This window comes from Halosimplex carlsbadense 2-9-1, from assembly GCF_000337455.1.
GTDB classification, from domain to species: Archaea; Halobacteriota; Halobacteria; order Halobacteriales; family Haloarculaceae; genus Halosimplex; species Halosimplex carlsbadense.
The window spans coordinates 113,085-168,858 of record NZ_AOIU01000028.1 but is presented as its reverse complement, the minus strand read 5'-3'; the positions used below and the strand labels follow the sequence as shown (position 1 = coordinate 168,858).

Sequence of the window (55,774 nt, the reverse complement as noted above, 5' to 3'; positions counted from 1 at the left end):
CGCGATCCCGGAGCGGGCTCGCAACCCCGGGTCGCCACACGTTTCAACCCCCGGGCGCAGTGGGAGATATGGACGAGGCCGAGCCGTTCACCTACGACGGCGGTCGGGTCGACCCGGGTGAGCGGGCCAACGTGCGCTACACCGTCAGCGAGACCTATCTCGGCGATCCCGTCAGGATCCCCGTCACGATCGTCGTCGGTGAGGAGCCGGGACCGACCGCGTTCCTCAGCGCCGCCGCCCACGGCGACGAACTCAACGGCGTCGAGGTCGTCCGCGAGGTGGCCCACGAGTGGGACCTGAGCGACCTCCGGGGCACGCTCATCTGTCTCCCCGTCTTGAACGTCCCCGGGTTCATCGCCCAGGAGCGCTACCTCCCCGTCTACGACCGCGACCTCAACCGGTCGTTCCCCGGCAAAGCGGGGTCGACCAGCGCCAAGCGGATGGCCCGGCGCATCTTCGACAACTTCGTCGAACCCTGCGACGTGGGGCTGGACCTGCACACCTCCACCCGGGGCCGGACGAACATGCTGCACGCCCGCGCCGACATGGCCGACCCGTCGGTCGCCCGCGTCGCCAAGGCGTTCGCCTCGAACGTCATCATCGACGGACAGGGGCCGGACGGAACCCTCAGGCGGGAGGCCAGCGAGCGCGGCACCGCCACGATCACCATCGAGATGGGCGAAGCTCACCGCTTCCAGCGGGAGTTCATCGACCGGGCCCTGGTCGGCGTCGAGAGCGTCCTCGCCGAGTTCGGACTGTTACCCACCGAACGCGTCCGCTGGCCCGGCTGGCGGACGATCGTGGAGGGCTCCAGTGACAAGACCTGGCTGCGCGCCGACGCCGGCGGCCTCGTCGACATGCACGCCGCCCGCGGCGGCGTCGTCCGCGAGGGCGAGACGATCTGCACGATCGCCAACCCCTTCAAGACCGAACGGGCCCACGTCGAGGCGCCCTTTACCGGCCTGCTCGTCGGCATCCTCGAAAACCCCGTCGTCTACCCCGGCAACCCGCTCTGTCACCTCGTCAAACTCGACGGCGACACGCTCGACGCCATCGAACGCAGCGGCGGCCCGGACCCGTCCCGTGACCCGACGGCGTCCAGCGCGGCCGAGTGAGGACGCCGCGCGAACGGGCGCGGTTCGCCCGTGGTCGCGCGCGAGCGAGCGACGCCGGCCCGCGGGCGCGACCGCTGACAGCCGAGTGGTACGTCGGCCGGATGTCCCGGCGAAAATCCCCGGAACGCCCACCGAACCCGGCGACCTGTGGACGTGTGTGAACGTGTTCGACGGCCGAGGCGGGTCGGTGTAGAAACTACTATAGCCCCTGCTACCATTGCGCCCGTTGTATGAGCGGAACGTACGACCGCGGAGCGGTCGAGGATTTCGGCCGGTGGCGGGAGTTCCAGCCGGGCATGTGGGCCTGGATCTTCCACAAGTTCACCGGGTGGGTGCTCGTCGGCTACCTCTTTACGCATATCGCCGTGTTGAGCACCGCCACCGCCAGTGACCCGACGGTGTACACGAACACGCTTCAGGGACTGGAAGAACTGCTGATCGTCCGCGTGCTGGAGGTCGGCCTCCTCTCGGTGGCCGTCTTCCACATCCTCAACGGGGTTCGACTACTCTTCGTCGACCTCGGGTTCGGACTCGAAAATCAGGACAAGAGCTTCTACGCGTCGCTCGTCGTGACGGCCGCCATCGTCGTCGCGAGCGTGCCGACGTTCCTCGCGGGGGTGTGATTCATGGCACAGCACTACTCCTCGTTCGAGCGCGGCGGTATCAAGTGGCTCTTCCAGCGACTGACTGCAGTCTTCCTGGTCGGCGTGCTCGCCTTCCACTTCTTCCTGCTGCACTTCGTCAACCACGCCGCCGAGATCACCTTCGCCGGTAGCCAGGCGCGGATGAGCCAGGTCGGCTACTTCGCCACGATGTGGCTGTTCCTCGTCACCGCGACCTTCCACGGCGTCAACGGCGTCTACAACGCCCTCGTCAACCAGGGCCTGAGCGGTACCCGCAAGAAAGCAGTCGGGGCCGTTTTGACGCTGGCGAGCATAGCACTGATCGTCCAGGGAACCCGCGTGGCACTCGCGATGACCGACCTACTATGAGCACACAAATCGAACAAGAGCAGACCGAGGAGCAGACCGACGCCGAGACGGCCGAACCGGCCGAGCAGTCGCCCCAAGACCGTCGGATCTCAGAGAAGGAAGCCCGCGCCGAGGCCCGCGAACGCGAAGAGCAGGCCCGCGAGGAGGTCCGCGACGCCGACGATACCGTCCGGATCAAGGTGTTCCGCTACGACCCGGAGGTCGAGGGCAAGTCCGAACCGCGCTTCGACGACTTCTCCGTCCCCTTCTTCAAGGGGATGACCGTCCTCGACGCGCTGATCTACGCCCGCGACCACTACGACTCGTCGCTGACCTTCCGCCACTCCTGCCGGCAGGCGGTCTGTGGCTCCGACGCGCTGTTCGTCAACGGTCAGCAGCGACTCGGCTGTAAGACCCAGATGGCCGACCTCGAAGGGCCGGTCCGCATCGAGCCGCTCCCCCACCAGGACGTGGTCAAGGACCTCGTCGTGGACATGGAGCACTTCTACGAGCAGATGGAGGCCGTCGAGCCGTACTTCCAGCCCGACGAACTCCCGGAGGGCGAGCGCGAGGAACAGCGCCAGACCCCCGAGAACCGCGAGAAAGTCAAGATGTCCACGCGGTGTATCTGGTGCGGTGCCTGCATGTCCTCGTGTAACATCGCGGCGGGGGACAACGAGTACCTCGGCCCGGCGGCCATCAACAAGGCCTACCGGTTCGCGATGGACGAGCGGGAGGGCGAGATCCAGAAGGAAGACCGACTGGAGATCATCGAGCAGGAACACGGCGTCTGGCGCTGTCAGACCCAGTTCTCCTGCACCGAGGTGTGCCCGAAGGACATCCCGCTGACCGAGCACATCCAGGAGCTGAAGCGCGAAGCAGTCAAGTCGAACCTCAAATTCTGGTAACCATGCACGAACACGACGTACTCGTCGTCGGCGCGGGCGGCGCTGGCCTGCGCGCGGCGATCGCGGCACACGAAGCGGGAGCGGACGTGGCGATGGTCACGAAGCTCCACCCCGTCCGGAGCCACACCGGGGCGGCCGAGGGCGGCATCAACGCCGCGCTCCACCCCGAGGACTCCTGGGAGCTACACGCCTACGACACGATGAAGGGCTCGGACTACCTCGCGGACGCCCCCGCGGTCGAGACCTTCGCCCAGGACGCGCCGGACGAAGTCATCCAGCTCGAACACTGGGGGATGCCCTTCTCCCGCGAGGAGGACGGCACCGTCTCCCAGCGACCGTTCGGCGGCCTCAGCCACCCCCGCACGACGTACGCCGGCGCCGAGACCGGCCACCACCTGCTGCACACGATGTACGAGCAGGTCGTCAAACGGGGCATCACCGTCTACGAGGAACAGCAGGTCCTCGACCTGGCGGTGACCGACCACGACGACGTCGAGGACCGCGAGTGTCACGGCGTCGTCGCCTACGACATCGCCTCCGGCGAGATCCGAGGCTATCGCGCCAACAACGGCGTCATCCTCGCAACCGGCGGCCCCGGGCAGGTCTTCGACCACACGACCAACGCGGTCGCCAACACCGGCGACGGCTACGCGATGGCCTACCGCGCCGGCGTCCCGCTGGAGGACATGGAGTTCGTCCAGTTCCACCCCACGACGCTCCCCTCCACGGGTGTCCTCATCTCCGAGGGCGTCCGCGGCGAGGGCGGCATCCTCTACAACGACAACGAGGAGCGCCTGATGTTCGAGTACGGCTACGCGAACAACGACGGCGAACTCGCCTCCCGCGACGTGGTCTCCCGGGCCGAGCTCACGGAGGTCAACGAGGGTCGCGGTATCGAGGACGAGTACGTCCACCTCGACATGCGCCACCTCGGCGAGGAGCGCATCCTCGACCGCCTCGAGAACATCCTCCACCTCGCGGAGGACTTCGAGGGCGTCGACGGCCTCGACGAGCCGATGCCGGTCAAGCCCGGCCAGCACTACCAGATGGGCGGCGTCGAGTGCGACGAGAACGGCCACACCTGTATCGACGGCCTCTACGCGGCCGGCGAGACGGCGTGTGTCTCTCTGCACGGCGGTAACCGCCTCGGCGGCAACGCGCTCCCCGAACTGCTCGTGTTCGGGGCCCGAGCCGGCACGCACGCCGCCGGCGGCGACATGAAGGAGGCGGAGATCCAGACCGGACCGAGCGCCGAGAGCGAAGCCGGCGAGATTCCCGAGGGCGTCGACGTCGGCGCCGTCGACGCGGGCGACCGGAGCGTCGCCGCCGACGGTGCGGCCGTCGACGCGGCGACCGTCGTCGACGCCGAGGTCCAGCGACAGGAGGAGCGCGTCGAGCAACTCCTCGAAGACGACGGCGTCAACCACGCGCAGGTCCGCGACGACATCCAGCAGACGATGACGGCCAACGTCAACGTCTTCCGCCGCGAGGACAACCTCATGGAGGCGCTCGACGACATCCGCGAGGCTCGCGAGCGCTACAAGCACGTCGCCGCCTCGGACCCCTCGCGCACCTACAACACCGACCTGATGCACACGATGGAAACCCGCAACATCATCGACATCGCCGAAGCCATCACGGTCGGCGCGCTCGCCCGCGAGGAGTTCCGCGGCGCCCACTGGCGCGAGCAGTACCAGGAGCGCCGGGACGACGAGTGGCTCAAACACACCATGCTCGCCTGGAACGAGGGCAACCCCGAGCTGTACTACAAGCCCGTCCTTCTCGAAGGCGAAAAGGAGTACGAGCCAAAGGAACGCAGCTACTAGAAGCCAATTTTTCGCGAGCGAAGTCCCGCTCTCGCTCGTGCGGACAGCACAGGAGAACCGTTGAGAACCGGAGCCGCGACCACCTGCCGTTCAGGAGTCGTCGCTCTCGGCGTCCTCGTCGGCCGCGTCGGCTTCATCTTCCGCATCGTCTGATTCGCCGTCTGCATCGCCGGCTTCGTCGGTGGGCTCGGTCTCGTTCGCTTCGTCGTCGCTCTCGTCGACGACCCAGTCCTCGCGGACGCGCTTGGTGCCGGAGTCCGTCTCGATGATGAGAACGTTGTAGTCCTCGGTCCCGGTCTTGACGCCGGTGACGGTCCCACTGGAGGTGCCGTAGACGGAGGACTCGGGGCCGGCCACGTGGAAGGTGACCTCCTCGCCGCGCTCGACGGGCACGTCGCCGAACCCGACGGGCGAGCGCGGGACCGACTGCGCGCCGCCGCGATACAGCGGCTGTGTTCGCCCGGAGTCGTCGCCCGCGGCCGTCGCTTCGGCGGCGCCCTCCGCGTCGGCCTCGCCGACGCGGCGACCGAACCCGCAACGCTTCGTCTCCTCGACGACCACCTGGTCGACCGTCAGGGTGGGGTGGGACTCCTTCCACTCGGCGAGCGCGGTCTCCATCCGCTCGGCCGTCAGGTCGTCGCGCGCGGACACGTCGATCTCGAACGACCGCACCGACCGCTCGCCGGTCCGCGACTCGACGATCAACTGCGCTTCGAAGACGCTCTCCGATCTGTTCTTCGCCTGTCGCTCGTACTCAAACTCTGATCCGTCGACAGTTATCATTGGCATGTCGGTAGCTCGACTGTTCGTATATTGGTGAGAAGTAAGTGATATATCTTTTCCAAGCTGTTTGGTAGAATCGAACGGTCGATGGTAGCGAATGCCGGGTCGGTCGCCGTGTTCCGCGGATCGATCGCTACCGGGCTACACGTCGATCTACGGGAAGGAGGGCGACCGAAAGCGGTTTTAGCCCGTTCTCGCTGTGTGATCGCATGACGTACACCGTCGCCGTCGTCGGCGCGGGGCCCGACCCGGAGAACCCGACCGTCGAGGGGTTCGCGATGGGGTATCGCCACGCCGAGTCGTTCGAGAACGACGACCGCTGTGAGGTCGTCGCCTGCGCCGACATCGTCCCCGAGAACGCCCAGGCGTTCGGCCGGACGTTCGATCTGCCCGAAGAGAACCTCTTCGAGGACTACGAGGCCATGCTCGACGCCGTCGAACCGGACATCGTGACGGTCGCCGTCCCGCCGGCGATCCACGAGGACGTGGTCGTCGACTGCGCTCGCAGCGGCGTCGTCTCGGCGATCCACGCGGAGAAACCGATGGCACACACCTGGGGCTCCGCACAGCGGATGGCCCAGGCCTGCTGGCGTCGCGACGTGCAGCTGACGTTCAACCGACAGCGACGCTTCGGGAAGCCGTTCAGAGAGGCGAAACGACTGATCGACGACGGGGAGATCGGCGACCTCCAGCGGATCGAGACCACGTGGAGCGACCTCTACGACACCGGCGCTCACACCATCGACCTGACCGGGATGTTCGCCGGCGAGGCCGAACCGGAGTGGGTCATCGCACAGATCGACTACCGCGAGGAGGACGTGCGCTTCGGCATGCACCAGGAGAACCAGGCGTGGGCGCTCTGGGAGTACGAGACGGGCGTCCAGGGCGTCATCTCCGGCGGCGAGGGCGGCGACTTCGCCGACGCCGCCCACGTCATCCGCGGCACGGAGGGCGAGATTCGCATCGACAGCGAGACGGGCAACATGCTGGAGATCCGCCGCGCCGGCGACGGAGCCTGGGAGACCATCGACGTGGACGGAGAGGACTTGCACGGTGCCAACGCCGAGGGCCGACAGTACGGCAGCGAGTACATCGACCGCGCGGCCAGCGAGGTGGTCGACGCGCTGGAAGCGGGCCGCGACTCCGAACTCGGCGCGAAGAACGGCCTGAAGACCGCCGAGATCATCTTCGGCGCCTACGAGTCCGCGCGCAAGCGCGGCCGCGTCGACTTCCCGCTCGACGCCGAGGACAACGCCTTCGAGGCGCTCGTCGAGGCCGGAGAACTCGAATACGTGCCCGAGAGCGCCGCGAGCGAAACCGACGACTGATACGGATCGCTCTAAGCCATTCTCGCATCGACCGCCCGTATGTGGGCGGTCGCCGTGACAAACAGTTAGAGCAATCCGTATGAGTCGGACGAGGCCACGGTCCCGACCGCCGCGCCTTTTTGTGGCACCGGCGCCCAGTCCCCGGTCATGCAGTTCACGGCGTTTGGCGACGGCGACGAGCGCGTCCTGTTCGTCCTGGGCTGGGGAAACCGGACTCACCACGAGAACGTGCGCTGGCTGGTCGACGAGCTGGTCGCGGCGGGCTACACCGTCGACGTGGGGCAGATCCCCGACCACGGGAGCGACTTCGACGCCCAGTACGTCGGGCCGACCCAGCGACACCTCGACGCCACCGACCCCGACCGGATCCTCTCGCACAGCACCGGCGGGCTGGTCGCGGCGCATCTCGATTCGGCCGCCCCGCGGGTCTATCTGAGCCCCTGGTGGGGGATGGCCAGTGAGGGACTTCTCGAACGTCTCGCCGCCGCGCTTCCCACCGACCGGCCGGTCGTCCCGGTGCCCTTCGAGGAGAGCGCGCTCGGCGATCTGGCGACCGAGCGCCAGCGCGCCGAGGGTCCCGACCGGATCGCGCCGGCGTTCCTGCGGACGGTCGCCGACGCGCAGTCGCGACTGCCCGACTTCCGCGCGGACAGCGTCGTCTTCTGCTCGCTCCGGGACCGCGTCGTCGGCGTCGACGCCATCGGCGAGCGCGCCCCCGCCGAGCGGACGGTCCTCTACGACGGCGGCCACGAGTCGTTCTCCTCGTCGTCGCGCGACCGGACCGTCGAGTGGCTGCTGGCGGTCCTCGACGAGGGTCCCGAGGCGCTTTCGGGACCGATCCGGACCGCGTGAGCGCCCGTCGTCACGAACGTCGATCCGGCGGGCGGCTCAGAACAGGACGTAGAGCATGAGGTAGACGACGACGCCCAGCGTGAAGGAGATCAGCCACAGCGCGGCGGCGACGCGCCCGACGGTCGGGTGGCGCGTCTCGCGCAGTTCCGGGACCGAGTGGGTCAGCGCCAGCAGCAGGACGTAGATCACCAGCGGGACGCAGACGATGGCGAGGAGGATGTGGACGGCGAGGATGCCGGGGTAGATCACGCCCTCGACCAGCGGCGGCCCGGAGAAGTCGCTCGGTCCCAGCAGGGCCACGCGGTAGAGGTAGGCGACGAGGAAGAGGGCGAACAGACCGGTCGTCGTCAGCATCGCCGCGCGGTGGCGGGCCACGTCACCGCGGCGGATCGCCCGCATTCCGACGACGATGGTCCCGACCGCCGTCGCGCTCAGAACGGCGTTGACGTGGGGGATCGCTTCGAGCACCAGCTCGGGCGCCCGCGGCAGCAGACTCTGGGGGATCGCCTGCAGCGCCGCCGCGAACACCAGCGCCAGCGCGACGACCGAGAGGATACCGGAGACCGCGGGGACGTGCTCTCTGACGTTCATCGGCCGGAACTGAGGACTCGACCGTCAATGCAGTTGCGCTTCCGGGCGGCGGCCGTCGGTCGCGAGCGACCTCGCGGGTCGCGAACGCCGGCCGCCCGTCAGGGCCAGAGCCCGCGCGCTTCGTGGGCCTCCGCGATCCGGGAGAGCGCGACCGCGTACGCGGCGTCACGCCAGGTGCCGTCGCTCGACTCGAACTCGTCAGCGACCGCCTCGAACGCGGCGAGCATCTCGGTCTCCAGTTCCTCGTTGACGCGCTCGGCGGACCACGAGCGGCGGTTGATGTCCTGGAGCCACTCGAAGTAGCTGACCGTGACGCCGCCGGCGTTCGCGAGGATGTCGGGGACGACCGGGACGCCCCGCTCGGCGAGGATCTCGTCGGCCGCGAACGACAGCGGCCCGTTCGCGCCCTCGACGACGATATCGGCACGGACCTCGGAGACGTTCGCCTCGGTGACGGCGTTGCCGACCGCCGCGGGGACGAGCACGTCCACGTCGAGTTCCAGCAGTTCGTCGTTCGGGATCGTGCGGTCGGCGTGGGCCGCGACCGCCTCCGGTTGTTCCTCGTGAGCGGGGATCGAGCGCGTGTCGAGTCCGCTGGGGTCGTAGGCGGCGCCCGTCACGTCGCTGACGGCGACGACGGTCGCCCCCCAGTCGTCGAGCAGTCGGGCGGCGTTCGCGCCGACGCTCCCGAACCCCTGCACCGCGACGGTCGCTTCCGAGAGCGGCGTGTCGTAGTACTCGGCGACCTCGCGGGTCACGATGGCGACGCTCCGCCCGGGCGCTTCGGCGCGGCCCTCGCTCCCGCCGATGACGGGCGGCTTTCCGGTGACGACGCCCGGGATGGTCTCGGCCTCCTGCATGCTGTAGGCGTCCATCATCCACGACATCGTCTCGGCGTCGGTGCCCATGTCCGGCGCGGGGATGTCCGTCGTCGGTCCGATGACGTTGCGGATCTCGTCGGTGAATCGCCGAGTGAGCCGCTCGCGCTCGTCGTCGCTCAACTGCTTGGGGTCGACGACGACGCCGCCCTTCGCGCCGCCGAAGGGGATGTCCATCACCGCGCACTTCCAGGTCATCCACATGGCGAGGCCGATCGACTCCTCGCGGGAGACCTCCGGGTGGAACCGTATCCCGCCCTTGTACGGGCCGCGGACGCTGTCGTGCTGGGCGCGGAACCCGCGGAACACTTCGACGCTCCCGTCGTCGCGCTCGATGGGGACGGTCACCTCGTGGACGGCGTTCGGGTGGAGGAACCGCTCGATGACGTTCGGGTCGACGTCGACCAGCGAGGCCGCCCGTCGCAACTGACGGCGGGCCGTCGACAGCGCAGACTCCGACTCGTCGGTCACGGGTTCGGTACTATCGGCTGTCGACTGTGGTGGTGTTTCGGAGGACATGATAGAGACCGCTCACTCCAGCGACATCGCACGGTTCTGGAACTCGCCGTCGCACTCGGAGCAGCCACCCGGGTGCGACTCCGCTTTCACGATCGTCCCGCAGACGAGACACTCGTAGGTCGATTTCGAATCCGCGTCGTCGGCGATGTCCTGATGATGGGGCACACCGACAACGTCGGGCCGAGATTATATAGTATTAAGTATTTAGGGTATATTAACACATATTAATACGGCGATTCGCACTCCGCCGCGGCTCTCGTCGTGGCGGCACACCGAAAAAGCGCGAGTGCGGTCCCGGCGACCGCGCTACTGGAAGGTGCGGCCGAGTTCGTCGTTGCCGGTCTCGGCCTCGGCGGTGTCGAACCGGTCCTCGATCTCGTCGTACTGCTCGCGGGTCTCCTCGTCGACGCTGGGGCCGACCTCGTCGAGCGCGTGCTCGAAGTGGTCCATCGTGACCTTCACGTTGCCGACGGAGTCTCCGATGTCCTCGGGGTCGACGCTCGCGAGGAACTCGCGGGTCGCGGCCATCGACGCTTCACGAGTGACGGCCTCGATGTCGGCGCCGACGTAGCCATCCGTGCGAGCGGCCAGGTCGTCGAGGTCGACGCCCTCGGCGAGCGGCTTGTCCCGCGTGTGGACCTCGAAGATCTTCCTGCGGCCTTCCTCGTCCGGGACCGGGACGTGGACGTGCCTGTCGAGGCGACCGGGCCGCAGCAGTGCGGAGTCGATGAGGTCCGGACGGTTCGTCGTCGCGATGACGACCACGTCCTCCAGCTCTTCGAGCCCGTCTAGCTCGGTCAGCAGCTGGGAGACGACGCGTTCGCCGACGCCCGAGTCGGTGGTGTTGCCGCCGCGTTCGCCCGCGATGGAGTCGATCTCGTCGAAGAACACCACCGTCGGTGCGTTCGCGCGGGCCTTCTCGAAGACCTCGCGGACGCCCTTCTCCGATTCGCCCACGAACTTGTTCAGCAGTTCGGGACCCTTGATCGAGATGAAGTTCGACTGGGCCTCGTTGGCGATGGCCTTGGCGAGCAGGGTCTTCCCCGTGCCCGGCGGGCCGTACATCAGCACGCCCTTGGCGGCCTGCATGTCCATGGCCTCGAACACCTCGGGGTAGTCCAGCGGCCACTGGATCGTCTCACGCAGCCGTTCTTTGGTGTCTTCGAGCCCGCCGACCTGGTCCCAGGTCACGTCGGGCACCTCGACGAACACCTCGCGCAGGGCCGAGGGCTCGATGCCCTTCAGCGCCTGCTTGAGGTCGTTCTCCGAGACCTCCAGGTGCTCTAGTACCTCGGCGTCGATCTCGTCCGACTCGAGGTCGAGTTCGGGGCGGATGCGCCGGAGCGCGTTCATCGCCGACTCCTTGGTCAGCGATTCCAGGTCCGCGCCGACGAAGCCGTGGGTGTTCTCGGCGTACTGGTCGAGGTCGATGCCCTCGGCCAGGGGCATCCCGCGGGTGTGGACCTGCAGGATCTCCTTGCGCCCGTTCTTGTCGGGGACGCCGATCTCGATCTCGCGGTCGAAGCGACCGCCGCGGCGCAGCGCCGGGTCGACGGCGTCGACGCGGTTGGTGGCGCCGATGACGATGACCTGCCCGCGCGACTCCAGCCCGTCCATCAGGCTGAGTAGCTGTGCGACGACGCGCCGTTCCACGTCGCCCTGCGTCTCACCGCGTTTGGGCGCGATGGAGTCGATCTCGTCGATGAAGACGATGGCGGGGGAGTTCTCCTCGGCCTCGTCGAAGATCTCGCGGAGCTGTTCCTCGCTCTCCCCGTAGTACTTCGACATGATCTCCGGCCCGGAGATGTCGGTGAAGTACGCGTCGATCTCGTTGGCGACGGCCTTCGCCATCAGCGTCTTGCCGGTGCCGGGCGGGCCGTGCAGGAGCACGCCCTTCGGCGGTTCGATGCCGAGCGTCTCGAACAGCTCGGGGTGGCGCATCGGCAACTCGATCATCTCGCGGACCTGTTCGAGCTCGTCGTCCAGGCCGCCGATGTCCTCGTAGGTGATGTCGGGCGTGCCGCCCTCGGGGGAGCCGGGCGCGGCGCCGGTGATCTGCTCGGCGGGCTTCTCGGCCACGTCGACCTCCGTCGAGTCCGTCACGACGACGGTGCCCGACGGTTCGGTGCCGGCGATCTTCAGCGGGATCTTCTGGCCGCTCATCGACGAGAGCGGGCCGAGCCCGAAGCTGACGGGGACGGTCTGGCCCTCGGTGACGGCCTGGCCGCTGAGGTTGTTGCGGATCATCGGGCCGACGTTGCCGCGAACCCGGAGGTTCTGCGGGAGGGCGACGCTGACCCGGGAAGCCGGGTTCACGTCGGCCTTCTCGACGTCGACGTTGTCGTCGATACCGGCGTCGGCCTCCTGGCGGAGCCGGCCGTCGATTCGGATGACCCCGCGGCCCTCGTCCTCGGGGTAGCCGGGCCAGACGCGCGCGACCGCGCGGGAGCCGTCGCCGCCCTCGATGACGATGTAATCGCCGTTCTCCAGGTCGAGCTCGGCCATCGCCGCCCGGTCGATCGCGGCGAGTCCGCGCCCCGCGTCCTTCTGCTTGAGGGGCTTGACAGAGAGTCTCATTGGCTCACCTCGATAGTGAGAACGCCGTTGCGGATAAACGCTTGCGCGTCACCCGAAAGCTCCAGATCGTACTGCTCGCCGTCGACGACGACGATGACCGCGTCGTCGAGCACGTCGACCGACGCGTCCCGTCCGGGACCGATGTCCGCCGCCAGCACCGTCTCGTCGTCGCCGTACTCGTAGCGCCGCAGGCCGACGTCGTCGGCCAGCTGTTGGGTTCCGGTCATACTAACTCTTAGTTAGCGCGACAAGTATATAAAACTATCGCTAATATACCCCCATACGGGGGGTGTTTTCTCCGAATCGGTACAATTGCGGTTCACACTGACAGCGTCCTGGGAGGTCGTCGCCGGCGTCGAGACCCCCCGACAGCTTTGGACCGTCCAAGCGAAGGGTCGGTATGGAGAGCGTTCGCCACGACGGCCGGGAGACGGCGTATCGGCTCGCGGGGGTGGGTAGAGGGGCGAGCGACGCGACCGCGCTGTACGTCCACGGCAGCGGCGCGACCCACCGGCTGTGGGCCGCCCAGTACGGTCCCGACGGCCCTGCACAGCCTGCCGCCGCCCTCGATCTGAGCGGGCACGGCCAGTCCGACGACGTGGAGACCGACCCGGGGCCCGAAACCCTCGACGCGTACGCACGAGACGTGATCGCCGTCGCCGAGGAGACCGGCGCGAACGCGCTCGTCGGCAACTCCCTCGGTGGTGCCGTCGTCCTCCACGTCGCGCTCGACACGGCCTTCGCCCCCGACGCGCTCGTGCTGGCCGGGACCGGTGGGAAACTCACTGTCAACGAGAGCTTGCGCGAGTGGCTCGCCGACGACTTCGACCGCGCTGTCGACGTCCTCCACGGGCCGGACCGACTGTTCCACGACGCCGACGAGCGAGTCCTCGACCGGTCGAGATCCCAGATGCTGACCACGGGCCAGGCGGTTACCCACAGGGACTTCATGACCTGCCACGCCTTCGACGTTCGCGACCGTCTCGACGAGATCGACGCCCCCGCGCTGGCCGTCGTCGGCGAGCACGACTCGCTGACGCCGCCCTCGTACCACGAGTTCCTCGCCGACCGGCTGCCGGACTGCGAGTACGTCGAGATCCCCGACGCCGCACACCTCGCGATGGCCGAACGACCGGACGCGTTCGGCCGCGCAGTCGGTCGGTTCCTCGATTCGGTCGGCGACTGAGACGCCGGTGGGAACCACGGCGGAACGCACCGGGCGGAAAACGGGGGACTCAAGACGCCGTCGCCGAAACCCGCGAGTATGCCAGCGCGCGTCGAGCGGACCGACCCGGACGGCGTCGACTACGGGCGGGTCATGCAGCTCACCTTCGTCGCCACGATCGTCGCGGGAGCGCCGCTAGTGGCCATGCTCTCGCTCGCCGTCGAGCTGACGACGTGGACCGAGCGCGCGCTGTTCGCCGTCCGCGTCGGTGCAGTCGTCTGGATCGTCACCGCGCTCGCCATCTATGTCCGCGAGCGCCGGGCGAACGCCGAGTGACCGTCCGACCCCCTCGGCGGTCGACGCACGCCCGACGCACGCTCACTGCTCGACCCGTCAGACACGGTCTTCGACCCACTGGAAGTCGATGCCGGCGGCGTGGGCGGCCTCTCGGTCGGAGTCCGAATCGCCGACGAACAGCGCCGCGGACGGCTCGGCACCCAGTAGATCCACAGCGTGGAGCAGCGGCTCGGGGTCGGGCTTGACCGTCTCGTGGGAGTCGCGGCCGACAACCGCGCCGACGTGGCGGTCGATGCCGTGGAGTTCCAGCGCGATCCGACAGGCCGCCGCGCAGTTGAGCGAACAGACGCCCACCGGGACCGAGTGAGGCAGGTCGTCCGCGAGCGCGAGCCGCTGTGCGCTGCGGGCGCCGTCGCGTTCGAACTCCGCGATCGCGTCGTCGACGCGGTCGAGCAGCCCGTTCGCCGCCGCGAGTTCGCGCATTGCCCAGATGTCCGCGTTCGACACGTCGTGGCCCCGCGCCCGCAGGATCGCCGCACAGCGCTCGGCCACGTCTCCCCAGTCCACGTCGAGGCGGACGAGCGTCCCGTCGAGATCGTAGACGATGGCGTCGTACTCCGTCACGGGCGACGGTAGGGATCGAGCCAGCAAATGCGTGTCGACCGGGGACGGGTGTCGAGAGACCGTGTCGAGTCTCGGACTACTCACCAAGCAGGTCCCGCGCGACGATATTCTTCTGGATCTGGCTGGTCCCCTCGTAGATGGTCGTCACCTTCGCGTCGCGATAGAGCCGTTCGACCGGGAACTCGGACGTGTAGCCGTAGCCGCCGTGGATCTGGACGGCCTCGTTCGTCACGTCGACCGCCGCCTCGCTCGCGAAGTACTTCGCGACGCTGGCGGCGGTCCGGGCGGATTCGCCGCGGTCCTGGGCCGCCGCGGCTTCGTGAGTCAGCGCCCGTGCGGCCCGCACGTCGGTCTCCATGTCCGCCAGTTTGTGCCGGATCGACTGGGTGTCGGCGATCGGTCGGTCGAACTGCTCGCGCTCGCCGGCGTAGGCAACCGCCTCGTCGAGCGCCGACTGGGCGAGTCCGACCGACTGAGCGGCGATACCGATCCGACCGCCGGTCAGGATCGAAAAGGCCGCCGCCAGCCCGCGACCGGGCTCGGTCAGCCGGTACCGCGCCGGCACCTCGACGCCGTCGAACACCAGACTCGTCGTGTCGCTCGCTCGCAGGCCGAGCTTTTCCTCTTTCTTTCCGACTTCCAGCCCGTCGGCGTCCGTCGGGACGAGGAACTGCGTCACCGACTCGGGGTCGTCGGCGTCGGTCTTCGCGAAGACGACCGCCACGCCGGCGCGCTCGCCGTTGGTGATCCACTGTTTCTTGCCGTCGAGGACGTACGCCGCTCCACCGTCGACCGTGCGAGCGGTCGTCGACATCTCCGCGGGGTTCGAGCCGGCGTCGGGCTCCGAGAGCGCGAACGCGCCGACCGGCCGGCCGTCGACCATCTCCGGCAGCCACTCCTCGCGGACCGACTCGTCGCCGAACTCCGCGATACAGGAGGTGGCGAGGCAGTGAACCGACAGCGCCGTCGCGACCGCCAGCGACCCGTAGGCAACCTCCTCGTTGACGACGGCGTAGGTCAGTCGGTCGGCGTCGAACCCGCCGTAGGCCTCGGGGACGGTCAATCCCGTTAGGTCGAGGTCGGCCAGCCCGTCCCAGATATCTTCCGGGAAGACGCCCTCGCGGTCCGACTCGGCCGCGACCGGCCGGATCTCGGACTCGGCGAACTCCCGGACCGCCTCTCGGATCGCCGCCTGCGTGGCCGATAGCTCCATGACACGCTGTTGGGACAGCTGCGGCAAAAATTGCGCGGTGAGCTACGGATTGTTCGTCGGGCAGTTCACCCCGGGGGCGTTGAGCAGTTTCGGCGTCGGCTTCGTGCCCGAATCGTACGGCGCCGTATCGGGGATCGCGACCTGGTCGTTGATGTAGACCTTGTTGTGGTAGCCGGCGTCCACGTCGATGACCTTGAGCTTACTACCCGAACAGCCCGGCTTGAACACCATGTAGATGTCGTTGGTCGGTTCGCTGTCGTCGGGTTCGAGCTTCAGATCGTTTCCGCTCCCCGTGTCCTTGATCGAATAGGCGTCGCTCCCGTAGGCACGCGTCGGGTCGTCGGTCCAGTTCAGATCACCGCCAGCGTCATCGAGTTTCCAGTGAACGTTGTCGGTCATCACGATGACCCAGACCGGCGGCGAGAGGCCCTCGATCGGTTTGTCGTACCTGCGGATGTAGTGCCACTGGTTGGTGACGGGGATCGTGCCGATGTCCTGTTTGTGAACGTCGTTGCCGAGGGTATCGTCCGACCCCGTCCCGTCCGGGTCGATCTCGATGCCGAAGGTGAAATCGGGCTGGACGCGTACCTTGTCGAGAGTCGTCTGATTATCGATGTAGGCGTACTCGAACTTCTCCGGAAGCGCCCTGATACGCCCACAGGAGAGGGCCCGTTCCATGCGACGGTCCTGAACCGGGTAGGTCGTCTCGCCCTCCTTCGAGACGATCTCGATGTGGTCTCCGGGGTAGAGACACGTGAACTCCAGCGGCTCGTGGCCGTCCCATCGATAGACGGGGTAGTCGTTGACTTCGAGGATGTACGTCGAGTCCTTGTTACGGAGCGAGTCGGGCGAGATCCGCAGCGAGTCGTTCCCGGTCTCCTGAAACTGTACGTCGAAGGTCCCGACGCCGTGGACCTGCGCACTGTCCTGAGTCGACCGTGCCAGATCGGTCGTCGTCACGGTAACGAGCGTCGCCAGCACCACGACGATGACGACCATGAGCGTCACACCGACCGGTGTCGATACCCCGAGTACCCCGTTGTCGTCACCGGTCGTGTCGAACATACGAATCCCCCTGCTGGGAGGCCCAACACGAGTCAATTATTTATACTCTTCGAGGGACTTCTCGATCTGAAAACACCGGCGGGCGTCCGTCGCCGCTACTCCCCGTCGACGAGCCGAACGTCCAGTTCCGCTTCCAGGGCGCCGATGAGCGACCCACCGACGTTCGCCTGGGTCGCACGTCCCTGCTCGACGGCGAGCACGTCGGACTCCTCGGCGTCGACGGCCTCGGCGAGTTCGCCGGTCTGTAAACCGGCGTCCTGGCGAGCCGCGACGAGCACGTCGCCGTAGTCGCTGACGAGATACGGGAGCTGGTCGTCGTCGTAGTCCGCCCCGTCCTCCCAGTGGGAAGCGTCGGCCCGGGCGGCGTCCTGCATGCGTGCCGCGTTCTGTGCCGCCTGGCGCTTCCGGTCGCGCCCGTCGTCGCCGCCCTCGGATCCCCCGCCGGACGTCTCGTCGTGCTGGACGCACTCCGAGCAGACGCTGAGCGTCGCCCCAGCGACGCTCGCGGTCTGCAGATCCACGTTCTCCGCGCCGCAGAGTTCGCAACTGTCGCTGGCGCTGGAGCCGGCGCCACCGGTCGAGTACTTGGCCATGCTGGGGGGTAGTGGAGCCCCCCTATTTGAATGGCCCGTTTTCCCTCGTCGGGATGACCTGACAGTCCGCCGTAATCGCCGACCGGGAGCGGTCGCGGTCCCGGTGGGCCGTCGACGGGCGACGAGGGCGTGCGGTCGTCACCCATCGAGCGGCGAAACCGACAGTGATTTTAATGCCCCTCGGGAATAAACGAATGCGGAAAACCGCAAGAGCAGACGAGTGCGTGGGTAGCCAAGCCAGGCCAACGGCGCAGCGTTGAGGGCGCTGTCCCGTAGGGGTCCGCCGGTTCAAATCCGGTCCCACGCACTACCAGTCCGCCCACGGCGGACGACAGTGCAGGTGCATCCCTCAGGGACTGCACCCACGCAAACTTCCTACCGAAGCCGACCGGCGAGCGGCGGCGTTCGCGTTCGACCGTCGGACGGCCCCGTTCACCGGTCCCGGAGGACCAACGACACCGCGAGCCCCAGCGCCGCCGCCGCGAAGCCGGCGAGAGTCAGGAATAGCAGCGGCGGCGAGCCGTACGTGAGCACCCAGCCGGTGATAGAGGCGCCGAGCGCGCCGATACCGAAGATAGCGAGGTACGTGTAGCCGAACGAGAGTCCCCGGTGTTCGGGCGGCGAGTACTTGGCGATAGTCGCCTGAGTGAGCGGCTGCATCCCGAACAGGGTGAACCCGAGCGCGACGCTGACCGCGAGCAGCGCGGGCAGCGACCCGGACGCGGGGACGAACAGGACGGCGATAGCCGCCAGCGAACTCAGCGCGATCACGAGGCCCCGCTCAGGCTCGACGGCGTCGGTGAGCCGACCGCCGACGTACTGGCCCCCGATGCCGACGGCGAGGAGGCCGGCGTAGAGGTACCGCGAGCGGTCGAACTCCGCGGCGGCCGGCCCCTCTGAGAACGGGCCCACGGATCCGGCGGCCGAACCGACCAGCGGTTCGAGGAAGTCGCTCAGCAGGCCCGGGAGGAAGGTCAACATCCCGCGGTAGTAGAGGCCGTTGAACATCACGAGCGCGAAGACGGTGAGGAAACCGAGGGTGAACACCGCCCGCGAGGCCGAGACGAACTCCGAGAGCGACCCGATGTCGGTCTCGGGCGCGTCGCCACCGCCGTCGGCGGCCGCCTCCCCGCGACCGACCGCGGCAGTCTCGTCGAACTCAGCGCGGAGGCCGACCACGGTCGCGACGAGCGCGGGGACCGAAAGCGCCGCGACGGCGACCCGCCAGTCGACGACGACGAGCAAGAGCGCGGTGAGAAAGGGGCCGGCGACGATTCCGACGTTGCCGGCCATCCCGTGGTAGGCGAAGGCGACGCCCCGCTCCTCGACGCCCTTGCTGATGAGCGTCAGTCCGGCGGGGTGGTAGACGCTGGCGGCGACCCCCCACAGCGCGAGGGCGACGGCGATACCGACGACGCCCGGCAGGACGCTCAACAGCAGGAACGACAGCCCCATGCCGAGCGTGCAACCGACGACCAGGGCGCGCGAGCCGAAGCGGTCGACGAGCAGGCCGGCGGGGAGCGCACCGACGCCGAACAGTCCGTAGCCGACGGCGACGACGGTCCCCAGCGTCGCCGAGGTGACCGGGAACTCCACGATCCAGACGGTCAACAGGATCGGGACGGCCAGTTCGTAGGTGTGGACCAGCCCGTGGGCGGCCATCGCGAAGCCGGTGATGGCCCGGTCGTTGCGGTTCATCGCCTCGGCGACTCCCAGTCCGTTCGCGTCTCCATCTCACGTCAGACCGACGGGCGCCACTCTCAATGCGGTTTCCGTTCGAAAAGCGAGGTGTTCGGAACTCCGAACGTGGGGTCCCGAAGCGGGCGGGGCCGCGTCCGACCGTTTTGCTCCCCGGGAGCGGCTCGCGCGGGGTGGGCGACCGCTCAGTAGCTGGCGTCCTGGACGACGTTGAGATCGAAACTCTCGTCGACAGATTCGTCGTCGGGCGTCAGGTACCCCTGGGCGAAGGCGGTGTAGACGGTCCCGCCGTTCAGCGACACGTCGTAGTCGGCGACCACGTCGCCGTCGTTGGAATCGGTGTCGCCGCGGATCTGGACGGTGTAGTCGTTGGCCTCGACGGTGGTGTAGCCCGATTCGCCGAAGGGGACGCCGTCGAACAGGACCACGTCGCCCCCCGCGGCGGTCACGTCGACCGCGGGCGCGTCGGGCGACCCGTGGACGACGCGTAGCCGCGCCATGTTTCCGCCGGGGTCGCTGTTGTCGTCTTCGAGGACGAGCGGCTGGAACTCGGTGTCCTCGCTGGTCAGTTCACCGGCGGCGACGATGGTGTAGTCGCCGGTGCCGACCGTGACCGGCCCCTCGAAGGCGACGGTCTCGGCGTCGCCCGCGGCGGTGATCGTGACGGTCCGCTCGCCGGTGGGCACGGACATGTAGTCGCTGACGGCGCCGAAGGGCACGTCCGAGAGCGCCTCGCTGTCGTCGACGTACACGTCGACGTTCGGCGCGTCCGGGGACATGTGTGCGACGCGGACCGAGCCGGTCTCGACCAGGCCGCCGCCGCCCGCCCCCGAGTCGACGGCGAAGGTGAGGTCGAACGGCGCCTCGGCGTCCTCGTCGTCGGGCGAGAGGTAGCCGCCGGCGAAGCCGGTGTAGACGGTCCCGCCGGTGAGTTCGACGGTGAACTCGGCGACTACGTCGCCGTCGTTGGAACTCGTGTCGCCGCGGACCCCGAGCGTGTACGTCCCTGCGGGCACCTCGACGTAGCCGGACTCGCCGAACGGGACGCCGTCGAACAGGACGGTATCGCCGTCGGCGGCCGTCACGTCGACCGCCGGGGCGTCCGGCGACGCGTGGACGAGGCGGACCCGTGCCATGTCGTCGCCGACCTCGCTGTTGTCGTCTTCGAGGATCAGCGGGCGGAACTCCGAGTCCTCGCTGGACAGTTCGCCGATGGCGGCGACCGTGTAGTCGGTGTCGGCTTCGACGGTCACCTCCCCCTCGAAGGCGACCGTGTCGGCGTCGCCCGCGGCGGTGATCGTGACCACGTGCGTGCCCGCTGGCAGTTCCATGTAGTCGCTGATCGCGCGGAACGGCACGTCCGAGAGCACCTCGTCGTCGTTCACGTACACGTCGACGTTCGGCGCGTCCGGCGAGAAGTGTGCCACGCGCACGTTCGCGGTACCCCCCATCCCGGAGTCGGTGTCCGTCTCAGTGTCCATCCCGCCGTCCATGGCGTCGGTGTCGGTATCCATCCCGCCGTCCATGGCGTCGGTATCGTCGGCGTCGTCGGCTTCAGTGTCTGTGGTATCCCCGTCCGATCCACAGCCGGCGAGGCCGACCGCGGCCGATGCACCGAGCGCTGCGAGCAGGTCGCGACGTGTCTTGCGCGTCATGGTACAGTCCCAGGAAAACAGCGATGTGAAGCTTGTCCGACGTGACACCGTAGCCACGCCCGGGAGTCACCCAAATTCGTTCGAACTCCGTGTCGAATCGCGGGTTGGGGAGGCGACGACCGCGTTTCGCCGGGCCCGGCGCTCAGTCCCAGGTGACCCAGGCGAGAAAGAGGATGGCACCGAGTTCAAGGATCTGGACGAAGGTCATCGCGCGGCCGGCGACGGGGGCCGCGGAACGCAGCAGCGCCGCGACCTCCGGGTCGATGACGTAGTAGTAGACCGACAGGCAGTTTTCGGCCAGCAACAGGAGACCGAACACGAGCAGGCCCAGCGGATGCTTCGAACGGAACTCCAGATAGTTACGGGCCCAGATGCCGACGAGCGCGACGAGCAGGACGACGTTCAGGGTCGCGGCCGCGCTCGCGGCGTCCAGCCAGAGACTCATCCGTTCCTCCCTTGTTCTCGCCGCCGAATATACGTGTTCCTAATTTCGACCATACTCACTCGACCCGTTCGAAGATCTCCTCGACTGTTCCCCAGTTGGCTCGAACTCGGTCGGTCGGCAGGTAGACGGCCCCGTAGTCGTCGCCGCTCTTGTCGACGATGTCGTTGTCCAGCAACACGTCGAGGTGGTGCCTGACGGTCTTGTAGTCCAGATCGAGGTCGTCGGCCAGCTGGTGGGCGTTGCGGGGCCGCTCGTCGATCGCCTGGAGGATCCTGATCCGGTTTCGCCCCCCGCGCGTCCCGGTGAGCACGTACCACAGGGTCCCCTCCATTACCAGTCCGCTACGGAGCGGACGCCGTAAGCGTACCGGAGTCGACGGGGCCGAGCGACGCCGCTGCGACGGCCTCACGTCACTCGGTGATCGCGTCGGTATCGCTCGTGGTGACGATGTCCCGCGCCTCTCCCGAGACGATCCCCTCCAGGCGCTCCGTCTCGATTCCGAGCGACTCCCGCTTTTCGGCCAGGCGTTCCTCGACCCGCCGGTAGGGTTCGCTGTCGGCGCGTTCTGCCTCCCCGACGCGCGCTTCGAGCGTCGCCTTCTTCGACGCGAGCGCGAGAAATCCCCTGAGCGCGTCGTCGTAGGTGGCCCGTCGGCGCATCTCCTCGACCACGGCGACCAGTTCCGGCCGACCGACCGGCTTGACGACGTACTCGTCGAACGGGAGGTCGACGACGTCGACCGCCGGGTCGACCGCCGTCACCATCACGACTCGACAGTCCAGCGCCCGCTCGTCGATCCGCGCGAGTACCTCGTCGCCCGACAGCCCGGGCATCCGCCGGTCCAGCAGGACCACTTCGACCTCGGGGCCGAGCGCGTCCAGCGCCGCCTCGCCGCCGTAGACGGTCTCGACCGTGTACTCGTCGGCGAGGAACGCCGCGTACGTGTCCGCGATGACCCGGTTGTCGTCGACGACCAGTACCGACGCCTCCGCGGTCATCCCTGACGCCTCCCGCTCGACTCCGTTCGTCCGAAATCGTGCGGTCCCTCGGCCCTCATCGCCCGATCTTTCGCCAGACCGCGCAAATAGGTTGCCCCCTCGTTCACAGAATTGATATCTGGGTCTGGAGCCGAAGCGCCCGTCAGATCACTCCTATCTGGCCATTCTTGTATCTCTACCTGAAACGAATAATACTCAAAACTAACCAGAATCAATATCGATATTTTTCGCGCAAGATTTATTATACACCGGCCGTTACGAATAAGTGCGGCACCAGTTCGGTGCCAACCCACCCACCCACCCCCACACCCACCCACCTTTCTGCGGGAGTTACCTACCGAGCGACAGCGCTCGCGGCGTTCCGTACCGCGGAGACTGTCCGACGGCGTGTCGAAACCTCTGAATACCGAGTCACTGTACGGGGAGCCATGGTATCGGCCACCACCGCCGCTCTCGCCCTGCTGACCGGGTTTCTGACCGGCGCAGTCTTTCGATTTCTGAACGTCCCGATCCCCGCGCCACCGAACGCGGCCGGGGTCCTCGGCATCGTCGGGATCTACCTGGGGTACGTCGTCCTCGACCACTTCGACGCGGGGATCGATCTGCTCAGCTACTTCTGAGACGGCGAAAATGGAGTACCGAGGTCGGGTCAGTCGTCCGCGGAGGAGTGGCCGACGGCCGGCCGCGTGACCTCTCGGTCGGTCTGTTCGCCTTCGATGTCGTAGGGGTACTCGCCGGTGACGCAACCGAGGCACAGATCCGAATCGGACGTGCCGAGCGCGTCGGCGATCGCCTCGATCGAGAGATACGACAGCGAGTCGGCCTGGATCTCGTCGCGGATCTCCTCGACCGACCTGTCAGCCGCGATCAGCTCGTCGCGGCTGGCCATGTCGATGCCCATGTAACAGGGTGCGACGATCGGCGGGGCGCCGATGCGGACGTGAACCTCTTCGGCACCGGCCTCGTAGAGCAACTCGACGAGCTGGGAGGACGTCGTCCCCCGCACGATGGAGTCGTCGATGACCGTGACGGTCTTGCCCTCGACCGTGCTCTTGATCGGGTTAAGCTTCAGCCGGACGGCGCGCTCGCGCTCGTCCTGGGTCGGCATGATGAACGTGCGGCCGACGTACCGGTTTTTCATCAGCCCTTCGGCGAAGTCGACGCCGTCGGGCGCCGCGTCGGCGTAGCCCGAGGCGAACGCCCGCCCCGAGTCTGGGACGGGCATCACAACGTCGGTCTCGATGCCCGACTCTTCCCACAGCGCGCCGCCCAGGTCCCGGCGCACCTCGTAGACGAGTTCGTCGTCGATGACGGAGTCCGGGCGGGCGAAGTAGACGTGTTCGAAAAAGCAGTGGGCGGTCTGCTCGGTCTCGACGAGCTGGTAGGTGTCGAAGCCGCTGCCGTCGTCGTGAAGGACGACCAGCTCGCCCGGCCGCACGTCGCGGACGAGGTCGCCGTCCAGCGTGTCGATGGCCGCGCTCTCGGAGGCGAGGACGTAGCCGTCGTCGAGTTCGCCGATACACAGCGGGCGATTCCCCTGCGGGTCGCGGACGCCCAGCACCGTCTCGTCGTGGGTGATCGTCAGCGAATAGGAGCCGTGGATGCGGCTCATCGTTCGCTTGACTGCCCGGACCAGATCCTCCTCGAGGAGGTTCCGGGCGAGGTCGTGGGCGATGACTTCCGTGTCGCCGTCGGAAGTGAACGCGTGGCCCAGCGCGGCGAGTTCCTCGCGGATCTCGCCGGTGTTGATGAGGTTGCCGTTGTGGGCGAGCCCGAGCGACCCGCTCTTGAACGAGACCGAGAAGGGCTGGGCACAGCAGTTGTTGACGCTCCCGGAGGTCGGATAGCGCACGTGACCGATGCCGTTGGAGCCGTTCAACGAGTCCAGGTCGGACTCGTCGAAGACGTCGCCGACCAGGCCCATCTCGACGTGCTCGTACTGCTGGAAACCGTCGTGGGTGACGATGCCAGCCGACTCCTGACCGCGGTGCTGGAGGGCGTAGAGCGAATAGTAGAGGGGGCGGGCGACGTCTCGGTCGGCTGTGGAAATGCCGACAACGCCGCACTTCTCGTGCATTCCTTACTCGCCCGCTTTGTCCTGCCAGGCGTAGTCTCGTCGCTTGGCCGACTTGCCGAACCCGCAGGACGCACAGACCTTGTTCTTCGAGTGATACGATTTCTCACCGCACCGACGACACTTGACGTGTGTCGTGGTGTTTTTCTTCCCCTGACTCGGGGTTCCTGCACCAGTCATGGGTTGATAGAGACGACGTTGTCGCCGCGTATAATCGTTGTGTCTTGGTCGTCCTCGAGGACTAGATTCATGTGTTGGTCGTAGCCCGAGAGGTCGCCGACGTACTCCTCGCCGCCCTTGAGACGAACCGTGACCTCCTCGCCGAGCGACGCCTCCAGCACGTCCAGCGGTCGTCCACTCATACCCTGACTGCCTGTCGTCGCGTGCATAAACGTACCGCTTGCCCAATCGCCCCGCAGACTGGCCCACTCCGCGGCGTGGCCCGATCGCGGTCAGATGTCCACGCCGAACGGAGCGTGTGAGTCGGCCGCGGCGCCGACGGCGCCCAGCAGATCGGCCATCGCGTCCAGGTCCGCCGCGTCGATCACCTCGACCGGCGTGTGCATGTATCGGTTAGGCAGCCCCAGGTTCAGCGCCGGCGTCCCGCCCCGGGCGGTGTAGAAGGCGTCCGCGTCGGTGCCTGTTCGGGACCCGGTCGCCTGGAGCTGGACCGCGATGTCGGCCTCCTCGGCCACCCCCCGCACCGCTTCCACGAGCGCCGGGTGGTTCGCGCTCCCGCGGGCGACCACGGGCCCCTCGCCGAGTTCGACCCCGGTCGATTTCTTCCCGGGCACGCCCGGCGAGTCCGTCGCGTGGGTCACGTCGCAGGCGATCACGGCGTCGGGGTCCAGGTCGAACCCGACCATCTCGGCGCCCTGGAGTCCGACCTCCTCCTGGACCGTGCTGACCGCGTACACCGTCGCGTCCGCCCCGGCCTCGACGGCCCGGCGAAGGCCCTCGGCGGCCGCCCAGATGCCGACCCGGTTGTCCATTCCGCGGGCGGTCAGCCGACCGTCTTCCAGTTCCCGCACTCGCTGGGCGAAGGTGACCGGATCGCCCACCTCGACCAGTTCCTCGGCCGTCTCGCCGTCTTCGACGCCGACGTCGACGCACAGCTCGGAGATGTCCGGCGCCGAGTCGTCGTCGCGGTCGCGGAGGTGGATCGCCGTCTGGCCGACGACCCCCTCGACGGGCCCGTCGTCGGTGTGGACGGTGACGTGCTGACCCTGGGTGACCGTCTTGTCCGAGCCACCGACCCGGCCGATCGTCAGGAAGCCGTCGTCGGTGACCTCGCGGACGATGAAGCCGATCTCGTCGCCGTGGCCCGCGAACGCGACCGACGTGTCAACGTCGTCGCTTCCCTCGTGGACCGCGACCGCGTTGCCGTACTCGTCGACCCGTACCTCGTCGGCGAGGTCCTCGACGTACTCGGCCCAGACCCGCTGGCCCGGCACCTCGTACCCCGACGGGCTCGCCGTCGAGAGCAAGTCCTCCAGAAACGCCCTGTGTTCTCGCTCCATGCGGGGACGTTCGTGCGAACGCGCTTGAATCGTGTGGCTGGCGGTCGAGCCGACCGGAGACGGCGCCGGCGAACCGCGCCGCACCTACCACGACGTGATCTCCGCGTCCCGCAGCGGGCGGTCGAGCGGGATCGACACCTGTCCGCCCGTGTAGTGCGAGAGGTAGAAGCCGACGATGATCTCCAGCGAGCGGGTCGCCTCGCGGCCGGTCGAGCGGTTCTCGGCGGTCCCCTCCAGCAGGTCCTCGACGTGACGAGCGGCGTTCGGGAACGCGCGCTCGTAGTCGTCGTCCCACGTCCAGGCGCCCTCGATGCCGTACTCCGCCAGGTCCTCCTCGACGTGGTCGCCGTCGTCCAGCCGCCAGTAGCGCCACTCCCCGTCGTCGTTGTTGAGATACAGCTTGCCCTCCGTCCCGACGAACTGCATCGTCATCGAGGAGTCCGCCCGGGGGATCGTGCAGTCGACGGTCGCGAACGTGCCGTCGTCCATGACGACGAAGCCGCCGCCGCCGGCGTCGTCGACCGCGGGAGTCGCCTCGGCGCTCCCGTCGTCGCCGGCCAGCGTGTCGACGGCCTCGTTCTCGCCGGTGATGTAGCCCGAGACGCGCTCGGCGCGGGCGTCCAGCAGCGAGACGAGCATGTCCAGCAGGTGCGTCGAGTTCCGCAGCAGCTCCATCCGGAACTGCATCGACACCGCGTGTACGTCGCCGAGCAGTCCCTCTTCCCGTACGAGTTCGCGAAGTCGCTCCTGTTTCTCGGTGAACCGAAAGGAGTGGTTGACGAGCAACTCCGTGTCGGTTTCGTCGCACACCTCGACCATCTCCTCGGCGCCCGTGACGGAGGCGGCGACCGGCTTCTCGCACCAGATCACGTCCGGGTCCGCCGTCGACCGCGCGGCATCGACGACGTGTTCGCGGTGGAGAAAGGAGGGCGTACACACCGAGACGGCGTCCAGGTCCTCGGCGTCGAGCATCGCCTCGTGACCGACGTAGCGCCGCTCGGAGGGGATCTCCCAGGCGTCGCCGAACCGGTCGAGTTTCCCCTCGTCCACGTCGGCGACGGCGACGAGTTCGATGTCCTCCGTCGCCGCGTAGCCGCCGGCGTGGCTGGCCGTGAACTTCTTCTCGCCGATGTCCGCCTCGTCGTGCATCCCGAGGATGCCGAGCCCGGCGATGCCGCCGGCTCCGACGATGCCCGCCCGATATGCTGCCATGTCCCTCGCATCACCCGGCGGGGACTTGGCTGTTGCCCGGCGGTCGGCCGGTTCGGTGGTCCCTCAACTCGGGTCGTCGTCCGCCGTCAGGTCCGAGAGCGTCGCGGCCCCCCAGAGGTCGCCGACCGTGCAGTACCACGCGCCGCGCAGCCCGCGCAGGTCGTTTTCGATCGGGCTCGCCAGCGCTTCGAGGTCTCCCAGTTCGAAGACGACGACGGCGTCGGTGTCGACGAACGGGTCGATCGTCGCCGTCCAGTCGCGCTCGGACAGCGGCCCGGGCTCGCTCCGGTGCTGGTCGACCCGCTCGACCACCCGGGCGACGTGCGTGACCGCCGAGACGGGCGCCGTTCGGTAGAAGGCCATGAACTCGAACGGTTCGTCGGTCCGGTCGTAGGAAGCCGGGGCCGGGTAGAACCCCTCGCGACAGCGCTCGAACGTCGCCGGCCGCGTCGCGACGACGCAGACGCGGGCGTCGGCCGACGCCTCGGCCAGCACCGATCCGACGCCGTCGGTCATCGCTTGCCCAGCGCCCGCTCGAAGACCCGCTGAGCCCGCTCGTAACCCTCGTTGCGGTCGACGATCGGCTCCGGATAATCGGGTGCCAGTCGCTCGCGCTCGGCCGCGGGGAGCGTCGGCCAGTCGACCACCTTCCCCGCCGGCACGTCCCGAAGCTCCGGCACGTACGCCTTCACGAACGTCGCTCCGTCGTCGTACTTGCTCATCTGGCTCACCGGGTCGAAGATCCGCACGTCGACCGAGTCGGTCCCCGTCGAGGCGGTCCACTGCCAGTTGCCAGAGTTCGACGCGGGGTCGTGGTCGATCAGCTGTGCGGCGAAGTGACGCAGGCCTTTCCGCCAGTCGACCAGCAGGTGCTTCGTCAGGAAGGAGGCCACCACCTGCCGCGGCCGGTTGTGGACGTACCCCTCCGCACGCAGTTGCCGCATCCCAGCGTCGACCAACGGATAGCCCGTCTCGCCGCGCTTCCAGGCCTCGAACTCCTCGGGGTCGTCGCGCCACTCGATCGGGTTCGGGATCGATTTGTAGTTCTCCGTGGGGAGGTCGGGGTTGTAGTACAGCAGGTGGTAGTTCTGTTCGCGCCAGCTGAGTTCGTACCGGTACTTCTGAACGTTGCGCTGTTCGCCCCCAGACACCGAGTCGTGGATCTCCGTGGCATCGCGCCACAGCTCGCGGATCCCGACCATCCCCGCGGCGAGGTACGGCGACATCCGCGAGACGGCCTGTGTCGGTCGCTCGACGGCCATCGGGAGGTCATCGCGGGTGTCATTGTAGCTGTAGATCCCCTCCTGGAGGAACGCGTCGTAGCGCTCGCGGGCGGCGTCGTAGCCCGCTTCGGGGAGGTCGATGTCCGCGTCGGGCACGGGGACGGTCGCACTGCTGTCGATATCGGCCAGCTCGTCTGGGTCGGGCGCGGGAGCGGGGGACTGTTTCGGTACCTGCTGCCAGTCGTTGTGGAACTGGCTGTGGTTCGGGTACCGGTCGTCGAGGCGGCCCGGGTCGACGAGGACTAGATCGGTCTCCGCGACGGTGTCGATCTCCGTGCGGTCGCAGACGGCCTCGACCAGTTGCTGGCGCTCGCGGCGTGCGGGGCGGTAGTGTTCGTTGTAGACGACGGTGTCGGCCCCGAACTCCGCAGCGACCTCCGGCAGCACCTCGCTGGGCCGGCCGGTGCGAACCACGAGGTCGCCGCCGCGCTCGCGGTAGGCCTCGTGGAGCTCGCGGACGCCGCGCATGAGGAAGGCCCGCTGGCGGGCGCCGACGTGTTCGAGGAAGTCGGTGTCGTAGACGAACACGGGCACGACCGGACCGTCGGCGGCGGCGGTCGCGAGCCCGCGGTTGTCCCGAAGCCGCAGGTCGCGCTGGTGCCAGAACAGTCGCATGGACTCGCTCAGGACGACGGTGGCTTAGTGGCTTCGACGGAAACGGCGTTCGGTCGTCCCGTTCGACCTCGGGACGGGGAAAGCATTTGTCGCCCCCGCGAAAGGGTCGGGACGTGGACAGCGCGCTCGCGAAACGCGGTGTGGTCGCCGTTTCGCTCGTGGTGGTCGGGTTCGTCCTGATCGGCTTCTGGCCGACGACGGTCCAGCCGGCCGACGACACCCTCCGCATCGACCACGCGCCCGAGGACTTCGGTCCCGCACACTACTACCCCGAGAACGACAGTGTGAGGTTCTGGGTGAGCGCGAGCGGAACCGAACGGTCGGTCCAGCCGTTCAAGGAGTACGCCTGCTGGTACGGGATAGACGCCGCCACCGATCGACTGCGGTCGTCGCTCGACCGGCGGTTCACCACCGGTGACAGCGGGATCCGGTGGACTGGCGGGTTCGACCGTATCGTCCTTCGGGACGCCCCCCTCCAGGGGCCGACCCGACGGGCGCTTCGGCACGGGCTGCCCGACCGAGTGACCGTCTCCGTATCGATGCTCGACCGGACCGCCGAGTGTTCGTTCCCGGTCGAGATCACACGGCGAACCGGCGAGCGACCGCAGCCGGGATGAGATTCGCCGGGCTACTCGTAGACGTGGACGCTGCCGGTCTGGTTGGCCTCGATGTAGTCCCAGTCGTAGTCGACGCCGAGGCCGGGGCCGTCGGGGACGGGGACGGTCCCCTCGTCGTCGATCGATTCGAGCTGGTCCTCGTAGTCGCCTGCGTACACCGGCGGGGTGGTGTTCGGGGCGTCGGGGTGGACCAGCGCCATCTCGTAGTAGTTGCTGTTGCGGACGGCGGCCATGCACTGGCGCTGAGCGGGGCCGGGCGCGTGGAACTCCACGTCGAGACCGTGGCCCTCGGCGACGCGGGCGCGCTTGATGGCGCCGGTGATGCCGCCGTCGTACTCGGGGTCGGCGCGGACGAAGTCCGTCGCCTCGGCGTCGATGAAGTCGGTGAACGGTTCCAGCCCGCGGACGTGTTCGGTCTGGAGAATGGGCGTATCGAGTTGCTGGCGGAGCTTGCGGTGGGCGTGCTGGGAGATACCGCCGTCGCGGTAGGGGTCCTCGTACCAGAAAAAGTCCTGTTCGTCGAGCGCCCGGCCGAGTTTGACGGCGTCGGCCAGCGTCTCCAGCTCGCAGGCCGGGTCGTGCATCAGGTCCATCTCGTCGCCGACGCGCTCGCCGACGGCGTGGACGGCGTCGAGTTCCCGCTCCAGATCACGGGAGCCGTCGCTGCCGCCCCAGCCGTGGATCTTGAAGCCGGGATAGCCCAGGTCGAGACAGTCCTCGGCGAAGTCGGCGAAGTCCTCGGGCGTCTCCAGGCCGCCGTTCTCGTCGCCGTGGTATGTCGAGGCGTAGGCGGGGAGCCGTTCGCGGTAGGTACCGAGCAGCTCGTGGATCGGCGCGTCGTAGTACTTGCCGGCGAAGTCCCACAGGGCGATGTCGATGGGGCCGATACCCATGCGGTCGTATTTGCGGAGCGCGCGCTTGACCTCCGACCAGTGCTTCTCGCGGGCGAGGGGGTTCTTGCCGACGAGGTAGTCTGCGAAGGTGTTGATCTGGGCGGCACCGGGGGAGTTGCCGCCGACGTACTCGCCGGTGATCCCCTCGTCCGTGTGGACGGTGAGGGCGAACAGTTTGCGTTCGACACTCTCGCCCGGTTCGTAGACGAGGTTGAACCCGTGCTGGTCGGTCCCCATCTCGGGGATCTCGTAGGCGAACTCGACGCTCTTTATTTTCGTGATCTCCGGGGCCATACGCCTGCCTCGACGGCCGTCCCAATGAAGGGGCGGGTGTCGGCGGGATAGACCGGATAGACGAGCGGTCAGAGGCCGACGCAGTCGCCGGGGAAACCCCTTTCCGGTCGCTCGTCGAATCGTCACCCATGGCGAAGTTCACGCTACTGGAAGTCCACCTCGACGGCGCCGAATTCACCGCGAACGCACCGTACAGCGACGGGGAACCCGACGAGGGCGCCGACGGGCTCGACGCCCTCCCGTTCGGCGAATCGGACGGCGAAGCGGCCGAGACGGCAGCCGACGATGGCGGGTCGAGCCCGTTCGCAATCATCCTCACCTTCGCCGGGATGATCCTCGCCGTCGTCGCGCTTCGGCGGATCCTCGGCGGGTCCGGCGAGCCGGTCCTCGACGACTCGGAGCCCGAAGAGGCCGAGACCGGCGGGCTCCGGGCGCGGCTCTGAGCGGACGGGACGGGGAGAAGGCCTATCCCGTCGGATGACGTGGGTCAGGTATGGGACTGTACGAGAGCGTCCGGGCGGTCACGACGGCCTCCGGCGACGGCCCCGTCGACTGGAGCGCCGTCGCCGACGCCGCGAAGGCGTCGACCGACCCCGGCTCGATCGCGCTCACGGCCGAGGAGGAGGCCGCCTACGCCGAGGACGTTCGCGACGCGCGCGACCGAGTCAGGTCGGTCGGCGCGGTGGAGTTCGACCTGCCGGAGGTCGTCGAGATCCAGAACCGCCACCACTGGATCGACGCCAACGTCGCCACCTTCGAACGCGTCATGCGCCCGCTGGAGGAGCAGGTGACGATGTTCCCCGGCGCCAGCCGCGTCGTCAACACCGGGACGATGAGCGTCGCGCTCGCCTTCCTCGGCAACAACGTCCTCGGGCAGTACGACCCCCTGCTGCTCGCCGAGGGCGACGACCACGCGCTGTATTTCGTCCACCCGAACATCGAGAAAGTGGCCGACGCGCTCGACACAGACTTCGACCGGTTCCGCCGCTGGATCGCCTTCCACGAGGTGGCCCACGCCGCGGAGTTCGGCGCCGCCCCGTGGCTGTCCGAGCACCTCGAATCGACGATGGAGGGCGCCGTCGAGGCGCTCGGCGAGGGGAGCCTCGACCGCGACGCCCTGCAGGGCCTGGACACCACGATGACCGCCGTCGAGGGCTACGCCGAACTCGTCATGGATCGGGCGTTCGACGACGAGTACGCCGACCTCCGCGAGAAGGTCGAGGCACGTCGCCGCGGCCGCGGCCCCCTCTCCCGGGTGATGCGACGCCTGCTCGGTCTCGGCATGAAGCGGCGCCAGTACGAACGCGGCAAGTCCTTCTTCGACGCCGTCGCCGACGAGCGCGGCGTCGCCGGCGCCTCCGCCGTCTGGGAGGCGCCCGAGAACCTCCCCACCGACGCCGAACTCGACGACCCGACGCTGTGGCTCGCTCGCGTCGCCGAGTGAGCCCGCAGAACCGTTTTCCCGCCGCCTTCTGACCGCTCAGCGCCGCCCGTAGTCGTCCGAGCGCGACCGGGTCCGCCGGGAGTCGTCTTCGCCCTCGGCGTCGGTACTACCGCGGTCGCCTCCGCCGTCAGGGCCATCGCTATCGCCGGCCCCGCCGTCGGTGAAGGGGTTCTCGCGGTCGAGGCGCTCACGCTGGCGGTCGGCCGGCGCGGGGCCGGTCGGGACGACGTACTTCGCGAGCGGGTAGCCGACGAGCAGTCCGAGGACGACCGAACCGGCGGTCTGGGCGGCCGTCGCCTCGATCTGCAGCGTGATCAACCCGGCCGACAGGCCGACCAACAGCGTCGACCCGTAGACGACTCGGCGGTTGAACGCCGAGCGCTCCTCGGCCGAGATCGGATCGACCATCAGCGCCCGCCTCCCGAGCGTGGCGTCGTCCGGTCCATCAGAGATCCCTCGCCGTGCTGACGTGCATCGCGACGAACTGCCAGCGATCGCCGCTTCCGTCGGTCGCTGTCTCGCCGCCCTCGTTCCCGCCGTCACCGGCCGGCGACTCGGGCGCCTCGCGGGGTTCGAGCGTGCCGCTCCAGCGGGTATCGAACTCGTAGCGGATGTGCCGGTCGGTGTCGGTCCAGGCCATCGAGACGCGGTCGCCGAACCAGGCGTAGCCCTCGCGCTCGGTGACCCGCAGGTCGCGGCTCCCGACGCTCCAGTCGGTCGTCCGCTCGGTCTGGTCGCGCAGGCCCTCGGCGACGGCCTCACCGCCGACGAGCCGCTCGGAGATACCGACCTTGACCGCGCCGTCGACCGGGGCGAAGAAGGGGTCGAGCGGCTCCCCGCCGCGGAGCGCGTCGTAGTAGGCCCGGACCCGGTCGGCGGCGCTCATCACTGGAACCCTCTGTCGACGTTCTCGTCTATCAGGTCGTCGAGCTCGGAGTCGAGCAGCTGTTCGGCCTCCTCGAAGGTGTCCGCGAGGTCCTCGACCCGGTCGGGGCGACCGTACTGGTCGTACTCCATCGGGCCGTAGGCCGGCGAGTCCAGCGTGTCCATCACGTCCTCGAACAGGGCGTCGGGCGTCGTCGGTGCGTCGGCGTGAGCCTGCACGACTTCCTCCAGCTCGGTGGCCGCGTCCTCGGCCGCCGACTCGTCTTCCATCGGCTGCTGGACGCCGAACATCCCGCCGTCGCCCGGCTCTTCGGGGAACAGCGGGTCGAGGTCGTCGTCGATTTTCCGCGCGACCTCGGCCCCGACCCCCTGGACCTCGAAGGGGTTCTTCGCGTAGGTCTTGAGGTGGAACACCCCCACTGCGGGGTGCCCGAAGTACAGATCCTCCCCGATACCGCTCGCGCGGTCGCCACCGGCCGCGCGCCAGCCGCCGGGGTCGGCGTCGCTCTCCACGACGTCTTCCAGGATGTCCTGCCAGTCGCGCACGCGCATGTCGGTCGCGGGTAGGCGCCCCCCGTGAATGAAGGCATCGGTCCCGGCCGTCCGCCCGACGGATTCGCGGCCCCGGCCACTCCCACGACCGGACGATTCATAGTCGGGGCAACCTGACAGGTGTACAACTACCCGGCGACCGCGGTAACGGCCGCCCGCGGTGCCGGTCGAGAGGGTCAGATCGTGTCAGATACCGAACCGACGGACGGGACCGGCAGCGGCGAAGCCGCAGGTGTCGACCGCCGACAGGCCGCGCTCGTCGGGCTCTGTCTGGTCGGCCTCGTCGTCGCCGCCTTCGTCGCCCCGGTCGCGCCGGACGCGGGCGGCTTCGACCCGGGACGCGAGTCGAACGCCGACGCTGGCGGTGGACGCGACGCCGGGGGCGGTGGAAGCGGTGGCGGCGGTGGCGGCGGTGGAGGCAGTGGGGGTGGTGGGGGGGTGCCCGGTGGCGGCGGAGACGACATCGACGAGCCGCTCCCGATACCGGGCGACGACGGGGCCCCCATCGAGCGGGGGTGCGGGGTCGTCGTCGAGGAGGACCCGGTCCCGGGCGGCGTCGTCTCCGTCCGTGTCTACGACGACCTGCGGCCGGCCCCCGACGTGTCCGTCTGGTTCGGCGACCGCTTCGTCGGCCGGACCGACCGGGCCGGTCGCGTCGAGGGCCGCGTGCCCTACACGCGCGAGCTGAACGTCACCGTCCGGGTGCCGGGGGAGGACTGCGAGTTCTTCCGGCCGCCGGCCGGCGACGGTGAGGGGGACGGACCCGTCGAACTGTCCGTCGGAGCCGGGGCGTCGCCGGCCGGCGGCGTCGGGCGGGCTGCGGTCGACCCCGACCGCGGCGCGCTCGGCGACGGCCCGTGGACGGGTGCGAGACAGCAGACGGCCGACGGAAACGACACCGGCGCCTACGCGGTCAGCGGAGCGGTGAATCTCTCGGTCGTCGGCGAACCCTACCCCGGGACGAACGTGACCGTCCGCGCCGCGATCGCGGGGGTTCCCGTGGGCCGCGCGGCCGTGGATATCGACGGGGAACGAGCCGGCCGGACGACGGCGGACGGGCGCTACGAACTCGCGGTCCCGGCCGACGCGGCGGAGCTGTCGGTGACCGTTGAGCGCGGCGACTTCTCGGGCTCGCGAACCGTCGACGTGTGGGTGCTCGACGCCGCGCTCGTCCCCCAGGAGGGGCTGCCCGTCCCCGGCGAGCCGGCGCTGGTGGCCGCCGCCGCGGGGCCGAAGCCCGCGGCCGACGCCGGCGTCGCTCTCGACGGGTCGCGGCTGGGGTCGACCGACGGGAACGGGACCGTCGCGTTCGCGCTCCCGGCGGACCCGCGCGGGACGGTCGCGGTCGAGACCGACCGGCAGTCGGCGACGACCCCGCTGTGGACCGCCTACGCGTCGACGATACTCGCGAGCGCGCTTCTGGTTGTCGTCGGCGTCGCCGCGACCGGCGTCGCCGCACGGGTCCGCGACCGAACCGCCGCACGACGCATCGCCACGTGGTGGGTCGCACTCGCCGTCCTGTTCGTCGGCCTCGCCGTCGGCGAGGGTGTCGGGCTGCTCGTGACGGGCGCCCTCGTCGCCCTCGCGGCGGTGGTTCGACACCGGCGGACCGTCGCGTCCGGCGGTCGGACGGTCGCCGAGCGGTCGGTCGGACTCACAGCGTGGACACGCAGAGCGGCGCTCGCGGTCGCCGACGGCGTCGCGGCCGGCCTCGACCGGTTCGCGGCGCTGCTCGGAGGGGTCGCGAGCCGCTTCGCCGCGCTCCCGTCGTCGATCGGGGGGCTGGCCGCCCGGCTGTGGCAGTGGTTCCGGTCGTTCCCCGGCCGAACTCGTCGGACGCTCACCGCTCGACTCACCCTCGGCCGCGTCGCAGGCGCCCTGCTCGCCGCCGGAGTGCTCGCGGGCCTCACGTACCGGTTCGGCGCCCTGGGACTCCTCGGCGGGCTGGTCGCGCTCTGGGTCGCCGTCGTCGCGTACCGCCGGTGGGCTCGCCGGGAGCGCGACACCGACGGCGAAGTCAGCGAGGGCGGTCGCTCGGCGGTCGCGACCGACCGCAGCGCAACGGGAAGCGACGAAGACGGCCGAAAGCGGCGCTCGATCCGCGCGCTCTGGCGGCGGTTCGCCAGCCGGGTGAAGCCGGGGAGCTGGCGCCAGTCGACGCCGGGGGAGGTGTCGCGGGCGGCCATCGAACGCGGGCTACCGGAGCGACCGGTTCGCGCGCTGACCGAGGCCTTCCGCGAGGTCGAGTACGGCGACCGGCCGACCGACGACCGGAGCGAGCGCGCCCGGGCAGCCTTCGAGTCCATCGAGCGCGAGCGGGAGGACGAATCGTGAACCGCTGGCTCGCGGGACTGCTCGGCGTGGCCGGGACCGGCGCGATCGGCGCAGGAGTCCTACTGGCGGTCGCGCTCACCCCGGTGACGGCCTCGGAAGCCGGCGGGGGTGCGCTCGTCCTCGTGCTGACCGGGCTGGCCCTCGCGGTGGGCAAACTCTACCGGTCGGGCGCCGACGGGGAAGCGGTCGCGCCGGCGCCCTGGGCCGAGGGCGGCGGACTGGCCGACGGGACGCCCGAGGAGACGGCCGACCCCGCGGACGTGACCGGCGACGAGCTCGCGGCGCTCGTCGTCGATGCTTGCGAGCGCGCCAGGGGCGCGGAGACGGTCGAGGAGGGGTTCGCGGTGGTCCGGCCGCCGCTGCGCGACGCGCTGAGTCGAGTGCTCGCGGCGGGCGGGACCGACTCCGACGCGGTCGAGGAGCTCCTGGCGACCGGCGCCTGGACGGACGACCGCGTCGCCGCGGCGGTCGTCGACGAGCGGGTCAGCCTCCCTCGACTGTCGTTCCGGGCGCGCCTCCGCGCGTGGCTGTTCCCCGAGCGCGTCGTCCGTCGCGGGGCCGCTCGCGCCGTCGCGGCCGTGGACGAGGCGGCCGAGCGCGAACTCCCGCCCGTGGTCGGCCAGGAGGCCCCGCGGACGGTCCCGACGCTGGCGCCCGCGCTCGGCAGTCTCCAGCGGGCCGCCGACGGTCGGCTCCAGCGAGCGGCCGGGGCCGAGCGACGCCGGACCGACGACGGGGACGGCGCGGCCGACGACGACGCGAACGGGGCGTCGGTTCGTGAGTCACCGTCCGATGAGCGAGGCGACGACCCCGGGACCGAGGGCGACGCGGACGACCCCGAGGACCTGCTCGGGGAGGTGTGGGACGATGCGTAGGCGCCGGGTCCGCTGGCGCGGGGCGGTCGCGGCGGCGCTCGTCCTCGCGGTCGCGGGCGTCTGGAACCGCAGCGCGACGCTCGTCCTCGCCGCCGCGATCCCGCTCGTGTTCGTCGCCTACGGCACGCTCTCGACGGTGGACTCCCCCGAGGACCTGGCCGTCTCACGGGCTGTCGATCCGACGCCGGCCCCGCCGGGGCGACCGGTCAGCGTCGCGCTCACCGCGACCAACGAGGGCGATCGGACGCTGTCGGACCTCCGCCTCGTCGACGGGGTGCCGGACGACCTGCAGGTCGTCGACGGGTCGCCGCGGGCGGGCACGACGCTCGACCCCGGCGAGACGGTGACAGTCGAGTACATCGTCGTCGCCCGCCGCGGCGAGTACGACTTCGAGCCGCCGCGGGCGCGCCTGCGCTCGGGCGGCGCCGGGATGGTCGCGACGACCGAACTCCACCCGTCGGGCGACGAGCGGCTGGTCTGTCGGCTCGACGCGGGCGCGCCGCCGCTGTCCGAGCGCGGCGACGACTTCGTCGGCCGGCTCTCCGCCGACCGACCGGGCCGGGGCGTGCAGTTTCACTCCACTCGCGAGTACCGCCACGGCGACGCCGCCGACCGCATCGACTGGCGGGGCTACGCCCAGCGGGGCGAACTCGCCACCGTCGAGTACGAGCGGTGGGTCTCGACGACGGTCGTGGTCGTCCTCGACGCCCGCGAGCGAAACCGCGTCGCCGCCGGTCCCGGCCGCCCCACGGCCGTCGAACGGTCGGCCTACGCCGCCGTCCGAACCGTCACCGCGCTCATGCGGGCCGGGCACGACGTGGGCCTGGCCGTCGTCGGTCAGAAGGCCAGGGGGCCGGGCGGGCTCGACTGGATCGAGCCCGGCACGGGGTCGGACCACCGCTCGCGGCTGACGGCGAGCGTCGAGCGCGCCGTCGAGTACGACGTGGAGACGCCGGTCGACGCGACCTACCAGTTCCGGAAGGTCGCGGAGGTTTCGGGGCCGCGCGCGCAGTTGTTGCTCGTCTCGCCGCTGCTGGACGGCCGACCGGTCGAGGCCGTCGAGACGTGGGCGTCGCTCGGGCGGGCGCAGACCGTCCTCTCGCCTGACGTGGTGTCGGCGACGACCGTCGGCGGGCGGCTCGACGGCGTCGAGCGGCGAACGCGGCTGGCGCGCTGCCAGTCGACCGGCGCGCGGACCGTCGACTGGCGCCGCGAGACGCCGCTGGCGCTGGCGCTGGAGTACGCGCTCGAAGTCGAAGCCAGGCGCTCGGCGGGGGCCCCAGGGGGTGGCGCCTGATGCCGTTCGGTCCGCGACTCGACCGGCCCTCGGCGGTCGGCGACGAGGGGCGGCCCAGGGAGACGAGCCTCGGTATCGCGGCCGCGACCGTCGTCGGCCTCGCGCTGGCGACCGGGTTCGTCGTCGGCCAGCCCACGTTCCTGACGGGTCTGGGGCTCGTGGCCGGGCTGGCGACCGCCGGGGTCGCCCTGCTCGACCGCGACGCCCTCGGCGAGAAGGTCGTCGGCCACCTCCTCTTTCTCCCCGGCGCGACGCTGCTGGGACTGCTCGTCGCGCTGACGCCCGGGAACCCGTTTCTCGTCGGCGGCTACGCGCTGGCCCTGCTCGGGACGGCGGCCGCGTGGGCGGACATAGGCGACGACGACACGCTGGAGTCCGCGCTCTCGCAGGGGATCCTCTCGTACGTCTTCGGCCTCGTCTGGCTGTTCGGCGCCGGGATCGCCCTCGGTGCGGGATTCCTCGGCTGGCGGCTCGTCGACAGCACCGTCGCCACTGAGGACCCGACGGTCGCCGCGGTCGGCTTCCTACTCGTCCTCGGCGCCGTACTCGGTGCGGTCCGGCTCTCGCTGGAGGGGCTGCCGGTCGTCCAGCTGACCCCTCGGCCTCGTCGCGACGCCGTCCGGGCGCGCCTCGAACGCGGCGAGCGGGCGCTCTCCCTGCTGGCGGCCGTCGCCGTCAGCGTCGGCCTCGTCTCGCTGATCTTCACTACCACCGACTCGCCCGCGGTGGCGCTCGTCCCCGGCGCGACGCCGGTCGTCCGGCGGCTCGCGTCGGCCCCGGTCGTCGGGCCGCTGCTGGCCGTCGGCGGGCTCGCGCTGCTCTCGGCCGGCGTCGCCGTGGCCGGCCGGCAGGTGACCCAGCGCTACGGCGAGCGGAGGACGAAGACGGTCGCGGCCGGCGTGGCCGGCGGCGGGTACCTGGTCGTACTGCTGTTGGGCGTGCTCCCGGCGGCCGCCGGGTTCCTCGTCTTCAGTCCGCTCCCGGTCTTCGGCGGCGTGTTGCTCGCGCCGCTGGCGCTGCTCGTCGCCGTCGGGGCCGCCCTCGTCGCCGTCCGCATCGGCCTGTTCCCCGACCGGGCAGGCGGTCCCGCGCTCGCGGCGGCCGGGCTGGTCCTGGCGGCCGTCGGCGCCGATTCGATGGGGCTGGCCGCGCCGCTCGTGTTCGCCACCGTCGCCGGCGCGCTCGTCGTCTGGGACGCCGGATCGTTCGGCCTCGGACTCGCGGCCGAACTCGGCCACCGACCGGAGACCAGACGGCTCGAACTGTATCACGGCGTCTTCGCCGTCGGGATCGGAGCTGTCGCGGTCCTCGGCGCGACCGCCCTGTACGCGGTTCGGACGAGCGCCGGCACCGGCGGCCACACCCTCGCCATGACCGCGGCCGTCGTCGGAACGCTAGTGCTCGGCGCGCTTCTCCGGGGGTGAGGTTCGGACCCGAACGGACTCGCACCGGCCGAACGCATAGCTTCTTGTCGGTGGGGTCACAGGCGTCGGTATGACCGACCAGGAGCTGACCGTCGACGAGGCGACGGCGGTGTGTCTCGACGTGGTCGAGCGGGTCGAGGAGGCCGTCGTCGTCGAGCGGTCGGTGCTGTTCGAAACGCTCTCGGCCGTCATCGCGAGGGGACACGTCCTCGTCGAGGACGTGCCGGGGACGGGGAAGACGGTACTCGCCAGGGTCCTCGCCGAGTCGCTCGGGCTCGGGTTCACCCGCCTGCAGTTCACGCCGGATCTGCTCCCCGCCGACGTGACCGGGTCGAACGTCTACAACGAGCACGACCGCGCGTTCGAGTTCGCCGAGGGGCCCGTGTTCACCAACGTCGTCCTGGCCGACGAGATCAACCGCGCGCCGCCCAAGACCCAGGCCGCCCTGCTGGAATCGATGGAGGAAGGCCAGGTCAGCGTCGACGGGACCACCCACGAGCTGCCCGAGCCGTTCGTCGTGATCGCGACGCAGAACCCCGTCGAGCAGGAGGGGACCTTCCGCCTGCCCGAGGCCCAGCGCGACCGCTTCGCGGTGAAGACCTCGATGGGTTACCCCGAGGTCGAGGGGGAGATGGACCTGCTGGACAAGCGCGCCAGCCGCCGGTCGCTGGCGCCGAGCGTCGACCCCGTCGTCGGCCCCGACACCGTCCTCGCCCTGCAGGACCTGGCCGAGGACGTGCGCGTCGACGACAAGGTACGCCGGTACATCATCGAGATCGCGCGGGAGACGCGCGAGGACGGCCGGACCGACATCGGCGTCTCGCCCCGGGGCGTCCAGCGCGTCTTCGAGGCGGTGCGGGCGGGGGCGGTCGTCGCCGGGCGCGACTACGCGACGCCGGACGACGTGAAGCGGCTGGCTCGGGCGACGATGGCTCACCGTCTGGTCATGACGACCGAGGCGACCGTCGAGGGCGTCGATCCGGAACGGGTCGTCGCCGACGCCCTCTCGGCGGTCGACGTGCCCGCCGTCTCGCCCGACGCGCCCGACCCCGGCGGGAGCGAGCGCGAGACCCGGGGCGAAGCCGGACTCGACGACCCGGGGCAACCACGGGTCGACGGCAGGAACGACGACGACCCGGACGCCGGCGACCCCCGCTAATCGACAGCGTTTTTCCCGCGGCCCGCCCGTAATCGGAGCGTGACTATTCGCGGTGTCGTCGTCGACGTGAGCGACCCGAAGACCGTCTCGACGCAGTACGGTGAGAGCGAACTCGTCGAGGTGAGCCTCCGGCCCGACCGGGGTCGGGGCGAACCGACGACCGTGACGCTGTGGAACAAGTGGACCGAGACGGCGACGTATCTCGAAGCCGGAATGGAGCTGGCGGTGACCGACCCCGAAGAACGGGAGTACCGCGGCGAACAGCAGTTCTCGACGACCGGCGACTCGATGGTCGTCGTCGAACCGGACTTCCTCGTCGACGTGACCGACGTGCGCTCGTGGGTGCAGTGCCCGCGGATGTACTACCTCAACAAGATCGGCGGCGTGCCCAACGCCTACCCGGTGGTCAAGGGGACTATCGTCCACGAGGTGTTCGGCGACCTCCTGCGTGGGCGGGACCTGGACGAATCGATCGACGAGCGCGTCGAGGAGGCCGGGCTCGAACTCGGGATGCTCGGTCGGAGCGCCGACGAGGTCCGCGAGGAGGTGCGCCAGAACGCCTCGGCCATCGAGGGGTGGCTCCAGCAGGGGACACTTACCGATCAGGACGAGTGGCGCTCGGAGATGACGCTCGTTAGCGAAACCTACGGGCTGAAGGGGCGGGCCGACGCCGTCCGCCGCGGGATGCCCGTCGAGCTGAAGACGGGCAAGAACACCAAGCGCGAGCCGCGCTTTCACGACAAGGTGCAGGCGACCTGCTACGCGCTCATCCTCGGCGAGCGCCGCGGCGAGCCGCCGGACACCGGGACGCTCCTCTACACCAAGAACGCGGCCGTCGAGCGCAACGAGGAGAGCGGCGACCTCTCGCCGGCCAAGGAGTTCTCCATCGGCTCGGGCTTCCTGAAGTTCGTCCTCCGGACGCGGAACGCGCTGGCGGCGATGGAGTACGGCGTCGACGTGCCGACGGGCTACGAGGCCGACGCCAAGTGCGAGTACTGCTTCGAACAGGACACCTGCATGGCCGTCTCCGGCCGGCTCGGCCAGGAGTCCAAGGCCGGTGTGGTCGGCTCGCCCGTCCCCGACGAAGAGCGCGAGTACTTCGATCGCGTCTACGAGTCCATCGAGCGCGAACGGCGCGCCGTCCACCGCGAGTACGCCAAGCTCTGGGAGCAGAGCCCCGAAGAGCGGGCCGAGGACGACCGCGCGCTCGTCGACCTCGAACCGACCGAACGGCGGGAGCTCGACGGCGGTACGTGGGAGCTGCGTGCCCGGGGGACCGGCGCCGTCTCGAAGATCCGCGAGGGCGACCTCGTTCTCGCCAGCGACGGCGACCCGATCCGCGGCGAGGCCGAACTCGCCCGGGTAGAACGGCTGGGCGGAGGCGCCGACGACCCCGAGTCCGACGAAAAGGGTCCGGAGGTCGTCGTCACCGCCGACGAGCCGGTCGAACTGCGCCGCCTCGACGTGTATCCCTCGGAACTCTCGACGGACCGGATGCTCACCGCGCTGCACGACGCCGTCCTCACCCAGTCGCCCGAGGAGAAGGACGTGCTGTTCGGCCGCCGCGAGCCCGAATTCGGCGAGGTCGAGGAGACGTTCGTCCCGAACAACGACGCCCAGAACGAGGCCGTCGAACTGGCCGTCGGGTGCGAGGACTGCGCGCTGATCCACGGGCCGCCGGGCACCGGGAAGACGTATACGCTGGCACACATCGTGCAAGCGCTGGTCGACCGGGACGAGCGCGTCCTGCTGTCGGCGTTCACGAATCGGGCGGTCGACAACGCGCTCGAAGCGCTCGTCGAGCAGGGGTTCACCGACTTCGTCCGCGTCGGCACCGAGAGCGGCGTCCGCGCGGACATGCAGGACTACCGGTTAGAGCGAGCGGGCGACCCCGACGAGCGAGTCGCCGAGTTGCGGGACGCGCAGGTCGTCGCGGCGACGACGGCCACCTGCGGGTCGCGGATCATGCGCGAGCAGGACTTCGACGCGGCGGTCGTCGACGAGGCCGGCCAGCTCACCGAACCCGGGACGCTGGCGGCGACGAACCTCGCCGAGCGGTTCGTCCTCGTCGGCGACCACCAGCAGCTCCCGCCGGTCGTCCAGGCCGACGAACCCGACACCGCGGATCTGCCGACCGGCGACGACGGAAATCCGGCCCCCGGTGCGACGCTCTCGCGGTCGCTGTTCCAGCGGCTCATCGAGCGCTACCCCGAGGCGTCGGTGATGCTCGACCGGCAGTACCGCATGGCCCAGCGCATCCAGGCGTTCGCGTCGCGGGAGTTCTACGACGGCCAGTTGCGACCGGCGACGGGCGAGGTCGCCGGTCAGCACCTCAGCCAGCTCGACGGCGTCGACGTGGACGCACTGCCCGTCCACCTCCGCGACCAGGTCGCGTTCGTCGACCCCGACGGCACGGCCAGGGGCAACACCAACCCCGTCGAGGCCGAAACCGTGGCCGAGACCGTCGCGGCCTACCGCGAGGCCGGCGTCCCCGCCGGAGAGATCGGCGTCATCGCGCCGTTTCGCGCGCAGGTCGCCGAGATCGGCAAGCACGTCCCCGACGCGGTGGCCGTCGACACGGTCGACCGATTTCAGGGATCGAGCAAGGAGGTCATCGTCATCTCCTTCGTCGCCACGGGGTCGCTCGATTCTCCCATCTTCGAGGACTACCGCCGCGTCAACGTCGGGCTCACGCGCGCCAAGAAGGCGCTCGTCCTCGTCGGCGACGCCGACGCGCTCGGTACCGACGACACGTACGGTCGGATGGTCGAGTGGGCGCGTTGACCTACCGATCCGAGTTTCACCGCTAGCGTCCGTCGATCGCTGGATTCCACTTTCGCCCCGTGACTATCATTTTTCAGTAGTGATCCGTCGCTTCACTTTCACCGTGTGGCTGGGATTTATATCTAGTTCCGAACCGTTTCAGTTTCACTCCGTGGCGAGGATTTATCACTAGCTTCGACGGTCGAGGCCGGCGGGGGGTGCCGGCGTGAGCGAAGTTATAAGCGGGCGGCGCGGCTCGGGGTCGGACATGTTTCGGCTGGTCGCGGCGAGCGAGGCGATCCGAAGGTCGGTTCCGGACGAGTTGGTGCCGGTGTTCGGAGTTCTCACGGTCCTGGGGAGCGCGAAGTTCCTGATGGTGGCGCTGTCGCTGGCGTACTGGAACGACCAGTCCCGACGGCGCGAGCTGCTGACGGTGGTCGGCGTCGCGTTCGTCGCGGTGTCGCTGACGCTGGCGCTGAAATACTGGTTCGGGTTGCCGAGACCACCCGCGGCCGTCCGCCGGATCGCGGCCGACCCCAGCCCCGTCGGCTTCCCGAGCGGCCACGCCATCGCGGCGACGACCGTCTACGGGGGCACGCTGGTCGCGCTCGACCGCTATCGCGACCCGAAGCTCCTCGCGGGGGCGGGCGTACTCGTCACTCTCGTCGGCCTCTCGCGCGTCGTCGTCGGCGTCCACTACCTCGGGGACGTACTCGCCGGCTTCGCCGTCGGGCTCGCGATGGTCGGCGTGGTCGCCGTCGCGCTCGACCGCGGCCCGAGCGTCGTCTTCGGTCTCGCGGTCGTCTGCGCCGTGCCGGCCGTGATCCTGACGACCGACCCCGGTGACGCGGCGCTGGCCGGCGGCGGGAGCATCGGCGGGCTCGCGGGGTCGCTGTGGCGAACTCGCGCCGAGCGGTTCCGGTCGCGAGTCGAGCGGGCCGCGGTCACCGTCGGTGGCGTGGCGTTCGTCGCCGTCGCCATCGCCGTGGTCGAGACGGTCGAGCCGGCGTTGGTCCCGACGGCGGTCGCCAACGCCGGGCTGGTCGTCGGCATCGTCGCGCTGCCGGCGCTCGTCGGGCGGTTCGACGGGTTCGGGAGCGCGTCCGCCGCCGACTGAGAACGGAGCCCCGAACCGGTGGTGACCGGTAGGCTCTCGGCGGCGGCCGTGCTACGGGCGAGCGTGCCAGTCGAACTCCCACTGGGCGAGGGATCCGTCTCCGTCTCGCTGCCCGACTGCGACGTGACCGTCTGTCGGCCGCCCGGCGGCGAGGCCGTCGACCCGCGGACGGCCGCCGAAGCGGCCGTCGACGACCCGCACGGCCCGCGACTCGCCCGCCGGATCGACCCCGACGACACGGTCGGGATCGTCGTCACCGACGTGACCCGCGCGACTCCTGACGACGTACTGCTGGACGTGTTGCTCGACGAACTCCGCGCTGCCGGCGTCGCTCGCGAGCAGGTGACCGTGCTCCTCGGCCTCGGCCTCCACCGACCGATGGACGACGCGGAGATCGACCGCGCGCTCGGTGAGCACGCCGACCTCGCAGCCAACCACGACCCCGACGCGACGGTCGAAGTCGGGACAGTCGACGGCGTCCCCGTCGAGATCAACGAGCGACTCACCCGGGTCGACACCGTCCTCGCGACGGGGATGGTCGAGCCCCACCAGTACGCCGGCTTCTCGGGCGGCGCGAAGACCGTCGTCGTCGGCGCCGGCGGCGAGTCCCAGATCGGCTACACCCACGGCCCGGAACTGCTCGCCCGCGACGGCGTGCGACTGGGTCGCGTCGACGACAATCCCTTCCGCGAGTTCGTCGACGAGGCCGGCGACCTGGCGGGCGTCGCGTTCTCCCTCAACGTCACCCACGGCCCGAGCGGCATCCTCGGCGCCGCCGCCGGCGACCCGCGAGCGGTCGTCGGCGACCTGGCCGAGACGGCCCGCGAGGCGCTCGCCGCGACCGTCGCGAACGAATACGACGCCGTCGTCGCGGGCGTCGGTGCGCCGAAAGACGCCAACCTCTACCAGACCACGCGAGCGGCGACGTACGTCGTCCTCGGAGCCCGCAACCCGCTTCGGGACGGTGGTCGCGTCGTGATCCCAGCGGCCCTGCCCGAGGGCGCCGGCGAGGGAACGGGCGAGCGGCGGTTCTACGAGTGGCTCTCCGGGGCCGAGAGCCCCGGGGCGCTCTACGACGAGATGCGCGAGGGCTACGAACCCGGGGCTCAGCGAGCGTTCGTCGTCGCCCGCGCGCTTCGGGACCACGACGTCTACGTCACGGACAGCGAGCATCCCGAGGTGGTCGAGGAGTGCCTCATGCACGCTCGCGAGTCGGTCGCCGACGCCGTCGAACCGGGCAGCGAGGTGCTCGTCGTCCCCGACGCGCTCGACACGCTGCTGGTCTGAGCGTCGGGCGCCAGCCCGTAGTCCCCTCGACCCGACCGCCGAATTTTGAACGGAGTTTGCACGGACTCCGAGCGCGGACCGAACGGAGTTTGCCGACCCTCCGACCGGAGTTCGAAAATACCTTTTCCGGTCGCCGGGCGCCGACGCGGACGAAGCCATGACTGAACACACTCGACGCAGATTCGTTCGCGGGGCACTTGCGACCGCAGCCGTCGGTGCGCTCGCAGGCTGCTCCGACCAGGGTAACGGGACGCCGACCGACGATTCCGGCGAGTCGATGGACGACTCGGACGGATCGATGGACAATTCCGGCGACGATTCGATGGACGATTCCGGCGACGACTCGATGGACGATTCCGGCGACGACTCGATGGACGATTCCGGCGACGACTCGATGGACGGGTCGATGGACGACTCGATGGACGACGGGATGGGGACGACCGACACCGAGAACGGGATGGACGACGGAACCGAGAGCGGGATGGGCGGCGGCATGGACTCGACGGAGACTGACGACGAGATGGGGAGCATGGGCGGGATGACCGAGACCGACGACGGGATGGGCGGAATGGGCGGCAACGAGACGATGGGCGGGATGACCGAGACCGACGACGGGATGTAGGCGTTCCAAGTCGCGAAACAGCCGGTTCCCGCTGGCGCTCAGCTTTCACCGAGCCCCGGCTCGGCGGCGTCGTCGATCTCCTCCACGACGCGCTCGTGGAAGCGCTGGAGCACCTCGCTCTCGTCCTCGGCGAGCACCACGTCCGAGGCCATCAGCGTCGCGAGGCCGAACGAACGGGGCGAGGGCGACCGCACGCGGAAGTGTTCGACGGCGACCTCGCCGGCCTCGACGGCCGCCAGCACGTCCTCGATGGCGCCGACGTTGAGCTTATCCTCCAGTATCTCGCGGTAGGTCTCCTCGATGACCGCGAACTCCCCCAGGTCCTCGGCGAATCCGAGCAGCATCTCGGAGTTCATCTGCTGTTCGGCGGCGGACTTCTCGTAGCCCTTGTAGCGTTTGAGGATCATCAGCGCCCGCGTCGCGTCGATCCGGAAGTAGCGCTGGAGCAGGTCGGTCCCCTCCAGGCTGGCGCGAAGGTCCTCGCGCACGTCGGCGGGGTGGATGTCGTCGACGACCCCGAGTACGTCGACCTTCCGGTTCAGGGGCATCGAGAGGGAGAAGCCGTTGTCTGCGACGGCGACCTGGACGTTGGCGTTGGCCTCCTGGGCGATCCGGTAGGCCAACAGCCGCGAGAGGCCGTCGTTGAACCGCCGGCCGTAGTTGGAGTGGACGTAGTAGCGCCGTTCGTACTCCTCGCGGTCGAGTTCCTCCTCGACGACCAGCCGCTCGTCGGTGCTGACGCTCTCGAATCCCGCGTATTTCACCTGTTCTTCGAACATCCGTGCGACCGCGCGGACGCTGTTCTCGTCCAGCGGGTACTCCCGCAGCCAGTGGCGGACGGCACCGGCGCCGCCGCGGTCCAGCTTGTCGAGCAGTTCCCGCTGGAACTGCAAGATCTCGCGGCCCAGGTCGTAGGAGAGCGGAAGCCGCTCGGAGAACCACGAGGGGACGGTCGGCCGGGCCGCCGTGGGGTCGACGTACACCTTCGACCCGCGGCGGTAGCGGTACTCGAAGTTCTGGCCCCCGAGGACGAACACGTCGCCGGATTCGAGGGTGTCGAGGTACTCCTCGTCCAGTTGCCCGACCCACTCGTCGCCCGAGCGGGTGTACACGTCGCAGGTGAACGAATCGGGGATGGTACCGATGTTGGTCATGTAGATGACCCGCGCGAGCCGGCCGCGCTTGCCCATCAGGTCGGCACCGACGGGGTACTCCTCGTAGTGGTGTTCGCCGTCGGGCGCGTCGTTGGTGTCGCGCCACACTTTCGCGTAGACGTTCTTGTCTTCCATCCCGTCGTATCCCGCCGTGAGGTACCGCATCAAGGACTCCCACTCCTCGTCCGTATACGTCCGATAGGGGTACGCACGTTCGAGGACCCCTCGGATCTCGGCCTCGGGTCGGATCTCCGCGATGGCCATGCCGTAGACGTGCTGGGCGGCCACGTCCTGGGCGCGCTCGGGGACGAACACCCGGTCGACGAACCCCTCCTCGGCCTTCTTCAGCATGACCGCGCACTCGACGAGTTCGTCGCGGTCCAGCGCGACGACCCGCCCCGTCACGGTCTCGCCGAGCTGGTGGCCCGCTCGTCCAACGCGCTGGAGCAGCGACGCGACGGATTTCGGCGAGCCGACCTGCACGACGAGGTCGATGTGGGGCATGTCGATCCCGAGTTCCAGGCTCGTCGAGGTCGTCACCACGTCGAGGTCGCCCTGCTTGAGGTCGCGTTCGATCTCCTGGCGGCGCTCTTTCGAGAGGCTGCCGTGGTGACAGCCCGAGTTGGACTCGTCGTAGTCGTCGTTGCGCTCGCGGAGGTTGTGCAACACGCGCTCGGCGCCCGACCGGGTGTTCGTGAACACGAGCGTGTTGGTGTGTTCGCCGATCAGGTCGTGCAGGTCCCGATAGAAGCGGTCGGTGACCACGTCGGGCGGCGTGTTCACTAGGTCGTCGGTCGGACACGTCAGCTCCATGTCGAACTCGCGGGCGAAGCGAGCGTCGACGAGTTCGTACTCGCGCGGGTCGCCGCCGGGCGACGCCCGGCCCACCAGGAACTCCGCCATCGCGTCGAGCGGTTCGACCGTCGCCGAGCAGCCGATGCGGGTCGGCGAGCCGTGGGCGAGCGCCTCCAGTCGCTCCAGCGACACCGACAGGTGCGTGCCCCGCTTGTTCTCCGCGAGGCTGTGTATCTCGTCGACGACCACGTACTCGACGGTCCGAAGCTTCTCCCGGAACTTGGGTGAATTGAGGAGGATCGCGAGCGTCTCCGGCGTCGTGTTGAGGATGTGCGGCGTCGTCTGCAGCATCTTCTGGCGCTCGCTGTCGCTCGTGTCGCCGTGACGGATGGCGTGGCGGATCTCGGCGTCTTCGCCCCGTTCGTCGAGTTTCTCGGTGATGCCGTCGAGCGGCACCTCCAGGTTGCGGTGGATGTCGTTGGCGAGCGATTTGAGCGGCGAGACGTACAGGCAGTAGACGGAGTTTTCGAGCCCCTCGGCGCGCTCGCGGCGGAAGAGTTCGTTGATGATGCTGGTAAACGACGCCAGCGTCTTGCCCGACCCCGTCGGCGCCGCGATGAGCGCGTTCTCGCCCTCGTGGATGAGCGGGACCGCCTCCTTCTGGGGTGGCGTGAAGAAACCGCCGTTCTCGGGGACGAACGCGCCGAACTGCTCGACCCACCACTCCCGGACCGGCGGCTCCAGCAGGTCGAGTACGTCGCCGTCGTCGATCGCTGCGTCGGCGGCGTCGACACCCACGTCTGCCGCGTCCAACAGCTCGCGTCCTCCCATGTGGCCTCGGCTCTCCGGTTAGCACCGCGCCGTCAAGTGGGTTTGGACCGCGGGGTGAAACTGGTCCGACTCCGAGACCGGTCGGTTCGTGACTTCCTCGCTCGCTGTGGACGGACCGACTTCCGACACCCACCGCTCGCTCGTCGCGTCGTGATGCACTCCGCCCGAATCGAGAGAGTTGTTTGTGTATCTGGATGTTAAAACTTAATTGACTGGCACTAAATCGACGAGATGGGACGCTCGATAGGGGGACCCGTGCTGCAAGGGGGGGAATCATCGTCACGGCTTCGCGTCTCCGCGTGCGAGTAGCGGTGGATCCGTCGTGTGAGACGACCCAGAGCGGTGCGGCGTTCGTTCGTCGACGTCCCGGACCCGACAGAACGAACACGCACACCAACAATGTCAGATAACAGTAACAACGACGCGCATCGGGGGGCGCTGAACAGGCGACGCTTTCTCCAGGCGGCTGGTGGTCTCGTGGCTGCCGGCGCCCTCGGAGCGGCGACGGCAACGGCACAGACAGACGGCGAACGGAGCAAGTGGTCGAACCCGGAGACGTGGGACGGCTCGCCGCCCGAACGGGGGGACAAAGTCACCATCGAGGAGGGCGACCACGTCGTGCTCGACACGAGTCCGCCGCCGCTGAACGGCGTCCTCGTCAACGGGACGCTCGAATTCGCCGACGGCTCGATCGTCGAGTCTACCGACGATAGCAACGGTGACGGCGGCGACGACGAGAGCAGCGACAGCGGTGACGGCGGTGACGACAGTAGTAGCGGTGACGGAGACGGCAACGACGGCGGTGGCAGTGGAAGCGGTGACGGCGGCGATACGGGCGCGGAATCGTCCTGTGCGCCCGCTTGGGATCCCGAGACGGTGTACAGGGACGGTGACGAGGCGACGTACGACGGCACGCGCTGGGAAGCCGAGTGGTGGACCAGAGGCGACGAACCGGGCGCACGTCGCTACGGGCCCTGGACGGAACTCGGACCGTGCGAGGAGACCGGCGACGGGGGAGGCGACGGCGAGAGTGCCGAGGCGTCGGTCGGCGTCGACGCTCCCGAGACGGAGAGCGCCGACGACGACGCCCGCTTCGACGGTGACGCGGCCGCGTGCGCCCAGCGGTGGCGACCGAGCGACTCGCACGAAACCGCCTACCGGTCCGGTGACGTGGTCTCGTACGGCGGCAAAAACTGGGAAGCCCAGTGGTACACGCAGGACGACGAACCGGGCGAGGCGCAGGTCTGGCAGGAGGTCGAGTCCTGTTCGATCGTTCCGGGGGGCGACGACGGGGAGGACGTCGACCTGGAACTCACGACGACGTGGCTGCTCGCCGAGGGGTCGAACGCACTCGTCCGCATCGGCTCCGAGGACGACCCGTACGAGCACGACGCTCGGATCGCGCTCGTCGGACTCGGCGGCGAGAACGTCCGGGGCGAGGGCGCCGAGGCGATCGGGACGAAGCTCCTCGGCACCTGGGACGGCGGGTCGATCGAAATCCACGGCGCCAGCCGGGACAAGACCGACTGGACCCAGCTCGACGCGCACGCCGACGCCGGTACGGAGACGCTCACGCTCGCGAACGCGGCCGATTGGGAGGCGGGCGACCGGATAGCGATCGCGCCCAGTGGCTCGGACCCCTGGCAGGCCGAACGACGGACGGTCGCGTCCGTCAGCGGGAATCAGGTGACGCTCGAAGAACCGCTGGACCACGACCACTACGGCGCCGTCGAGACCCACGCCGGGACGGAACTCGACATGCGAGCCGAAGTCGGACTGCTCACGCGAAACGTCGAACTCCGCGGCGACGACCTCAGCTACGCCGACCGCGACCGCGGCGTCGACTCGGAGTACGCCGCAGGCTTCGGCGGCCACGCCATCTTCGCCGACCCGGGTCGGGTTCGGATCGAAGGGCTCGAAGCCTTCCGCTGCGGCCAGAGCGGGCTCCAGGCCAGGTATCCGCTGCACTTCCACCACGCGGGCGACCAGGAGGGGTCGTACCTCAGGCACAACAGCGTGTGGCACAGTTTCAACCGCGGTATCAACGCTCACGGGACCGGCAACGTCGAGATCGAGCGCAACGTCGTGTTCGACACGATCGGCCACTCCTACCTCGTAGAGCAGGGCCTCCCGGAGGAGGAAGGCAACGTCTTCAGGGAGAACCTGGCGATGCTGACGAAGGTCGTCAGAGAGCGCGACCGCGCCTTCGGTGGGAATTTGGCGAACCCGGGCGACGTGCGTCGTCGGCCTAAACAACAGAACGCGTTCCGACCGGCCGCGTTCTGGATCTCCAACCCCAACAACACCCTCGTGGGGAACCACGCCGCCGGCGGCTACGGCGCGATGGGCTTCTTCTACGACGGTCACGACGAGACGGACGTCGGACTCGACGCCGCCCAGTTCGACGTCCAGTTCGAAGACAACGTCGCTCACTCCTATTCGGTTCGCCCGCAGCGGCAACTCGACGGGTACACGGGAGACGTCGGCGAAGACGAGCTCCTGCGCTCGTGGCGGATATCCCACTACCAGCACATCTGTCAGGGGATCGGGCTGATGATGCAGCTCGAACCGATGGAGATCGACCCCGACGAGATCCCGAGCGACCGGTCCGACCGACTCGCCGGCTTCACCGCTTACAAGTGCGAACACTCGGGGGTCTGGACCGAGTTCCAGACGTCCGTCCTCGAAGACAGCGTGATCGCGGACTTCAACATCGGCCACTTCGCGATGGGCGGCTCGGAGACCCGAAACACCGTGTTCGTCGGCCGTGACGGGACCGACAACGACATCGCGCCGCCGCCGACGCGGTTCAAGACGGGCGGCCCCGACCTGGAGGGACCGGCGATGCACGACGCCACCAACGGCGGTCGGTACGAGAAGGCCGAGCCGACCACCTCGAACGTCGAGTACGTCGATGTCGACCGGCGGCACAACAGTCGACTGACGCCGTCGGCCCGGACGACCGACGAGTAGCGGTCGTCCGCTACGTCCGGTCGCCCCGGACCCACGACACGATTTTTACGATCGCGCCCGACTGGCGGATATGCGCGTCACCTTTCTGGGCACGGGGAGTGCGATGCCGACCGGCGAGCGGTTCCAGACCGGCATCCTGCTGGAATCGGCCGGCGGAACGCTGCTCGTCGACTGCGGCAGCGGCGTCCTCCACGCCCTCCAGCGGACCGACGTGGGCTGCGAGGGCATCGACGCCGTCCTGTTGACCCACCACCACCTCGACCACGTCTCCGACCTCCTGCCGGCCCTGAAAGCCCGCTGGCTCGCCGGCGCGACCGAGCTGACGGTCGCCGGCCCCGAGGGCACCGAGGAGTTCGTGACGGACCTGCTCGGCGTTCACGACTACCTTCAGGACCGGATGGATCTGGAGTTTCGCGAGGTCGGTTCGGAGTCGTTCTCGCTCGCGGGCTTCGACGTGACCGGCTTCGAGGTCCGACACTCGATGTACTGTCTCGCTTACCGGTTCGTCCAAGCAGACGCGAGCGGGGGGTCCGACGGCGAGTCGGCGTCGTTCGTCTTCAGCGGCGACACCGAAGCGTTCCCCGAGTTGGTCGACTTCGCCGACGGCGCCGCCGTGCTGGCCCACGACTGTTCGTTCCCCGACAGCGTCGACGTGGACAACCACCCCACGCCGAGCGAGTTGGGTGCGGCGCTGGCCGACGCGGACGGCGAAGTCGGTCGCGTGTACCTGACCCACCTCTATCCGCACACCGACGGCCACCACGACGAGATGCTGGATTCGATCGGCCAGCGGTACGGCGGCGACGTCCGATTCGCCGCCGACGGGTTGTCGCTCGATATCGACTGACCTGTGTCCCCGTTCGGACGACGCTCGTGGCTAACCGGTCACTCTCCGCCCATCCGGTCGGAGAAGTCCCAGGTGTAGGCGCGGTCGACGTCGACGCGGATGCGCACCTCGTCGCGGTCGGGCGAGAGGAGCGAGCGGGCGAGTTGCGAGTCGGTGTCCCCGAGGTACCGTTCGACGAGGTCGCGGAGGACGGCCTTGTCCTCGTCGGGAGCGATATCGGCGGTCCCCGCGCCGCGGACGCCCCGGTACGGAACGTCGTTGGTCGATATCTCGAAGGCGACGTCGGCGTTCTCGCGGAGATACTCGACGATCTTGGCGTTCGCGCCGGTGGCGCATTCGAGGGCGCCGTCGCGGTAGCGATACCACAGCGAGAGCATCCAGAGGCCGCCTCGCGGTGTGCGGGTCGCGAGCCGTACCGGGATGGTCTGCTCGTCGAGGAACTGTTCGGTCCGGTCGCGGTCCCAGTCGCCGGTGAGTCGATCCATCGAGAGGTCTCTACCGGAGCGTGGGGCGGCCGGCTGATAAATCTCGGCCGACGGTCAGACCCGTTCGAGCGTCACCCGGAAGTCGGCGCCGCCGGCGTCGCTCTCGCGGACTTCGACGGTCCCGCCGTAGGACTCGGTGAGCGCGCGGACGAACCCGAGGCCGAACCCGGTCCCCTCGCTGTCTTCGCCCTTGACGCCCATCTCGAAGATGTCCTCGCGCAGGTCGGGTTCGATACCGCTCCCGTCGTCGGCCATCCCGACGACGAGGCGGTCGGGCGCGGGCGTCTCCGCGTAGAGGTCGACGGTCACGTCGCCGTCGTTGTGGACCGCGGCGTTGGTGAGGACGTTGGTGAACACCGAGTCGACCAGGTCGCCGGCGTAGACGCGATACTCGAAGTCGGCGGGGTCGAAATCGACCGAGAGGCTTTCGTACTGGTCGGCCGCGTCGCGGACGGTGGCTTCGAGCAGCGGGCGCAGGTCCCGGGCGTCCGGTTCGTCCTGCGCTTCGAGCGTCGAGACGAGGTCGCCGACGCGCTCGATGAGGTCCGCTGAGTTGCTGGCGGCGCGTTCGATCTTGCCGACGTACTCGCCCGCCTGGTCGTCGTCGACCATCTCGGAGACGGCATTGGCGAACCCGGCGATGATCTGCAGGTCGTTGCCGATGTCGTGGCGGAGCAGGCGGTCGTACATCTCGACCATCTCCTTGCGAGTCTCCAGATCCTGGCGGGCGCGTTCGAGGCGCTCGCGCGACCGGATGTTGCTGATCGCCGTCGCAGCGTGGGTCGCGAGGATCTCCATCGGTCGAACCACCTCGTCGCCGAACGCCTCGTCGCTCGACGAGCGGACGACGATCACGCAGATCGGTTCGTCGACGATCCCCTCGGGGACGGCCAGCGTGGCCGTGGTGTCGGCGCCGTCGCCGAACCCCGCCTCCTCGCCGCTGACGGTGATCGTGTCGCCGGTCTCGTGTGCCTCCCGAGCCACCTCGCCGGGCGTCCCGCCGGCGGAGACCTCGGGGTTCGTGCTCCCGACGACGTGCAGGTCGCCGTCGCGGACCTCGACGACGGTCACGTCGGTCAGCTCGAAGAGGATCGTGATCGCCTCCAGCGTCAGCGAGACGACCTCGTCGACGGACTCGCACTGGTTCAGCGCCTGTCCGTACTTGTTGAGGTCGGCGACCTGCCGCGCGAAGTCTTGGCGTTGTTCGAATCCCATGGCGACCTCTGGGTAACTATCACATCTTCGGAAACCTGCAGGTAAATCCTTTCGGCGCGGTTATCAACTGTGAAACGGACCAGGATCGCCGTCACGGCGCGGTCACGTCCCGATCGACGCGAGCGGACTGCGGGCGGAGTGCGGGCGGACTCCGAGCGGACTGTGGGCGGTCAGTCGATCCGGTAGCGCAACAGCGCGGCGATGCCGCCGAGGTTGCGAAGCTGCTGGCCGGGGTCGAACTCGCCGGAGAAGACAGTCACCTCGCCGCCCTTCTGCTCGGTCGTCTCGATGACGGCGTCGACGTCGATGTCCCAGTCGCCTTCGTCGCCGCGTTCGGCGCGCAGGCGCTCGTCGAGGACGAGCAACTGCTCGATGGCGCCGAAGTCGGCCGCCTCGGCGACCTGGTCGGGACCGTAGGCGACCTCCGACCCCGTGGCGATGCGCTCGGTCAGCTCGTCGACCAGGTCTGCCTCCGCGGAGATGCGCGTCTGGGTCTGGACCTCGTCGACGGCGCCGCGCTTCAGGACTTCGTGGACGCCTCGGTCGCCGACGCCGGTGGTGTCGACGGTCGTGATCCGGTCGGCCAGGTCTCGCTCGTTCTCCTCGATGTAGTCCAGCGCGTCCTGCTTGGTGAATCCGGGACCGGCGAGGATGACCGCCTCCACGTCCATCCGAGCGAGGACCGTGGCCAGTTCCTCGAACAGTTCCTCGCGGGGCCGGGCGCCGTCGCCCCACGCGGCCTTGCCGGTCGGGCCGGTGATCGAGGCGCGCTCCTCGGTGCCGTACTGGGCGACGGTGTGGACGTAGGCTTCGCCCTCCTCGACGGTGGCGATGGCCACGTCGGGGTTCTCGGTGGCCTCGACCGCTTCGCTCAGACGGTCGTCCTGGTCGGGCTTCCAGACCTTCTCGACCTCCAGCTCCTCGAAGGGTTCGAGGTTGAGCGTGTGGTGGAAGTCGAGCTGGTCCTCCCGGGAGCAGTCGACGATGACGCCGCCGACCCGGAGTCGGTTGGCGAACTTGGCGAACTCCACGTCGTCGACCTCGAGTTCGATCCACATGTGCTCGCGCTCGCCGCCGGTGTCGCGCATGTCGTCGTCGTTGCGCTG

Annotated in this window: 54 protein-coding genes and 1 tRNA gene (1 of these 55 running past the window's edge); 25 read left to right on the top strand and 30 right to left on the bottom strand. The window is 69.2% G+C overall.

The window, feature by feature from the left end; translation table 11 throughout:
- Positions 1–68 precede the first annotated feature (68 nt).
- The 5 genes from C475_RS11900 (at position 69) to C475_RS11880 (ending at position 4,820) form a co-directional block, all read left to right on the top strand.
- Positions 69–1,115 carry a succinylglutamate desuccinylase/aspartoacylase family protein gene (locus C475_RS11900; RefSeq protein ID WP_006884085.1) on the top strand — a complete coding sequence of 349 codons (1,047 nt, stop codon included), beginning with the start codon at positions 69–71 and terminating at the stop codon, positions 1,113–1,115.
- A 230-nt stretch (positions 1,116–1,345) separates the two neighbouring features.
- Positions 1,346–1,738 carry a succinate dehydrogenase, cytochrome b556 subunit gene (sdhC, locus tag C475_RS11895; RefSeq protein ID WP_006884084.1) on the top strand — a complete coding sequence of 131 codons (393 nt, stop codon included), beginning with the start codon at positions 1,346–1,348 and terminating at the stop codon, positions 1,736–1,738.
- 3 nt (positions 1,739–1,741) lie between these two features.
- Complete coding sequence (locus C475_RS11890) at positions 1,742–2,107, top strand: succinate dehydrogenase hydrophobic membrane anchor subunit (RefSeq protein WP_006884083.1); 366 nt, start codon at positions 1,742–1,744, stop codon at positions 2,105–2,107.
- On the top strand, positions 2,104–2,994 hold the full coding sequence (locus C475_RS11885; protein WP_006884082.1) for a succinate dehydrogenase/fumarate reductase iron-sulfur subunit: 891 nt from the start codon (positions 2,104–2,106) through the stop codon (positions 2,992–2,994). The genes C475_RS11890 and C475_RS11885 overlap by 4 nt, the downstream gene beginning before the upstream one ends.
- Before the next feature lie 2 nt (positions 2,995–2,996).
- Positions 2,997–4,820, top strand: a complete 1,824-nt coding sequence (locus C475_RS11880) for an FAD-binding protein (protein WP_006884081.1) — start codon at positions 2,997–2,999, stop codon at positions 4,818–4,820.
- Between the two features lie 90 nt (positions 4,821–4,910).
- On the opposite strand, the gene C475_RS11875 is transcribed toward C475_RS11880, so the two are convergent.
- Positions 4,911–5,609, bottom strand: a complete 699-nt coding sequence (locus C475_RS11875; RefSeq protein ID WP_152436400.1) for a hypothetical protein — start codon at positions 5,607–5,609, stop codon at positions 4,911–4,913.
- A 203-nt stretch (positions 5,610–5,812) separates the two neighbouring features.
- Between C475_RS11875 and C475_RS11870 the strand changes: the two genes are divergently transcribed.
- Entirely contained in the window at positions 5,813–6,931 is a 1,119-nt protein-coding gene (locus tag C475_RS11870; RefSeq protein ID WP_006884079.1) for a Gfo/Idh/MocA family protein, read from the top strand.
- Between the two features lie 147 nt (positions 6,932–7,078).
- Positions 7,079–7,783: an alpha/beta hydrolase gene (locus tag C475_RS11865; RefSeq protein WP_006884078.1), complete on the top strand. Its 705-nt coding sequence runs from the start codon at positions 7,079–7,081 to the stop codon at positions 7,781–7,783.
- Between the two features lie 36 nt (positions 7,784–7,819).
- Here the strand turns inward: C475_RS11865 and C475_RS11860 are convergent, their stop codons facing one another.
- The 5 genes from C475_RS11860 to C475_RS11845 form a co-directional block, all read right to left on the bottom strand.
- Positions 7,820–8,374: a DUF420 domain-containing protein gene (locus tag C475_RS11860; protein ID WP_006884077.1), complete on the bottom strand. Its 555-nt coding sequence runs from the start codon at positions 8,372–8,374 to the stop codon at positions 7,820–7,822.
- A 98-nt stretch (positions 8,375–8,472) separates the two neighbouring features.
- Complete coding sequence (gene gdhB, locus C475_RS11855) at positions 8,473–9,771, bottom strand: glutamate dehydrogenase GdhB (RefSeq protein ID WP_049930506.1); 1,299 nt, start codon at positions 9,769–9,771, stop codon at positions 8,473–8,475.
- A gap of 12 nt (positions 9,772–9,783) precedes the next feature.
- Positions 9,784–9,936, bottom strand: a complete 153-nt coding sequence (locus C475_RS23140) for a rubrerythrin-like domain-containing protein (RefSeq protein WP_006884075.1) — start codon at positions 9,934–9,936, stop codon at positions 9,784–9,786.
- 141 nt (positions 9,937–10,077) lie between these two features.
- Entirely contained in the window at positions 10,078–12,348 is a 2,271-nt protein-coding gene (locus tag C475_RS11850) for a CDC48 family AAA ATPase (RefSeq protein ID WP_006884074.1), read from the bottom strand.
- Complete coding sequence (locus C475_RS11845) at positions 12,345–12,575, bottom strand: DUF7127 family protein (RefSeq protein WP_006884073.1); 231 nt, start codon at positions 12,573–12,575, stop codon at positions 12,345–12,347. Before C475_RS11845 ends, C475_RS11850 begins: the two co-directional genes overlap by 4 nt.
- A gap of 173 nt (positions 12,576–12,748) precedes the next feature.
- Between C475_RS11845 and C475_RS11840 the strand changes: the two genes are divergently transcribed.
- The gene (locus C475_RS11840; RefSeq protein ID WP_006884072.1) at positions 12,749–13,534 is read left to right on the top strand and encodes an alpha/beta fold hydrolase; all 786 of its coding nucleotides are present in this window, start codon (positions 12,749–12,751) and stop codon (positions 13,532–13,534) included.
- Positions 13,535–13,612: 78 nt separating this feature from the next.
- Positions 13,613–13,849 (top strand): DUF5822 domain-containing protein, encoded by a 237-nt coding sequence (locus C475_RS11835; protein WP_006884071.1) that lies wholly within the window; start codon positions 13,613–13,615, stop codon positions 13,847–13,849.
- A gap of 57 nt (positions 13,850–13,906) precedes the next feature.
- Here C475_RS11835 and C475_RS11830 read toward each other — a convergent pair whose 3' ends face one another.
- The 4 genes from C475_RS11830 to C475_RS11815 all read right to left on the bottom strand — a co-directional run bounded on the left by C475_RS11830 (position 13,907) and on the right by C475_RS11815 (position 17,305).
- Complete coding sequence (locus C475_RS11830) at positions 13,907–14,434, bottom strand: HAD family hydrolase (RefSeq protein WP_006884070.1); 528 nt, start codon at positions 14,432–14,434, stop codon at positions 13,907–13,909.
- A gap of 76 nt (positions 14,435–14,510) precedes the next feature.
- Positions 14,511–15,647 (bottom strand): acyl-CoA dehydrogenase family protein, encoded by a 1,137-nt coding sequence (locus C475_RS11825; RefSeq protein WP_006884069.1) that lies wholly within the window; start codon positions 15,645–15,647, stop codon positions 14,511–14,513.
- Between the two features lie 42 nt (positions 15,648–15,689).
- Positions 15,690–16,712: a hypothetical protein gene (locus tag C475_RS11820; protein ID WP_006884068.1), complete on the bottom strand. Its 1,023-nt coding sequence runs from the start codon at positions 16,710–16,712 to the stop codon at positions 15,690–15,692.
- Between the two features lie 95 nt (positions 16,713–16,807).
- Positions 16,808–17,305, bottom strand: coding sequence for a helix-turn-helix domain-containing protein (locus tag C475_RS11815; RefSeq protein ID WP_006884067.1), 498 nt, complete (start codon positions 17,303–17,305; stop codon positions 16,808–16,810).
- Between the two features lie 222 nt (positions 17,306–17,527).
- Between C475_RS11815 and C475_RS11810 the strand changes: the two genes are divergently transcribed.
- Positions 17,528–17,612 (top strand) — tRNA-Leu (locus tag C475_RS11810).
- A 125-nt stretch (positions 17,613–17,737) separates the two neighbouring features.
- Here C475_RS11810 and C475_RS11805 read toward each other — a convergent pair.
- The 5 genes from C475_RS11805 to C475_RS11785 all read right to left on the bottom strand — a co-directional run bounded on the left by C475_RS11805 (position 17,738) and on the right by C475_RS11785 (position 22,101).
- A complete protein-coding gene (locus C475_RS11805) occupies positions 17,738–19,003 on the bottom strand; it encodes an MFS transporter (RefSeq protein ID WP_006884066.1) in 1,266 nt (421 codons plus the stop codon).
- 185 nt (positions 19,004–19,188) lie between these two features.
- On the bottom strand, positions 19,189–20,658 hold the full coding sequence (locus tag C475_RS11800) for a DUF4397 domain-containing protein (RefSeq protein WP_006884065.1): 1,470 nt from the start codon (positions 20,656–20,658) through the stop codon (positions 19,189–19,191).
- A gap of 142 nt (positions 20,659–20,800) precedes the next feature.
- Positions 20,801–21,103, bottom strand: a complete 303-nt coding sequence (locus C475_RS11795) for a hypothetical protein (RefSeq protein WP_006884064.1) — start codon at positions 21,101–21,103, stop codon at positions 20,801–20,803.
- 55 nt (positions 21,104–21,158) lie between these two features.
- Positions 21,159–21,434, bottom strand: coding sequence for an ArsR/SmtB family transcription factor (locus C475_RS11790; RefSeq protein WP_006884063.1), 276 nt, complete (start codon positions 21,432–21,434; stop codon positions 21,159–21,161).
- 79 nt (positions 21,435–21,513) lie between these two features.
- The gene (locus C475_RS11785; protein WP_006884062.1) at positions 21,514–22,101 is read right to left on the bottom strand and encodes a response regulator; all 588 of its coding nucleotides are present in this window, start codon (positions 22,099–22,101) and stop codon (positions 21,514–21,516) included.
- Between the two features lie 428 nt (positions 22,102–22,529).
- Between C475_RS11785 and C475_RS11780 the strand changes: the two genes are divergently transcribed.
- Entirely contained in the window at positions 22,530–22,721 is a 192-nt protein-coding gene (locus C475_RS11780) for a XapX domain-containing protein (protein ID WP_006884061.1), read from the top strand.
- 29 nt (positions 22,722–22,750) lie between these two features.
- Here C475_RS11780 and purF read toward each other — a convergent pair whose 3' ends face one another.
- From purF to C475_RS11750, 7 genes are all read right to left on the bottom strand, one after another.
- Positions 22,751–24,178, bottom strand: coding sequence for an amidophosphoribosyltransferase (gene purF / locus C475_RS11775; RefSeq protein WP_006884060.1), 1,428 nt, complete (start codon positions 24,176–24,178; stop codon positions 22,751–22,753).
- A 3-nt stretch (positions 24,179–24,181) separates the two neighbouring features.
- Entirely contained in the window at positions 24,182–24,355 is a 174-nt protein-coding gene (locus tag C475_RS22370; protein WP_006884059.1) for a 50S ribosomal protein L37e, read from the bottom strand.
- On the bottom strand, positions 24,352–24,537 hold the full coding sequence (locus tag C475_RS11770) for an LSM domain-containing protein (RefSeq protein WP_006884058.1): 186 nt from the start codon (positions 24,535–24,537) through the stop codon (positions 24,352–24,354). The genes C475_RS22370 and C475_RS11770 overlap by 4 nt, the downstream gene beginning before the upstream one ends.
- Positions 24,538–24,627: 90 nt before the next feature.
- Positions 24,628–25,695, bottom strand: coding sequence for a M20/M25/M40 family metallo-hydrolase (locus tag C475_RS11765; RefSeq protein WP_006884057.1), 1,068 nt, complete (start codon positions 25,693–25,695; stop codon positions 24,628–24,630).
- Between the two features lie 84 nt (positions 25,696–25,779).
- A complete protein-coding gene (locus tag C475_RS11760; RefSeq protein WP_006884056.1) occupies positions 25,780–26,907 on the bottom strand; it encodes a Gfo/Idh/MocA family protein in 1,128 nt (375 codons plus the stop codon).
- A 63-nt stretch (positions 26,908–26,970) separates the two neighbouring features.
- A complete protein-coding gene (locus C475_RS11755) occupies positions 26,971–27,423 on the bottom strand; it encodes a hypothetical protein (RefSeq protein WP_006884055.1) in 453 nt (150 codons plus the stop codon).
- A complete protein-coding gene (locus C475_RS11750; protein ID WP_006884054.1) occupies positions 27,420–28,805 on the bottom strand; it encodes a cryptochrome/photolyase family protein in 1,386 nt (461 codons plus the stop codon). The genes C475_RS11755 and C475_RS11750 overlap by 4 nt, the downstream gene beginning before the upstream one ends.
- Positions 28,806–28,918: 113 nt before the next feature.
- Here C475_RS11750 and C475_RS11745 point away from each other — a divergent pair, with 113 nt between their 5' ends.
- Positions 28,919–29,422 carry a hypothetical protein gene (locus C475_RS11745; RefSeq protein WP_006884053.1) on the top strand — a complete coding sequence of 168 codons (504 nt, stop codon included), beginning with the start codon at positions 28,919–28,921 and terminating at the stop codon, positions 29,420–29,422.
- Between the two features lie 11 nt (positions 29,423–29,433).
- Here C475_RS11745 and C475_RS11740 read toward each other — a convergent pair whose 3' ends face one another.
- Positions 29,434–30,609 (bottom strand): enolase C-terminal domain-like protein, encoded by a 1,176-nt coding sequence (locus C475_RS11740; protein WP_006884052.1) that lies wholly within the window; start codon positions 30,607–30,609, stop codon positions 29,434–29,436.
- A gap of 128 nt (positions 30,610–30,737) precedes the next feature.
- On the opposite strand from C475_RS11740, the gene C475_RS11735 reads away from it, so the two are divergent.
- Together C475_RS11735 and C475_RS11730 are read left to right on the top strand one after the other, a co-directional pair.
- A complete protein-coding gene (locus tag C475_RS11735; protein WP_006884051.1) occupies positions 30,738–31,052 on the top strand; it encodes a hypothetical protein in 315 nt (104 codons plus the stop codon).
- A gap of 50 nt (positions 31,053–31,102) precedes the next feature.
- Positions 31,103–32,053, top strand: a complete 951-nt coding sequence (locus C475_RS11730; RefSeq protein WP_006884050.1) for a zinc-dependent metalloprotease — start codon at positions 31,103–31,105, stop codon at positions 32,051–32,053.
- Between the two features lie 36 nt (positions 32,054–32,089).
- Here the strand turns inward: C475_RS11730 and C475_RS24380 are convergent, their stop codons facing one another.
- Genes C475_RS24380 through C475_RS11715 form a run of 3 tightly spaced genes read right to left on the bottom strand, consistent with a single transcriptional unit; the run spans position 32,090 to position 33,490 of the window.
- Positions 32,090–32,461, bottom strand: coding sequence for a hypothetical protein (locus C475_RS24380; protein WP_006884049.1), 372 nt, complete (start codon positions 32,459–32,461; stop codon positions 32,090–32,092).
- Positions 32,462–32,498: 37 nt separating this feature from the next.
- Positions 32,499–32,939 (bottom strand): hypothetical protein, encoded by a 441-nt coding sequence (locus tag C475_RS11720; protein WP_006884048.1) that lies wholly within the window; start codon positions 32,937–32,939, stop codon positions 32,499–32,501.
- Positions 32,939–33,490, bottom strand: a complete 552-nt coding sequence (locus C475_RS11715; protein WP_006884047.1) for a hypothetical protein — start codon at positions 33,488–33,490, stop codon at positions 32,939–32,941. Before C475_RS11715 ends, C475_RS11720 begins: the two co-directional genes overlap by 1 nt.
- A 183-nt stretch (positions 33,491–33,673) precedes the next feature.
- On the opposite strand from C475_RS11715, the gene C475_RS11710 reads away from it, so the two are divergent.
- The 9 genes from C475_RS11710 to C475_RS11670 all read left to right on the top strand — a co-directional run bounded on the left by C475_RS11710 (position 33,674) and on the right by C475_RS11670 (position 46,368).
- On the top strand, positions 33,674–35,824 hold the full coding sequence (locus tag C475_RS11710; RefSeq protein WP_161625193.1) for a DUF4129 domain-containing protein: 2,151 nt from the start codon (positions 33,674–33,676) through the stop codon (positions 35,822–35,824).
- Positions 35,821–36,699 (top strand): DUF7269 family protein, encoded by an 879-nt coding sequence (locus C475_RS23875; protein ID WP_006884045.1) that lies wholly within the window; start codon positions 35,821–35,823, stop codon positions 36,697–36,699. The genes C475_RS11710 and C475_RS23875 overlap by 4 nt, the downstream gene beginning before the upstream one ends.
- The gene (locus tag C475_RS11700; protein ID WP_006884044.1) at positions 36,692–37,996 is read left to right on the top strand and encodes a DUF58 domain-containing protein; all 1,305 of its coding nucleotides are present in this window, start codon (positions 36,692–36,694) and stop codon (positions 37,994–37,996) included. Before C475_RS23875 ends, C475_RS11700 begins: the two co-directional genes overlap by 8 nt.
- Complete coding sequence (locus C475_RS11695) at positions 37,996–39,420, top strand: DUF7519 family protein (protein ID WP_006884043.1); 1,425 nt, start codon at positions 37,996–37,998, stop codon at positions 39,418–39,420. Before C475_RS11700 ends, C475_RS11695 begins: the two co-directional genes overlap by 1 nt.
- A 70-nt stretch (positions 39,421–39,490) precedes the next feature.
- Positions 39,491–40,579: an AAA family ATPase gene (locus C475_RS11690; RefSeq protein ID WP_006884042.1), complete on the top strand. Its 1,089-nt coding sequence runs from the start codon at positions 39,491–39,493 to the stop codon at positions 40,577–40,579.
- A 39-nt stretch (positions 40,580–40,618) separates the two neighbouring features.
- Positions 40,619–43,363, top strand: coding sequence for an AAA domain-containing protein (locus C475_RS11685; RefSeq protein WP_006884041.1), 2,745 nt, complete (start codon positions 40,619–40,621; stop codon positions 43,361–43,363).
- A gap of 247 nt (positions 43,364–43,610) precedes the next feature.
- Positions 43,611–44,459 (top strand): phosphatase PAP2 family protein, encoded by an 849-nt coding sequence (locus C475_RS11680; protein ID WP_006884040.1) that lies wholly within the window; start codon positions 43,611–43,613, stop codon positions 44,457–44,459.
- Between the two features lie 63 nt (positions 44,460–44,522).
- Complete coding sequence (locus C475_RS11675) at positions 44,523–45,746, top strand: lactate racemase domain-containing protein (protein WP_049930514.1); 1,224 nt, start codon at positions 44,523–44,525, stop codon at positions 45,744–45,746.
- 157 nt (positions 45,747–45,903) lie between these two features.
- Positions 45,904–46,368: a twin-arginine translocation signal domain-containing protein gene (locus tag C475_RS11670; protein ID WP_049930502.1), complete on the top strand. Its 465-nt coding sequence runs from the start codon at positions 45,904–45,906 to the stop codon at positions 46,366–46,368.
- A 38-nt stretch (positions 46,369–46,406) separates the two neighbouring features.
- Here C475_RS11670 and C475_RS11665 read toward each other — a convergent pair whose 3' ends face one another.
- On the bottom strand, positions 46,407–49,148 hold the full coding sequence (locus C475_RS11665) for an ATP-dependent helicase (protein ID WP_006884037.1): 2,742 nt from the start codon (positions 49,146–49,148) through the stop codon (positions 46,407–46,409).
- A gap of 399 nt (positions 49,149–49,547) precedes the next feature.
- On the opposite strand from C475_RS11665, the gene C475_RS11660 reads away from it, so the two are divergent.
- Both C475_RS11660 and C475_RS11655 read left to right on the top strand, forming a co-directional pair.
- On the top strand, positions 49,548–52,121 hold the full coding sequence (locus C475_RS11660; protein ID WP_082223303.1) for a G8 domain-containing protein: 2,574 nt from the start codon (positions 49,548–49,550) through the stop codon (positions 52,119–52,121).
- Between the two features lie 70 nt (positions 52,122–52,191).
- Positions 52,192–52,968 carry an MBL fold metallo-hydrolase gene (locus C475_RS11655; RefSeq protein ID WP_006884035.1) on the top strand — a complete coding sequence of 259 codons (777 nt, stop codon included), beginning with the start codon at positions 52,192–52,194 and terminating at the stop codon, positions 52,966–52,968.
- A gap of 38 nt (positions 52,969–53,006) precedes the next feature.
- Here C475_RS11655 and C475_RS11650 read toward each other — a convergent pair whose 3' ends face one another.
- The 3 genes from C475_RS11650 to C475_RS11640 all read right to left on the bottom strand — a co-directional run.
- Positions 53,007–53,453 (bottom strand): pyridoxamine 5'-phosphate oxidase family protein, encoded by a 447-nt coding sequence (locus C475_RS11650; RefSeq protein ID WP_006884034.1) that lies wholly within the window; start codon positions 53,451–53,453, stop codon positions 53,007–53,009.
- Between the two features lie 54 nt (positions 53,454–53,507).
- The gene (locus C475_RS11645; RefSeq protein WP_006884033.1) at positions 53,508–54,668 is read right to left on the bottom strand and encodes a sensor histidine kinase; all 1,161 of its coding nucleotides are present in this window, start codon (positions 54,666–54,668) and stop codon (positions 53,508–53,510) included.
- Between the two features lie 170 nt (positions 54,669–54,838).
- On the bottom strand, positions 54,839–55,774 hold the 3' portion of the coding sequence (locus tag C475_RS11640; protein WP_006884032.1) for an mRNA surveillance protein pelota. 141 nt of this gene lie beyond the right edge of the window; only the last 936 of its 1,077 coding nucleotides appear in the window; the start codon falls outside the window, past its right edge — the gene reads right to left on this strand; its stop codon occupies positions 54,839–54,841.

What these genes read in the sequence shown, in the direction of transcription:
- C475_RS11765 (WP_006884057.1), bottom strand. Translation starts at nt 25,695, where the DNA reads ATGGAGCGAGAACACAGGGCGTTTCTGGAGGACTTGCTCTCGACGGCG.
- C475_RS11790 (WP_006884063.1), bottom strand. Translation starts at nt 21,434, where the DNA reads ATGGAGGGGACCCTGTGGTACGTGCTCACCGGGACGCGCGGGGGGCGA.
- C475_RS11780 (WP_006884061.1), top strand. Translation starts at nt 22,530, where the DNA reads ATGGTATCGGCCACCACCGCCGCTCTCGCCCTGCTGACCGGGTTTCTG.
- C475_RS11900 (WP_006884085.1), top strand. Translation starts at nt 69, where the DNA reads ATGGACGAGGCCGAGCCGTTCACCTACGACGGCGGTCGGGTCGACCCG.
- C475_RS11870 (WP_006884079.1), top strand. Translation starts at nt 5,813, where the DNA reads ATGACGTACACCGTCGCCGTCGTCGGCGCGGGGCCCGACCCGGAGAAC.
- C475_RS11865 (WP_006884078.1), top strand. Translation starts at nt 7,079, where the DNA reads ATGCAGTTCACGGCGTTTGGCGACGGCGACGAGCGCGTCCTGTTCGTC.
- C475_RS11650 (WP_006884034.1), bottom strand. Translation starts at nt 53,453, where the DNA reads ATGGATCGACTCACCGGCGACTGGGACCGCGACCGGACCGAACAGTTC.
- C475_RS11805 (WP_006884066.1), bottom strand. Translation starts at nt 19,003, where the DNA reads ATGAACCGCAACGACCGGGCCATCACCGGCTTCGCGATGGCCGCCCAC.
- gdhB (WP_049930506.1), bottom strand. Translation starts at nt 9,771, where the DNA reads ATGTCCTCCGAAACACCACCACAGTCGACAGCCGATAGTACCGAACCC.
- C475_RS11860 (WP_006884077.1), bottom strand. Translation starts at nt 8,374, where the DNA reads ATGAACGTCAGAGAGCACGTCCCCGCGGTCTCCGGTATCCTCTCGGTC.
- C475_RS11820 (WP_006884068.1), bottom strand. Translation starts at nt 16,712, where the DNA reads ATGTTCGACACGACCGGTGACGACAACGGGGTACTCGGGGTATCGACA.
- purF (WP_006884060.1), bottom strand. Translation starts at nt 24,178, where the DNA reads ATGCACGAGAAGTGCGGCGTTGTCGGCATTTCCACAGCCGACCGAGAC.
- C475_RS11730 (WP_006884050.1), top strand. Translation starts at nt 31,103, where the DNA reads ATGGGACTGTACGAGAGCGTCCGGGCGGTCACGACGGCCTCCGGCGAC.
- C475_RS11770 (WP_006884058.1), bottom strand. Translation starts at nt 24,537, where the DNA reads ATGAGTGGACGACCGCTGGACGTGCTGGAGGCGTCGCTCGGCGAGGAG.
- C475_RS11800 (WP_006884065.1), bottom strand. Translation starts at nt 20,658, where the DNA reads ATGACGCGCAAGACACGTCGCGACCTGCTCGCAGCGCTCGGTGCATCG.
- C475_RS11845 (WP_006884073.1), bottom strand. Translation starts at nt 12,575, where the DNA reads ATGACCGGAACCCAACAGCTGGCCGACGACGTCGGCCTGCGGCGCTAC.
- C475_RS11680 (WP_006884040.1), top strand. Translation starts at nt 43,611, where the DNA reads ATGTTTCGGCTGGTCGCGGCGAGCGAGGCGATCCGAAGGTCGGTTCCG.
- C475_RS11740 (WP_006884052.1), bottom strand. Translation starts at nt 30,609, where the DNA reads ATGGCCCCGGAGATCACGAAAATAAAGAGCGTCGAGTTCGCCTACGAG.
- C475_RS11825 (WP_006884069.1), bottom strand. Translation starts at nt 15,647, where the DNA reads ATGGAGCTATCGGCCACGCAGGCGGCGATCCGAGAGGCGGTCCGGGAG.
- C475_RS11735 (WP_006884051.1), top strand. Translation starts at nt 30,738, where the DNA reads ATGGCGAAGTTCACGCTACTGGAAGTCCACCTCGACGGCGCCGAATTC.
- C475_RS11670 (WP_049930502.1), top strand. Translation starts at nt 45,904, where the DNA reads ATGACTGAACACACTCGACGCAGATTCGTTCGCGGGGCACTTGCGACC.
- C475_RS24380 (WP_006884049.1), bottom strand. Translation starts at nt 32,461, where the DNA reads ATGGTCGATCCGATCTCGGCCGAGGAGCGCTCGGCGTTCAACCGCCGA.
- C475_RS11700 (WP_006884044.1), top strand. Translation starts at nt 36,692, where the DNA reads ATGCGTAGGCGCCGGGTCCGCTGGCGCGGGGCGGTCGCGGCGGCGCTC.
- C475_RS11785 (WP_006884062.1), bottom strand. Translation starts at nt 22,101, where the DNA reads ATGACCGCGGAGGCGTCGGTACTGGTCGTCGACGACAACCGGGTCATC.
- C475_RS11875 (WP_152436400.1), bottom strand. Translation starts at nt 5,609, where the DNA reads ATGCCAATGATAACTGTCGACGGATCAGAGTTTGAGTACGAGCGACAG.
- C475_RS11720 (WP_006884048.1), bottom strand. Translation starts at nt 32,939, where the DNA reads ATGAGCGCCGCCGACCGGGTCCGGGCCTACTACGACGCGCTCCGCGGC.
- C475_RS11715 (WP_006884047.1), bottom strand. Translation starts at nt 33,490, where the DNA reads ATGCGCGTGCGCGACTGGCAGGACATCCTGGAAGACGTCGTGGAGAGC.
- C475_RS11645 (WP_006884033.1), bottom strand. Translation starts at nt 54,668, where the DNA reads ATGGGATTCGAACAACGCCAAGACTTCGCGCGGCAGGTCGCCGACCTC.
- C475_RS11840 (WP_006884072.1), top strand. Translation starts at nt 12,749, where the DNA reads ATGGAGAGCGTTCGCCACGACGGCCGGGAGACGGCGTATCGGCTCGCG.
- C475_RS11795 (WP_006884064.1), bottom strand. Translation starts at nt 21,103, where the DNA reads ATGAGTCTCTGGCTGGACGCCGCGAGCGCGGCCGCGACCCTGAACGTC.
- C475_RS11660 (WP_082223303.1), top strand. Translation starts at nt 49,548, where the DNA reads ATGTCAGATAACAGTAACAACGACGCGCATCGGGGGGCGCTGAACAGG.
- C475_RS11835 (WP_006884071.1), top strand. Translation starts at nt 13,613, where the DNA reads ATGCCAGCGCGCGTCGAGCGGACCGACCCGGACGGCGTCGACTACGGG.
- C475_RS22370 (WP_006884059.1), bottom strand. Translation starts at nt 24,355, where the DNA reads ATGACTGGTGCAGGAACCCCGAGTCAGGGGAAGAAAAACACCACGACA.
- C475_RS11815 (WP_006884067.1), bottom strand. Translation starts at nt 17,305, where the DNA reads ATGGCCAAGTACTCGACCGGTGGCGCCGGCTCCAGCGCCAGCGACAGT.
- C475_RS11750 (WP_006884054.1), bottom strand. Translation starts at nt 28,805, where the DNA reads ATGCGACTGTTCTGGCACCAGCGCGACCTGCGGCTTCGGGACAACCGC.
- sdhC (WP_006884084.1), top strand. Translation starts at nt 1,346, where the DNA reads ATGAGCGGAACGTACGACCGCGGAGCGGTCGAGGATTTCGGCCGGTGG.
- C475_RS11760 (WP_006884056.1), bottom strand. Translation starts at nt 26,907, where the DNA reads ATGGCAGCATATCGGGCGGGCATCGTCGGAGCCGGCGGCATCGCCGGG.
- C475_RS11695 (WP_006884043.1), top strand. Translation starts at nt 37,996, where the DNA reads ATGCCGTTCGGTCCGCGACTCGACCGGCCCTCGGCGGTCGGCGACGAG.
- C475_RS11755 (WP_006884055.1), bottom strand. Translation starts at nt 27,423, where the DNA reads ATGACCGACGGCGTCGGATCGGTGCTGGCCGAGGCGTCGGCCGACGCC.
- C475_RS11850 (WP_006884074.1), bottom strand. Translation starts at nt 12,348, where the DNA reads ATGAGACTCTCTGTCAAGCCCCTCAAGCAGAAGGACGCGGGGCGCGGA.
- C475_RS11690 (WP_006884042.1), top strand. Translation starts at nt 39,491, where the DNA reads ATGACCGACCAGGAGCTGACCGTCGACGAGGCGACGGCGGTGTGTCTC.
- C475_RS11885 (WP_006884082.1), top strand. Translation starts at nt 2,104, where the DNA reads ATGAGCACACAAATCGAACAAGAGCAGACCGAGGAGCAGACCGACGCC.
- C475_RS11890 (WP_006884083.1), top strand. Translation starts at nt 1,742, where the DNA reads ATGGCACAGCACTACTCCTCGTTCGAGCGCGGCGGTATCAAGTGGCTC.
- C475_RS11655 (WP_006884035.1), top strand. Translation starts at nt 52,192, where the DNA reads ATGCGCGTCACCTTTCTGGGCACGGGGAGTGCGATGCCGACCGGCGAG.
- C475_RS11665 (WP_006884037.1), bottom strand. Translation starts at nt 49,148, where the DNA reads ATGGGAGGACGCGAGCTGTTGGACGCGGCAGACGTGGGTGTCGACGCC.
- C475_RS11880 (WP_006884081.1), top strand. Translation starts at nt 2,997, where the DNA reads ATGCACGAACACGACGTACTCGTCGTCGGCGCGGGCGGCGCTGGCCTG.